We start from the raw sequence: 57671 nt of genomic DNA on the forward strand, positions 1-57671 counted from the left end.
GTCGCGTCGTCGGACGTCGCCCTTCTGACCCGCGTGGCGGACGAGACCCGGTCCGCCTCCGATCATCTCCTGCTCGGCTGGTATCATCTCGGCCAGACCGATCCCTCGGACGCCGAGACCGCGTTCCGAGGCGCCTACGAGATCGAGGAGACGGCCGAGGCGGCGCGCGGACTGTCGCTCGCTCTGATCGAACTGCGCCGCTTCGCCGACGCCGAGGAGGTCTCGCGCCCCTATGCGGACGAGAGCGAGGACGACCGCGAGGTCTACGCCGCCGCCGCCGCGAACCTCCTCTCGCAGCTCCCGCCGCCCGACCTCTCCGCCGAGCAGCTTCAGACGATCGTCGCCGTGACGGCGGAGATCGGCGACGCCAATCTCGCGCAGCAGATCGGCTGGTACGCCTATTCGATGAACCAGTTCGCGACGGCGGACCAATGGTTCTCCACCGCGCTCGGCTGGGCCTCGGACACCGAGCCCGCGGCCTTCGGACAGGCGCTTGTGCGCCAGCGCGTCGGCGATCTCGCGGCGCTTCAGGCGATCCAGGCGAACTGGAGCCAGCGTTCGTCGCGCATCGCCCAGATCGGGCAGGTCGCGGCCGGCCAGCCCCAGCCCATCGTTCAGCAGCCGCTCGCTCCCCAGCAGACGGCCGCCCAGCCGGCTCCGACGCAGGCAGCGCCGATGCAGCCGATCGCGGCGGCAACGGCTCCGATGGCCTTCGCGCCGACGCAGACGCAGAGCCCGCCGGCTCATCCGCCCGTCGCCGGACAGGTTCAGAGCGCTCCCGTGCCCGTCCAGCAGGTGGCGTCCCCGGTCGCACCTTCGGTCCAGTCCACCACGATCGCCGCCGGCGTCGCACCCGGTCAGGTCGTCGAGGCCCCCGTCGCGCAAAGCGCGCCGCCCGCAGCCGCTCCGGTCACCGTCGCGCCGAGCGTGCGGCAGGTTCGCGCGCCCGCCGCTTCGCCCACCGCGTCGAATTGCGCATCGACGGTCGATCCGCGCACGCTGACGCCCGAAACCGCGCTCGCCCGCGGATGGTGCCTCATGGAGATCGACCGGCCGCGCGAGGCGGCTCCCGCCTTCGAGGTGGCGCTGCTCTCGCGGTCCGAGGCAACCCGGCGCGACGCCGCCTACGGCCAGAGCCTCGCCTATCTGCGCGCCGGCCAGCCCGATCGGGCGGCGGTGGCCGCGACGAAGGCCCCGCAGACGCGCGACCGCCAGCTGGAGCTGGAGATCGCGCTCCTCACCGATCAGGCCACGGAAGCCTTCGAGGCCAAGCGCCCGGTCGAGACGCTGATGGCGCTCGACGCGCGCGCCGCGCTCGCCCCGGAGCGGCTCGATCTGATGGTCCTGCGGGGCTACGCCTATCTCGAGCTCAGGCGCTTCGCCGACGCCGAGCGCGTGTTCAGCGCGGCGGCACGGGCGGGAAGCCGTGAGGGCGAGCGCGGCGTGAACGTCGTCCGCGAGGCCCGTCAGTACGTGTCCACCGGCGGCTGAGGCCGACCCTGCCTTCGCTCGCAGACGTTCCTTGCCCGGCTTCGGCTTGAAGCCCTTCTTTCCGTTGCGCGGGGCACCCGCTCCGCGGACGCAAAAAAGGGCGGCCGAAGCCGCCCAATTTGGCTGGAGTATCAGGTCATGACGAAACCTGATGCCCCATAAGGGCGCGTACGCCCGTTTCGTTGCGCGCAATCCACGCCCGATCGATCTCTCCCGCCCCTGCGACAGGGCACCGCAACCAAGCTCCCGCTTGGGCGTTAGCGCAGATTGCTCGTTCCGCGAGCCGTTCGGCATGCGGTTTCAGAACACAGGTTCAGGAGATGACGATGTTCCGCGACAAGCCTTCCGCCTACGACAGGCTTCAAGAAGCCATGGACGATATCGGCACGAGGCTCGCCGACATCGAGGCGCAGGCTGCCGACCGGCTCGGCTACCGTCCCTCGCGCTGGGAGCGTCTCCGCCGCTCGGCCCACGACGGATTGTCCTATCTGCCGGGCTTCCAGCAGGAGAGCGTGGCGTCCCGCTACCTGCCGAGCTTCCTGACGGGCTGGTCGATGCCCGACGCCTCGGACGCTCGCCATTCGCTGGAGCGCGCGCAGCGCTCCCTGCGCGACGGGGCGCACGAAGCGCGCGGCTACCTGCCCGCCCTGTCGAGCATCAACTGGCCCGAACTTCGCGCGCCGCGCCGGACGAGCTTCCGCCGCGGGATGGAGGCGCAGCGCGGCATCGACTATTTCCGCCATCGCCCGGAGCTGACGACGGCGCTGGCGATCGGCGGCGTCGCGGTCGCGCTCGGGGCCGCGTTCTACGTGTCGAAGAAGATCGCCGACCACGCGGAAGAGCCGGAATACGAGACGGTCCGGCGTGACGGCGAGGTCTCGATCCGCGACTACGACGCCATGCTGGTGGCCGAGACGATCAAGAGCGGTTACCACGAGAAGGCGCGCAAGGCCGGCTTCGAAACGCTCTACGACTTCATTCGCGGTGGAAACGCCTCGAACAAGAAGATCGCGATGACGATCCCGGTGCTCCAGCAGCTGTCCGACGGCGAAGGCCAGGGCAAGGGCTGGGCGGTGCGCTTCGTCATGCCGAAGCGCTATGCGAAGTCCACCCTTCCCAGCCCGTCCTCGTCCGACGTCACGATCTCGGAAGTGCCGGCGCGGCGCATGGCCGTCGTCGAGTTCTCCGGGGCGTTCAGCGCGTCGCTGGCCAGCAAGAAGCTGATGGCGCTCTACAACTATCTGGCCGACGAGGGTCTGAAGCAGAAGGGCGACCCGATCTACGCCTTCTACAACCCGCCCTGGGTTCCGGGCTTCATGCGCCGCAACGAGATCCTCATCGAGATCGAGCGCTGACCGACATCTAAACCTGAAGCAGCGTTAGTTCGAAGGCCCGGCTCCGCCGGGCCTTTTTTCGTTCCATCACCGTTCATGTACAGAATGTAAAATAGGTATTCTCACAATTCTACAGTTGCCCTTTTTCTGCCGCATTTAAGGCACGCACTCCCGTCATATGTACTTGTCTCGGGAGCTTTTTATGAAAAATCTTCGTAGACTGTCCAGTGCACTTGTTCTGAGTGCGGCGACTTTTGCTTCGCAGCCGATCCATGCCCAAGGGCTCGGCGCGGATATCGGCGGCATCTCCGTCGGAGTGGGTGAAACCGACAGCGGAGGGCTCGGTTTCGGCGTATCGGTCGGCGGAAGCGAAGGCGCCAATGTCGGGGCGGGCCTCGGCGGAACCAGCGGCAGCGGCCTGGGCGCCGGGGTCGGCGCCTCCGTAGGCGGCAGTAACGGCGTCAATGCCGGCGCGGGCGCCGACATCGGCGGCTCCGGCGGAACGACAGCCGGGCTGGGCGCCTCGGTGGGCGGCAGCAGCGGCATCAACGCGGGCGCCGGTGCCGGCATCGGCGGCGGCGGCGGCGTGAACGCGGGCGCAGGTGCCTCGGTCGGCGGATCGGGCGGTGTGAATGCCGGTCTCGGTGCCGGAGTGGGCAGCGGCGGCATCGACGCCGGCGCTGGCGCGTCCATCGGAGGCCCGGGGGGCGTGAACGCCGGAGTCGGCGCTGGCGTCGGCAACGGCATCGACGTGGGTCTCGGGGTTTCCATCGGCGGCCTTGCACCCGGCGGACCGGGCGGACCAGGCACGCCCGGCGGGCCGGTCACACCGGGCACTCCGGGTGGCGTGAACCCGCCTTCGGTGCCGGGCACGCCCGGCGTCCCTGGAACGCCCGGACGTCCGAACGTACCGGCGGTTCCGAACCAGCCGATCGGGCGGCCGCCGGTGAGCCAGCAGGCAGCACTGAACCAGTTCAGCCAGATGGATCAGGCCGAGCGTCAGGCGCTGGTCCAGCGTTGCAGCGCGGTCATGATGGATCCGAACCGCTATGATCGCGGACTGGTCGGTCTCTGCCGCCTCCTGCAGAGCGCGACCACGAACTGAGAACACGGGCGTCGTCGATCCTCGGCGCCTGAAGATGACGGCGTCCGGACGCATCGCGTGTCCGGGGGCCGTTTCGCATTCAGCGGCTAACCCACGTCTGACTTGAAAAAGACGGGTATTATGTTACCAAAACAGCCAACTCATTGTTTTGTTTCGGCTTGAACGCGGGCGAGACGTACGAAAGAGCCTACGGACGGCTTGCGAAACGTCTCGCCTCCCGATAAGAGACCTCCATCAAGTGCGGCCCCGGTGCCGTGCTTTTTCGTATGGTGGCGGGCGTTCTTCCGCGACCGACGCCCCAAACGACCAAGGAACGACCATGAAGACCTTCTCGCAGAAGTCCGAGACGGTGGAGAAGAAGTGGATCCTGATCGACGCCGAAGGGCTCGTCGTCGGCCGCCTCGCCTCCCTCGTCGCGCTTCGCCTCCGTGGCAAGCACAAGCCGACCTTCACGCCGCATGTCGACGATGGTGACAACATCATCATCGTCAACGCCGACAAGATCGTGCTGACCGGCAAGAAGTACGAGAACAAGACCTACTACTGGCACACCGGCTATGCCGGCGGCATCAAGGAGCGCAAGGCGCGCGAGATCCTCGAGGGCCGCTTCCCGGAGCGCGTCGTCGAGAAGGCCGTCGAGCGCATGCTGCCGCGCGGCCCGCTCGGCCGTCGCCAGCTGAAGAACCTGCGCGTCTACGCCGGTGCCGAGCACCCGCACACGGCGCAGACGCCCGAGACGCTCGACGTCAAGGCGCTCAACTCCAAGAACTCGAGGGCTGCATAATGGCCGAGCTGAATTCGCTGCAGGACCTTGGCAACGCCAACGTCTCCACGACCGAGGCCGCTCCCGTCCACGTGCAGAAGCTCGACCAGTACGGTCGCGCCTATGCCACCGGCAAGCGCAAGGACGCGGTCGCCCGCGTCTGGGTCAAGCCGGGCTCCGGCAAGATCGTCATCAACGACAAGGACTTCTCGGACTATTTCGCCCGTCCGGTCCTTCAGATGGTGCTGCGTCAGCCGATCGTCGCCGCTGCGCGCGACGGCCAGTTCGACATCGTCGCGACCGTCGCCGGCGGTGGCCTGTCCGGTCAGGCCGGTGCGGTTCGCCACGGCATCAGCCGCGCCCTCACCTATTACGAGCCGGGCCTGCGCTCGGTCCTCAAGAAGGGCGGCTTCCTGACGCGCGACTCGCGTACGGTCGAGCGTAAGAAGTACGGCAAGGCCAAGGCCCGCCGGTCCTTCCAGTTCTCGAAGCGCTAAGCGTTTCGCCAGAGCTTCGAATTCGAAAAATGCCCGGCCCTCGCGCCGGGCATTCTCTTTTAAGCGCCCTCGCTCATCTTGGTGCCAGCCGGCCCTCGCACCGGCAGAGCCGGAAGACGACGATGCTTACAGCCTATACCAGCCGGAACGACCGGCTCGAACCCGTGTCGCTCGACGCCTTGGAACAGGCGGTCTGGATCGACCTGAACCGGCCGAGCGAGGAAGAGGTCCGGCGCGTCGAGGCCGTCGTCGGCGTCCATCTGCCGACGCGGGAGGAGATGGCCGAGATCGAGCTGTCCTCGCGTCTCTACGAAGAGGACGACGCGCGGTTCATGACCGTGACGGCCCTCGTCAATCTCGCCGAGCATCCCGAGCGCACGCCCGTCACCTTCGTGCTGAAGGACCGCGTGCTGGTCTCCATCCGCCATGCGGACCTCAAGACCTTCGAGGGTTACGCGACGCGCGCGACGCGGTCGAAGGCCGGCCCCTGCCAGAGCGGCGGCGCGGTTCTGCTCTCGCTTCTGGAATCCGTCACGGACCGCCTCGCGGACGCCCTGGAGAAGGTCGGCGCCGACATCGACCATCTTTCGCGCGTCATCTTCCGCACGCGGCAAGGCCGCGAGAAGGCGCAGGGACGCGACCTCGAAGCGCTGATCTCCGACATCGGGCATCAGGGCGAGACGATCGACATGATCCAGGAGAGCATGGTCTCGATCGGCCGCGTGGCGAGCTTCCTGACCGCGACGGAGGACGAGAACGCCACCGAGGCCGGGCACAAGCGAGTCTTCATGATCCAGCGCGACGCCAACGCCCTCGGCGAACATGCGATTTTCCTGTCCGACAAGATCAACTTCCTGCTCGACGCGACGCTCGGCCTGATCAACCTCGAACAGAACCGGGTGATGAAGATCTTCTCCATCGTCTCGGTCGTCTTCATGCCCGCGACGCTGGTCGCTTCGATCTACGGCATGAACTTCGACATCATGCCCGAACTGCACTGGACCCTCGGCTATCCCTACGCTCTCGTCCTGATGACGGTCGTGGCCGTCGTCCCTTTCCTGATCTTCAGGCGGAAGGGCTGGTTGTGATAAGGCGGCGGGCATGAGCACGAAGTCCATCGACCACGCCTTCACCGCCGGCCCGACCGGCGCCGCCAGCGACCCGACCTATGCGGGCGCGCTGTCCTTCATGCGCCGGCCCTTCACCAAGATTCCGAACGGCGCCGACGTTACGGTCTGGGGCGTTCCCTTCGACGCCTCCGTCTCCAACCGGCCCGGCGCGCGCTTCGGGCCGCAGGCGATCCGCCGCGCCTCGGCGATCTTCGACAACGACCCGCAATATCCGTTCGGCTTCGACCTGTTCGAGCAAGCCAGCGTCGTCGATTACGGCGACTGCCTCCTCGACTACCGGCTGCCCGAGACGGCGCACGAAGCGATCCGGTCCCAGGCCTCCGCGCTTCTCGGCCAGACGGGCTTCCTCCTGACGCTCGGCGGCGATCATTCGATCACCTTCCCGCTCCTGCAGGCCCACGCCGAAAAGCACGGACCGCTCGCGCTCGTCCACTTCGACGCCCATCAGGACACGTGGCCGGTCGCGACCTCGCCCTCGGGCGAGCGCCGCGTCGATCACGGCTCGTTCCTGATCGCGGCCGTGGAGGCCGGGCTTGTCGATCCCGGCCGCTCGATCCAGATCGGCATTCGCACCCATGCGCCGGAGACCTGCGGGCTGGAGATCATTCCCGGCGACGAGGTCGAGGATCTGAGTTCGGTCGAGATCGCCAAGCGCATCTACGAGCGCACGGGGGGCACGGGCGTCTATCTGACCTTCGACATCGACTGCCTCGACGTCGCCTTCGCGCCGGGAACGGGCACGCCGGTCTCCGGCGGACCGTCGAGCGCGAAGATGCTCGCGGTCCTGCGGCACCTGAAGAACCTCGAACTTGTCGGGGCGGACGTCGTCGAGGTCTCCCCGCCCTACGACCATGCCGACATGACGGCGGTCGCCGCGGCGAGCGTTGCGATGTATATCCTCGGCAATCACATCGAGCGGACGCGCGGCTGAACCCGTATCCGCTTGATCTGAAATCTTCACGACGCGATCTAACGCGTTGTCCGGCAGGAGAAAACGACGATGGCCAAGCCACGGATCTTCATCGACGGCGAACACGGCACGACCGGGCTGCAGATCCGCCAGCGCATGGAAGGCCGTTCCGACGTCGAACTGCTTTCGATCCCGGAGGCCGAGCGGCGCAACGCCGCGATGCGCGAGGATCGTCTGAACGAGGCCGACATCGCCATCCTCTGCCTGCCGGACGACGCCTCCCGCGAGGCCGTTGCCATGCTCGCCGGCTCGAACCGGACGCGCATCATCGACACCTCGACCGCCCACCGGGTCCACCCGGACTGGGTCTACGGCTTCGCCGAGCTCGAAGCCGCGCAGGCCGAGCGCATCCGCAACGCGCGGCTCGTCGCCAATCCGGGATGCTATCCGACCGGCGCGATCGCCCTCCTGCGCCCGCTTCGGGCGGCCGGGATCATCGCCGACGACTATCCGGTCTCGGTGAATGCCGTGTCGGGCTATACGGGCGGCGGTAAGCAGATGATCGCGCAGATGGAGGATGCCGGCCGGGAGGATCACCTCTCCGCGCCGCATTTCCTCTACGGGCTCGATCTGGCCCACAAGCATCTGCCGGAAATGCGCGAGCACGGGCAACTGACCCGCGACCCGATCTTCGCGCCCTCCGTCGGGCGCTTCCCGCAGGGCATGCTCGTGCAGGTTCCGCTGGTCCTCGACGAAGGCCGGAGCGGCGACGACGTGTATCGGGCGCTCGCGGCCCATTATGCCGGGCAGGATGTCGTGACGGTCGTCTCCCCGCAGGAGGCCGCCGGCCTGAAGCGGATCGACCCGACGGAGCTCGCCGGCCGGGACGACATGCGCCTCTACGTCTTCGCCTCGAAGACGGGCGGCCGCGTAAATCTCGTCGCCTCGCTCGACAATCTGGGCAAGGGCGCGTCGGGCGCGGCCGTCCAGAACATGGACCTGATGCTCGCGGCCTGAGCCGCGAGCCTGCGCCTCGTCAGGCGGCGGCCGGAGCCGGATAGGAACCCTTCATCGCGCGGGCGTGGATCACAACGCCCGCCAGCACCGCCACCGCGAAGGCCTGATGGATCAGCGCCCAGTGGATCGGAACCATCGTCAGAAGGGTGACGATGCCGATCGCGGCCTGCGACAGGACGAGCAGGACGACCGCCAGCGCCCCCTTGGCGTGGCGTGAGCCCGGCGCGATCGCGAAGGCCGCGATCGCATGAATCACCACGACTGCAGTCAGCAGATAGGCGCCCATGCGGTGCGTGAACTGCACGGTCATGACGTTCTCGAAGAAGTTCCGCCAGACCGGGGTCATGGTCAGCAGGTTCGCCGGGACCCACTGCCCGTCCATCAGCGGCCAGGTGTTGAAGGTCATGCCGGCGTTGAGGCCGGCGACCAGGCCGCCGAGATAGATCTGGACCAGCGTCAGAAGGACGATGAGCCCGCCGACCTTGGCCGAATGCGCCGTCGGCGGCGCCTCGCGCTCGTGCGTCACCAATCCGCGCGCGACCCAGAGAATGGACGCGAAGATGATGCAGGCGAGCGTCAGATGCACCGCGAGCCGGTACTGGCTGACCTCCGTCCGCTCGACGAGGCCCGAGGCGACCATCCACCAGCCGATCGCGCCCTGCAGGCCGCCCAGCGCCAGGAGCCCGAGCAGGCGCGGCTTGAGGCGGCGCTCGACGCGCCCGGTGAACCAGAAGAAGGCCAGCGGCAGCGCGAAGGCGAAGCCGACGGCGCGCGCCAGGAAACGGTGCGCCCATTCCCACCAGAAGATGACCTGGAATTCCTCCATGCTCATCCCGCGGTTGATGAGCTGGTACTGCGGGATCTGGCGGTAGAGGTCGAACTCCTCCTGCCATTCCTGCGCGGACAGCGGCGGGATGATCCCGTGGATCGGCTTCCATTCCGTGATCGAAAGCCCCGCCTCGGCGAGGCGCGTGCCGCCGCCGACCACGACGAGCGCGAAGACCATGAAGGCGACGACATAGAGCCATCGGCGGATCAGGCGGCGGTTCTCGATGTCACGGCTCGTCAGTGTGGGTTCGCTCGCGAAACCGATGAGGGGAACGGTGGTCATGGGCGGACTTCCTCGGCGCCGGAGCGCAACTCGTCGAAATCGATCGTATCCAAGGGCTTGCACGTGAAGCTTTGGGGCGTCATGTGAACCGAAAGGGCGCGTTCTGCAAGGAAGCCATTGCCGCACGCGCCGGACGAACGGGAGCGCGGGAATGTCGGTTCGGACCAAGAAGCTGATCGGCGTCTTCGTGCTTCTCGCGCTGATTCTGGTCTATGCGGTCTTCGCCACCGCCTTCGCGTCCGCCTATCTCGGCGAGTCGAGCGGCTTCGTCCATCTCGTCTACTTCCTGACGACCGGGCTTCTCTGGGTGGTCCCGGCCGCCATCCTCATCCGCTGGATGGAGCGCGAGCCCGGCGCCTGACGCCGGCTCGTTCAGGCCGAATTCAGCCGGCGAGGACGAGGGTGGCCAGACCGGCGTCTTCGAACTCCCCCGTCCGCCCCGCCGCATAGGCGCCGCCGATGACGAGCACGGCGCTGTCCTCGTCCGCCAGAAGCGCGATCTCGCTCGCGGCGAGCTGACCGCAATCGACGATGACATGATCGTAGGCCTCGCCGGCATGCGCGAGAACGGACCGGTCCTCCTGCGACAACGCGCTCGGCAAGCTCTCCACCGGAACGATCTCGATGAAGGGGCCCGAGCCTTCGGCAGCGTCCGAACCGCCGCCATCCGCGCGAGCGGAACAGGCGGACGAAAAGTCGAGAAGAAGGACGGACGCATCGGGTCCCGCGAGACGACGCGCGAGCCGTCGCGCCCTTCCGTGCGAACCTGGCGCCGATACGACGAAGACGCAGGAGACGGGCTCGATTTCCAGAGCCGCTGCGATCTCGCTCATCGAGACCGTTTCGAAGGGCGCTTCGGAATCGTCCGCCTGCCCCGACGACGAAACGGCAGCCCGTCCGTCCGGCTCCGCCTCGTCGCTCCGGTCGTCCGGCCCGGCGGAAGTCGCCCTGCGGCCGAGTCCGGCGACGGCCGCCCCCAGCACCGCTCCGACCATCGCGGCGACCAGCCCGACGGTCGTGAAGGGCTGAGGCAGCCGCCGCACGTCGCGCCGCGACACCACTGCCGCCTCTCCCTCCGGCGATCCGTCCCGGAGTCGCTCGACCAGTTCGGCGGCGGCCGCCTCGGCCAGCGTCGCCGCCGCCTCCGCGTCGTCGCTCCGGGCGGAGACGACGACGTCGCCGTCCGTTCCGGGAGTGATCGACAGGCGCTCCCGGATATGGCCGATGCCGACCTCCTCGGCCGCGACGGGGACCGCTCCGTGGAGGAGCGAGGCGATCCGCTCCGCGACGCTCGGCGTCCGCAGAAAAGCGCCGGCTTCGCCGAGGCGCGCGGCGACTGCGTCCGCGAACGGTTCCGACGCCCAGTCTTCGACCGAATCACCGGACGGGGGATCGGCGGCGGAAAGCCCCGTGACGACGGCACGAGCCTCGAAGCTCGGTCCCGCGACCCAGAGAGCCGACAGCGCCGCAACGGCGAAGACGAGAGCGCTCGTCGCCGCCGTGCGAGCGATGCCGAAGGCGGCGGCGCCTCTCGCTCGTCCCGGTTCGCGCGCAAACACGCCCATCAGCGGTCCTCGCGCCCCGGCACGGCCGCATCGGCCGAAACGAGCCGGGAACGGCCGCGGCTGAGCGGCGGCGCCGAAGCATGAACACGGGTCCTGAAAGCAACCATCGAACGTCCGAATCAACACCTGCCGCTCTACAGGCACGGGCCATCGCGCGGAACGCATGAGGGGTCGCTTGAGGCGGATTTACGGTCATTTAACCTTAACAGGTCTATATCTCCAGTTGCCGGATCGAAGTCGATCCTCAAGCATCGCCCGAAAACCGAATGGCGGTCTTCGGAAAGACCGGTGCGCCGAAACAACGAGATGGAGCGGCCATCGAGCGTCCGAACGGACGTGAGGCGCTCCGGATATGGAGCCGGACGATCATGGGGAACTGGACCGTCGCGCTCTGCGCCGCCCTCGCCCTCGTCTCGGGTTGCTCCAGCTACCAGCCGACGCCGGCCGCCTTCCATGAAGGGTTGAACGGGCCCTACCATCTCGACGCGGGAGACCGCGTGCGGATCACGGTCTTCGACGAGGCCGGGCTGACCAACACCTACGCCGTCGATCAGGCCGGCTTCCTGTCGCTGCCGCTCGTCGGCCAGTTGCCGGCCCGCGGTCAGACAACGTCCGAGGTGCGCGCCGCCGTCACCTCGCGCCTGTCGGACGGATTCCTGCGCGATCCCGACGTCTCGGTGGAAGTGGAGCAGTACCGCCCCTTCTTCATCATGGGAGAGGTCCAGTCGGGCGGCCAGTATTCCTACGTTCCCGGCATGACGGTGCAGAACGCGATCGCGGCGGCCGGCGGGTTCACCTCGCGCGCCAATCAGACCACCGTCGACATCACGCGGCAGGTGCAGGGCCAGGTCATCACCGGGCGCGTCGTCACCTCCGATCCGATCGTCCCCGGCGATACGATCTACATCCGCGAGCGCCTGATCTAGATCGAACTCGCAGACTCTCGCGCCTCTCCCGCTCCGTCCTTTAAAGGAATAGGAATGAGGCGGGCGTAGCCTTGCCCGGTCATCGTCGATCGAAGCCTCGAGGCCAGTTCCGGGTGCGCAACAACAAGCAGACCCCTCATCTCGCAGTCGAGGGTCCTCCCGCCCGATCGGCGGAGGTCCTGTCGCTGTTCGGGAACTCGGCTCCGGACGAGGAACTGGATCCGGCCGCGCTGCGTGTCGCCGCCCAGTTCCGCGAGCCCGTCGTGTCGCAACGTCTGCTGACCGGCCTCTATCGCCTTTTCGAGGGCTGGCTCCTCTTCCTGCTCGGCATGGCGATCTACGCCCTCTATGTCGGCCACAGCGCACCCCTCCTGCCACTCTACGGGCTCGTCAGCGCCGTCGCGTCGGTCTCGGCCGTTCTCCTGATCGGCCTTTTGGGCGGCTACAGGATCTCGCATCTCCGCATGCGGTTCCGGCAGACCTCGGCGCTGATCGGCGCCATGCTGGGCGCCGTCGCCCTCCTGGCGCTGCTCCTCTTCCTGGCGCGGATGCAGGGCGTGTTCTCGCGGGTCTGGCTGGTGTCCTGGTTCGCCCTCGGCACGTCGATCCTGTTCGTGTGCCGGGTCGTTCTCTCCGCCCAGCTGCGCAGTTGGGCGCGCAACGGCATCATGGAGCGCCGCGCCGTCCTCGTCGGCGGAGGCACGGCCGCCGAAACCCTGATCCGGAACCTGGAAAGCCAGCGCGACAGCGATATCCGGATCTGCGGTATCTTCGACGACCGCGACGACAGCCGCTCGCCCCCGCTCGTCGCCGGCTATCCCAAGCTCGGAACGATCCGGCAGCTCGTCAGCTTCGCGCGCATCGCCCGCATCGACATGCTGATCGTCACACTGCCGCTCTCGGCGGAACAGCGCATCCAGGCGCTTCTCCACGATCTGTGGGTGCTGCCCCTCGACATCCGCCTTTCGGCGCAGAACTCCGACCTGCGCTTCCGGCCGCGCTCCTATTCCTATGTGGGGCAGGTTCCCTTCATCGACGTCGCCGACCGGCCGCTGGCCGATTGGGACCTCATCGCCAAGCGCGCCTTCGATCTCGTCTTCGCGAGTCTGGCCCTCGTGCTCGCGTCGCCGATCATGCTGGCGACCGCGATCGCCATCCGCCTCGACAGTCCGGGCCCGATCTTCTTCCGGCAGAAGCGGCACGGCTTCAACAACGAGACGATCGAGGTGACGAAGTTCCGCTCGCTCAGGCACGAGCATTCCGATCCGCAGGCGCGGTCCATCGTGACCAAGAACGACGCGAGGGTGACGCGCGTCGGGCGCTTCATCCGGCGCAGCTCCATCGACGAACTGCCGCAGCTCCTCGACGTGCTGACCGGCAAGCTCTCGCTGGTCGGCCCGCGTCCCCACGCGATCTACGCCAAATCCTCGATGAACGAGGCCTTCGTCGAGATCGTCGACGGCTATTTCGGGCGCCACCGGGTGAAGCCCGGCATCACCGGCTGGGCACAGGTGAAGGGCTGGCGCGGCGAGATCGACGATCCGGCGAAGCTGCGCAAGCGGTTCGAACACGACCTGCACTATATCGAGAACTGGTCGATCCTCTTCGACCTCTACATCCTCGCCATGACGCCGATCAGCCTCGTGCGCAGCGAGGGCGCGTACTGACCCTGGGAATCAGTCCAGGACGACGGTCGCCGGTGCGCGCGCGACGAGCCGGACCCGGTCGCCCGGCTGGAAGGCGCAGGTGAAGTCCGTGTCGACCTGATAGGTCTGCGGCCCCGCCTCGATCCAGTAGGTCATGTCGTGGCCCTTGAACTCCCGGTCGATCACGCGGAGCCCCTCGCCCGCCTCGGCCGGTGCCAGCGCCAGATGCTCCGGGCGGATCGAGAGAAGGACGCTTCCCTCGCTCGCGCCCTCGATCTCGATCGGCCCGAGCGGCGTCTCGGCCCGGCCGCCCCTGGCGGTGCCGCGCATGAGGTTGGTGCGCCCGAGGAAGCCGGCGACGAAGGCGTTGCACGGTCGATAATAGACGTCGGACGGCTGCCCGATCTGTTCGATCCGCCCTCCCCGCATCACGGCCACGCGGTCGGCGAAGGAGAGGGCCTCCTCCTGGTCGTGCGTGACGAAGACCGCGCCGATGCCGCTGCGTTTCAGCATGATGCGGATCTCTCGCCGTGTCGCGTGGCGCAGCGAGGCGTCGAGATTGGAGAACGGCTCGTCCAGGAGGATCAGCGCCGGCTGAGCCGCGAAGGTCCGCGCCAGAGCGACGCGCTGCTGCTGCCCGCCCGAGAGCTGGTCCGGATAGCGCTCCTCCAGCCCTTCGAGCCCGACCATGGCGATATAGGTCCGGGCAGCGGCCGCGCGCTCGCCTCGCGGCAAAGCCTTCAGCGCGAACTCCACATTGCCGGCGACCGTCAGATGCGGAAACAGCGCGTAGTCCTGGAAGACGATCCCAATGCCCCGCTGCTCGGGGGCCAGCGCCTCGATGCGCCGCCCGGACAGGCTGACCTCGCCCCGGTCGGCCACCTCGAAGCCGGCCAGCAGACGAAGCGTCGTCGACTTGCCGCAGCCCGACGGCCCGATCAGAGCCAGGATCTCGCCGGGCATGACGTCGAAGCTGGCATCGCCGACGGCGAGCGTCTCGCCGAAGCGGCGGGTCAGGCCGCGCACCGAGAGCAGCGGTGTCACGTTCGTCTCCGCGCTCATGCCCGGCGTCCTTCGTAGCGCAGCACGAGGCCGGCAAAGAGGCTGGAGAAGAGGATGATGACGAGCGCATAGGGCGCGGTCTCGATCAGCATGCCTTCGGACGTCCGGGAGAAGATGTTCATCGAGAGGGTCGTATAACCGGTGGGAGCCAGAAGGAAGGTGATGGGCAGTTCCTTCACGATCAGGATGAAGACGAGCATCCCGCCCGCCAGAAGGCTGCGCGAGATCAGCGGAAGCGTCACCTGGACGAACGCCGCCACCGGCCCTCGCCCGAGCGAGCGAGCCGCCTCCTCCATGCGTCCGCCGGTCTGCAGCAGCGCGCTGCGCACCGGCCCCATGGCGAGGGCGACGAAGCTCAGCGCGTAGGCGGCGACGAGAAGCGTCAGCGTCTGGTAGAGCGCGGGAAGGACGCCGAGCGAAAAGAACACCATCGCCAGCGCGTAGGAGAGCGGCGGCACCGCATAGCCGAAATAGGCCAGCCGCTCGACGAACCAAGACGCGGTCGAGCGGTAGCGGACCGTCAAGATCACGAGGGGCAGCGCGAGGAGCACGGCGAGCGACGCGCCGGGCAGAGCGGCGCCGGCGGTTCGAAGCGCCGTGGCCCACAGCGTCGCCCAGTCCACCGTCGTCGTGCCACGGCTCATCCAGAAGCCGATGACCAGCAGCGGCAGGCCCAGCGAGGCGCCGTAGACGAGCGCCAGGAACAGCTTGGCGAAGGGCCGCATCCGCCCGAGCGGCACCGGCGTCGCGCGCCGCTGCACGCCGGTGCCGACGCGGGCGAACCGCCGGTTGCGCATCGCCAGCCCCTCGATGACGAGGAAGCTGACCGTGAGGCTCATCAGCATCAGAGAGAGCCACGCCGCATAGAAGCGGTCGAAGGCGCCGACATACTGGTTGTAGATCGCGAAGGAGAAGACTTCGTAGCGCATCAGCGCGATCACGCCGAAATCGCCCAGCGTGTAGAGCCCGACGACGAGCCAGCCGGACAGGAGCGCGGGCACGAGATGCGGCAGCGTCACCTCCCGGAACGCCTGGAACCGCGTGCGCGACAGGCTCCGGGCGGTTTCCTCCAGGCTCGGGTCCATTCCCAGGAGCGCGGCGCGAAGGTTCAGGAAGATGTAGGGAAAGGTGTAGAGCGAAAGCGCGATGGTCGCGCCGGGCAGGCCCTGAAGTCGCGGCAGCGTCAGGCCGAAGAACTGGTTCAGCGGCCCGTAATAGCCCGACAGGCCGATGAGCGCGTAGGCCATCACATAGCCCGGCACGGCCAGCGGCATGACCGAGAGAACGGCGAGGACGGGGCGTCCGCGAAGGTCCGATCGCACGACCAGCCAGGCGAGCGGCAGCGCGATGACGGTCGTCAGCGCCAGAACGCAAACCGTCAGCTTCATCGTGTTCAGGAAGAGGGTGAGCGTTCGCTCGCGCAGGAGAAGCTGCAGCGCGACGTCGAGATCGACGCTGGCGGCACGGACGACGAGATAGGCGAGCGGCACGAGCATTCCCGCCCCGACGAGGATCGCCGGAACGAGCAGGACGAAGGGCGGTCGTCTTGCGGCGGATACAGCTCTCAAACCGTGGTCCCGAGGCTCGTCTTCGAAGGAGGGGCAGACCGGCCGGCGCGGCCCGGTGCGGCAAACCGATGGGCGAAACGCCCCGCATCACGAGAGGACGCGGGGCGCTTCGATGTCGATGGACGCTGCGCTTCGCGAACGCCGCCGGCCGTCCTTAGAGGAGGTTGGCCGAGCGCAGAAGCTCCAGCGTGCCTTCGAGGTCGGAGAGCTGGTCGATCGGCACCTCGGGCGCCTCTTCGCGGATGTCGGCGACACCGACCAGCGAAGACGCCGGGATCACGCCGTCGATGACCGGATACTCGTTGCCGGCCGAGGTGAAGTACTGCTGCACGGCGGGCGTGAGCAGGAATTCGGCGAAGCGCTGGGCGTTCTCCTTGTTGTCGCTGGTCTCCAGAATGCCGACGCCCGCGACGTTCAGGAGGTTGCCGATGTCGCCCGTCTCGAAGAGGCGCTGCGCGACCGGGAAGTTCGAGTCCGAAGCGAGGAAGCGGCCGAGATAGTAGTTGTTCGTCAGCGCCGCATCGATCTCGCCGTCGGCGATCGCCTGAACGAGCGCCATGTTGTTCGGATAGACCTTGGCGTCGTTGGCGGCCATGCCCTCGACCCACTCTCGCGCCGCATCCTCGCCCTCGTGGACGCGCATCGCGGTCACGAAGGCCTGGAACGAGCCGTTGGTCGGCGCCCAGCCGACGCGGCCGTTCCATTCCTCATCGGTCAGGTCGAGGACGCTGGCGGGCAGCGTATCCTCGGGCGCGCGCTCCGGCGAGTAGGCGAGGACGCGCGAACGGGCGCTGGTGCCGATCCAGAGATTGTCGCTGCTCTTGAACTGGTCGGGCTGGTTTTCCGAGACGCTGGACGGGATCTCGGCGAAGAGGCCCTGCGTCGCGCCGAGAGCGCCGCCGTCCTGAGCCCAGAAGACGTCGGCCGGGGAGTTCTCGCCCTCCTCCTGCAGAAGCGTGGCGAGCTCGGCCGTTCCGGCGTAGCGGACCTCGACGTCGAGACCGGTTTCCTTCTCGAACATCTGGATCACGGGGCCGACGAAGGCTTCGCCGCGACCGGAATAGATGGTCAGGTCCTGCGCCATCGCAGCCTGCGCGCCGAGGATCATTGCGGCGGCCGCAACGCCCGCCTTGAGGGTCGTCGTCATGGAATCGTCTCTCCTTCTTCTGGTCAGGATGGTCGGCACAGAACCCAGGCCCCTCGCTTTCGCGACGATCTCGGGCAGCCCGTACGGCCAAGGCCTCGAACGAAGGCACACAGCATTGTGAAACTATAACCGTTCTAAACTCAGTGACGAAGCAAACCCGTCTTTCCGAATTCAGCAACGATCGATCAGCTTCACTTACTGTATTCCCCGATCTACTTTCGGGGTTATATGAAGATGAGTTTTTCAGTCAAGCTTTCGCGCGAACACGGGCCGGCAATTCGGCGGCACGGCGCGTTCCTCGCGGCAGACGCGACTCGATCGGCATAGGAAGCTGAACTGGGAATGGTGCCGGCTGAGGGGATTGAACCCCCGACCTTCGGTTTACAAAACCGCTGCTCTACCGCTGAGCTAAGCCGGCACGCCACAGTCGGATTAAGACGCCGAGCGCATCCTGTAAAGCGGTCCGGCGCCCTTCGACCCTGCCTCGAGAGCTTCGGGGGCGGAAGCCCGCATCGCCCGCTCCCGATGATCGCCTGCCCCTCGACGAAGCGTCAGGGAAACAGCCGCTGGACGCTCCAGCCGCCGTCGCGCGCGGTCAGCCGGAAGCGGTCGTGCAGCCGGTTCGTGCCGTCCTGCCAGAACTCGATCTCGGCCGGGCGCACGCGGAAGCCGGACCAGTGCGGCGGGCGCGGAATGGCGTCGTCGTCCGGATAGCGCGCCTCGATCTCCCGCAACCGCGCTTCCAGCGTCGAGCGCGAATCGAGCGGGCGGGACTGATCCGACGCCCAGGCCCCGCGCCGGCTGGTCGGATGCCGGGATGCGAAATAGGCGTCGGCTTCCGCCGACGTGACCTCCTCGACCGCTCCGCGAACCCGCACCTGACGCCCCAGCGACTTCCAGTGGAAGCACAGCGCCGCCTTGCCGGAACCGGCGAGTTCGCGACCCTTGGCGCTCTGGACGTTCGTGTAGAAGCAGAAGCCCCGCGCGTCGTGCCCCTTCAGGAGCACCATGCGCACGTCCGGCAGGCCGTTCTCGTCGACGGTCGCCAGCGCCATGGCGTTCGGGTCGTTCGGCTCGGACCGCGCCGCGTCGGCCAGCCAATTGTCGAACAACGCGACGGGATCGACGTCTTCACTCAAATTTAGAGACTGGGCTTGCATGCTCGGCCTTCTCCGGATTCAACACCGGTCGATCCTACAGCATTCGGCCTGCCCTGGCCCGACCGGAACGAGACTTGGGAGGCGAATGCCCTTGATCGCGAAAGCGACCCTGCTCTCCATAGCAGCCTTCGCCGCATGCGGATGCACGGTGATGAACGGCGACGCGCTCGAGGGCGCGGTGGACCGCTCGATCGTCACCGGGTCGATCGCCCCGCCTCCGCCGCGCGAGGACGTGTCGGACAGCCGCACGGTCCGCAACGCGGTGTCGGCCGCGGACATCGCCTCCCTTCGAACGGCGCCGCTCGCCTGGAGCAATTCGGACACCGGCACCAGCGGCGCCATCACCTCGATCACCGAGGCGCGGGAAGGCAACGTCGTCTGCCGCACCTTCACCACCTCGCGCCAGCGCTTCGACGGCGTGGCCCTCTACGCGGGCGAAGCGTGCACGCGCGGCGAAGGCGAATGGGTGCTCACCCGCTTCTCCGAAAGCGGCTGACCACTTCAACTCTCCGTCAGCGCGAACCATATTGCAGCCGAACGGGCGCCGTCCGGCGCCCATCTGCCGTCACCTGAGGAATCGAAGCCAACGCCATGCGCGACCCCTACGCCGTTCTCGGCGTCTCCAAGACGGCGAGCGAGGCGGAGATCAAGTCTGCCTTCCGCAAGCTCGCCAAGAAGTATCACCCGGACGCGAACGCCGACGATTCGACGGCGGCCGCCCGCTTCAACGAGGCCAATCAGGCCTACGAGATCCTTGGCGACAAGGAGAAGCGCGGCCAGTTCGACCGAGGCGAGATCGACGGCGAGGGCAAGCCGAAATTCCAGGGATTCTCGGGCGGCAACCCGTTCGGCGGCGGTTCGCCCTTTGGGGGCGGCGGCGCTCGCACCCGCAGCTTCGACTTCCGCTCCGGCGGGGGCGCGGGCGGCGGGGCGGAAAGCTTTTCCGACTTCTTCGAGCAGGCGTTCGGCACGATGGGCGGTCGGCGCACCGGCCGGGCCGACGGGTTCACGGCGGCCCGCAACGCTCCGTTGAAGGGCGACGACATCCGCGCGACCCTCAAGGTTGCTCTCGAGGACGTGGTCGCCGGCGACAAGGTCGAGGCGATCTTCCCGACCGGCAAGCGGCTGGCGATCAAGCTGCCCGACGGGGTGGAGGACGGCCAGACGATCCGCCTGCGCGGCCAGGGCCAGCCGGCAGCCTTCGCCGACGGTCCGGCGGGCGACGCGCTTGTCACCGTCCAGTTCGCCGAGCACCCCCGCGCCAAGATCGACGGCCGCAACGTCCTTCTCGAACAGCCGATCGCGCTGGAAGACGCCGTTCTGGGCGGCAAGGTCACCGTCGAGACGCTGGACGGGCGAATCGCGACGACGATCAAGCCCTGGACGAACGGCGGACAGGTGCTGCGCATCCGCGGCAAGGGCCTGTCGCTGCGCGGCGGCGGACGGGGCGACCTTCTCCTGACGCTGCGGATCACCCTTCCCGATCAGCCCGATTCCGAACTCGAAGCGCTGATGCGAAAGAGGCGCGAGGCCGGGTCCTGACGGGCGGGGCGGTGGAAACATTCCCGCATAGAGCGTGATCCGCGTCCGGGTTGCTGGCGCGGAAGGCCTATGCCATACCGCGCGAACGATTTTAAAACGCGTTCAAGGAGTGCCTCCATGGCGGACGGACAAGGCCTCATGGAGGGCAAGCGCGGCCTCATCATGGGCGTCGCGAACAACCGGTCGATCGCCTGGGGCATCGCCAGGGCGCTTGCCGCGCAGGGCGCCGAGATCGCCCTCACCTATCAGGGCGACGCGCTGAAGAAGCGTGTGGAGCCGCTGGCGGCCGAACTTGGCGCGACACTCGCCGGCCATTGCGACGTCGGCGACGCCTCCACCATCGACGCGGTGTTCGACCATCTGCGCGACACCTGGGGCAAGATCGACTTCCTCGTCCATGCCATCGGCTTCTCGGACAAGGACGAGCTGACCGGCCGCTACGTGGACACGAGCGAGGCGAACTTCACCAAGACCATGCTCATCTCGGTCTACTCCTTCACGGCGGTCGCCCAGCGCGCCGAGAAGCTGATGACCGAAGGCGGCTCCATGCTGACGCTGACCTATTACGGCGCCGAGAAGGTGATGCCGCACTATAACGTGATGGGCGTCGCCAAGGCCGCGCTGGAGGCGTCGGTGCGCTATCTCGCCGTCGATCTCGGCAGCAAGGCGATCCGCGTCAACGCGGTGTCGGCCGGCCCGATCAAGACGCTCGCGGCCTCGGGCATCGGCGACTTCCGCTACATTCTGAAGTGGAACGAGTACAACGCGCCGCTGAAGCGCACCGTGACGATCGACGAGGTCGGCCAGTCGGCGCTCTACCTCCTGTCGGACATGTCGACGGCCGTGACCGGCGAGGTCCACCACGTCGATTCCGGCTACCACACGGTCGGCATGAAGGCCGTGGACGCGCCCGACATCGCCGTCGTCAAGGACTGAGGGCGGCCGGGCCGCCCTTCCCCATCCGAGCTCATGTCGCACAACAGTTTCGGCCATCTCTTCCGTGTGACCACCTGGGGCGAAAGCCATGGGCCGGCGATCGGCTGCGTGGTGGACGGCACGCCGCCGGGGCTAAGCTTCTCGGAGGCGGGCATCCAGGCCTATCTCGACAAGCGTAGGCCGGGTCAGTCGCGCTTCACCACGCAGCGTCGCGAGCCGGACGAAGTGAAGGTCCTGTCGGGCGTCCTGCCCGGTCCGAACGAGGGCGAGCTGATCACCACCGGCACGCCGATCGCGATGGAGATCCGCAACGTCGACCAGCGCTCGAAGGACTATTCGGACATCGCCCAGTCCTACCGGCCGGGCCACGCCGACATCGCCTACGACATCAAATACGGGCTGCGCGACCATCGCGGCGGCGGGCGCTCCTCGGCGCGAGAGACCGCCGTCCGCGTCGCGGCCGGCGCCATCGCACGGCTGATCGTGCCGGGTCTCAGCGTACGGGGCGCGCTCGTCCAGATGGGCTCCTCCCGCATCGACCGCTCGCGCTTCGACTGGAGCGAGGTGGACCGCAATCCCTTCTTCTGCCCCGATGCGGAGACGGCGGCGCGCTGGGCGGACGAGCTCGACGCGGTGCGCAAGCGCGGCTCCTCGGTCGGCGCCGTGGTGGAGATCGTCGCCGAAGGCGTTCCGGCCGGCCTCGGCGCCCCGCTCTACGCCAAGCTGGACCAGGACATCGCCGGGCATCTCATGTCGATCAACGCCGTGAAGGGCGTCGAGATCGGCGATGGCTTCCTGGCGGCCGAACTTTCCGGCGAGGACAATGCCGACGAGATCCGCATGGGTGACGACGGGCGTCCGACGTTCCTGTCGAACCATGCCGGCGGCATCCTCGGCGGCATCTCCACCGGGCAGCCGATCGTCGCGCGCTTCGCGGTCAAGCCGACCTCATCGATCCTCACGCCGCGCCGCTCGATCGATTCGGCGGGTCGGGACGTCGATGTGATGACCAAGGGCCGTCACGACCCCTGCGTCGGCATCCGCGCCGTGCCGATCGGCGAGGCCATGGTCGCCTGCGCGATCGCCGACCATTACCTGCGCCACCGCGCCCAGACCGGGCAGAGCCTTTGACGAGGACGGCGTCGCGCCCCATCTGCGAGCGGACATGACGACACGTCTCTACACCCATCCGATCTTCGCCGAGCATCTGACCGGCGAGGGCCACCCGGAGCGACCCGAGCGCATGAAGGCGGTCGCCGACGCGCTGGCCGGCGACGCGTTCTCGGCGCTCGACCGGGTCGAGGCGGTCGAGGGTACGACCGAGCAGGTTCTCCTCTGCCACCCGCACGACCATCTGCGGCAGCTCGCCCGGACGATGCCGGTCGAGGGGCTTCTGCGGATCGAGAGCGATACGGTCGTCAGCCCGAAGAGCTTCCAGGCCGCCCTTTTCGCGGTCGGCGCGGCCTGCGCCGCGGTGGACGACGTCGTCTCCGGCGCCGCCGACAACGTCTTCGTCGCCGCCCGTCCGCCCGGCCATCACGCCGAGCGCACGACCGCGATGGGCTTCTGCCTGTTCAACCACGCCGCGATCGCCGCGCGCCACGCGCAGGCCAGGCACGGGCTCTCCCGCGTCGCCATCGTCGATTGGGACGTCCACCACGGCAACGGCACGCAGGACATCTTCTGGTCCGATCCGTCCGTGCTCTATGCATCGACGCACCAGATGCCGCTCTACCCGGGCTCCGGCGAGACGTCGGAGACGGGCGCCGGCAACATCGTCAACGCGCCCCTGTCCGATGGCGACGGCGGCCGCGCGTTCCGCGCCGCCTTCACCGAAGTCGTGCTCCCGGCCCTCGATGCCTTCCGCCCCGATCTCGTCATCGTCTCGGCCGGGTTCGACGCGCATCGCCTCGACCCGCTGGCGGGGCTGAACCTCGTGGAGGACGATTTCGACTGGGCGACCGGCCAGCTGATGGATGTGGCAGATCGCCACGCTTCCGGTCGCCTCGTTTCCCTGCTGGAAGGCGGTTACGATCTCGACGGGCTCGCAGGCTCTGCGGCCGCCCACGTCGCCCGCCTGTTGAAGGGCTGACCCCAATTCCGAGAGGCACGCTCATGTCCGAAGCCCCGCCGCTTCCGAACGACGATTCCGACATCCGCCGCATGAGCTTCGAAGAGGCTCTGGCGAGCCTCGAGCGCATCGTCTCCGATCTGGAGCGCGGCGACGTTCCCCTCGAGCAGTCCATCCGCATCTTCGAGCGCGGCGAGAAGCTGAAGCTCCATTGCGACCGGCTTCTGAACGCGGCCGAGGACAAGGTCGAGAAGATCAAGCTCTCGCGCGCCGGCAAGCCGACGGGCACCGAGCCGCTGGACCCGGACTGAACCGCCGAAAGGCGCTGGACCATTTGAAGCGCATTCTCAACGCTCCGGCGTAAGCGCCTCGTGAACAACAAGAACGACCTGGGCGCTCGCACGAGAAGGAACGGGCTGATGACCGAGACAAGCCGAACCCCGCTCCTCGACAAGGTGTCGGACCCCAAGGATCTGAGGAGGCTGCCCGAGAGCGACCTTCGCCAGCTTGCGGACGAGTTGCGCACCGACCTGATCGACGCGGTGTCGCGCACGGGCGGGCATCTGGGCGCGGGGCTCGGCGTCGTCGAACTGACGGTCGCGTTGCATCACGTCTTCGACACGCCGCACGACCGGATCATCTGGGACGTCGGCCACCAGGCCTATCCCCACAAGATCCTGACCGGGCGGCGCGAGGGCATGCGCACGATCCGGCAGGAGAACGGACTTTCCGGCTTCGCCAAGCGCAAGGAGAGCGAGTACGACCCCTTCGGCGCAGGCCACTCCTCGACCTCGATCTCCGCCGGTCTCGGCATGGCGGTCGCGAGCGATCTTGCAGGCATCAAGCGCAACGTCGTCGCGGTGATCGGCGACGGCGCGATGTCCGCCGGCATGGCCTACGAGGCGATGAACAACGCCGGAGCCCTCGACGCGCGGCTGATCGTCGTCCTGAACGACAACGACATGTCGATCGCTCCGCCCACGGGCGCGATGAGCGCCTATCTCGCCCGCCTCGTCTCGGGCAAGACCTATCGGACGCTGCGCAACCGCGCCAAGGCGATCTCCGACCGTCTTCCGGAGTTCGTCCGCGAGGGGGCGCGCAAGACCGAGGAGTACACGCGCGGCTTCTTCACCGGCGGCACCATGTTCGAGGAGCTCGGCTTCTACTATGTCGGCCCGATCGACGGGCACGATCTGGACCATCTGCTGCCGGTCCTGAAGAACGTCCGGGACTCGCAGGACGGCCCGATCCTCGTCCATGTCGTGACGAAGAAGGGCAAGGGCTACGCCCCGGCCGAGGCCAGTGCCGACAAGTACCATGGCGTCTCCAAGTTCGACGTCGTCACGGGCGCGCAGGCGAAAGCCAAAGCGAATGCACCGAGTTACACGAAAGTCTTCGCGGAAAGCCTGATCCAGGAGGCGCGGCTGGACGAGAAGATCGTCGCCATCAACGCCGCCATGCCGAACGGCACGGGGCTCGACCTTTTCGGCGAGGCCTTCCCGACCCGGACCTTCGACGTCGGCATCGCCGAGCAGCATGCGGTCACCTTCGCCGCGGGCCTTGCGAGCGAAGGCTACCGCCCCTTCTGCGCCATCTACTCGACCTTCCTGCAACGGGCCTACGATCAGGTCGTCCACGACGTCGCGATCCAGTCGCTGCCGGTGCGCTTCGCCATCGACCGTGCCGGCTTCGTCGGCGCGGACGGCGCGACCCATGCCGGCTCCTTCGACACGGGCTTCCTCTGCCCCCTGCCGGGCATGGTCGTGATGGCCGCGGGAGACGAGGCCGAGCTCCGGCACATGGTGCGCACGGCAGCCGAGTACGGTGAGGGACCGATCTCCTTCCGCTATCCGCGCGGCAACGGCGTGGGCGTCGAGATGCCCGAGCGCGGTCAGGCGCTCGAAATCGGCAAGGGCCGCATCGTCCGCGAGGGCACGAAGGTCGCGATCCTTTCCTTCGGCTCGCGTCTGGCCGACGCCGTTCTCGCCGCCGAGGAGCTGGAGACCTTCGGCCTGTCGACCACCGTGGCCGACGCGCGCTTCGCCAAGCCGCTCGACGTCGATCTGATCCGCCGTCTGGCGCAGAACCACGAGGTGCTGATCCTTCTGGAGGAAGGCGCGTCGGGCGGCTTCGCCGCGCAGGTGCTGGAGCATCTCGCACGCACCGGCGGGCTCGATCACGGGCTGAAGGTGCGCCCGCTCACGATGCCGGACAGCTTCCTCGACCATGCGGCCCCCGAGGCGATGGTCAAGCGCGCCGGGCTGGACAAGAGCGGCATCGTGGACGCGGTCTTCCGCGCGCTCGGCAAGGATGCGAGCCGCGTCCTTCACGCCTGAGGACGCTTCCGCGGCCGGTCGGCCTTGCTATTGTCCCGGCAAGGCCGCATGTCCGCGTCCATGTCTGAAGCCGAACTCGAAACACCGCCGCATCAGCGGCTTGATCAGCTCGTGGCCGAGCGCGGTCTCGCCGCCAGCCGCGCCCGCGCTCGGGACGCGATCCTTCGCGGCCACGTGAAGGTCGATGGGCGCACGGTCTCCAAGCCGAGCGTATCCGTCGCGTCCACCGCGATCGTCACGATCGACGATCCGGCCGGGGACTACGTCTCGCGCGCCGGCCTCAAGCTGGAAGCCGCGCTCGACGCCTTCGGTCTCGACGTCGCCGGCAGAACCGCCCTCGATGTCGGCGCCTCCACCGGCGGTTTCACCGAAGTGCTCCTGCGGCGCGGCGCGGCCCATGTCGTCGCCATCGACGTCGGCCATGGTCAGATGCATCCGCGCATCGCGGCCGACCCGCGCGTCACCGCGATCGAAGGGTTGAACGCCCGCGAGATGACGGCCGACGACATCGGCGGCCGGACCTTCTCGGCCCTCGTCGCGGACGTGTCCTTCATCTCCCTGCGTCTGGCCCTGCCTCCGGCGCTCGACATGGCGGAGCCCGGCACCGTCGCTTCCATCCTGGTCAAACCGCAGTTCGAGGCGGGCCGCGAGGCGATCGGCAAGGGCGGCCTGCTGCGCGACCCGTCGAGCGCGGAGGCGGTCGCTCAAGGCGTCGCCGACTGGCTGGCGGCGCAGGACGGCTGGACGGTGATCGGCCTCGTGCCCTCGCCGATCGAAGGCGGCGACGGCAACCGCGAATTCCTCCTCGGAGCGCGCAAGGCATGAGCGAGACGATCCGCATCGAAGCGCTCGGCGCGAAGGGCGACGGGATCGGCGGCGGCACCTTCGTGCCGTTCAGCCTGCCGGGAGAGGACGTCGCCATCGAGCGCGCGGGACAGAGGGGCCGGCTTCTGTCCGTCGTGCACCCCTCTCCCGAGCGGGTGGAGCCGCCCTGCCCGCATTTCGGCGCCTGCGGCGGCTGCGATCTGCAGCACGCCTCGCCCGCGCTCTACGCCGCGTTCAAGCGCGGCCTCGTCACAGATGCCTTCGAGCGCGCCGGCCTCGACGCGCCGGTCGCGCCGCTCGTCCCCTGCCCGCCCGCGACCCGGCGCCGCGCCGTCTTCACCGCCGTGCGCGCCGGCCCGCGCATCCTGCTCGGCTTCCACCAATCCCGCTCCCACAGGATCGAGGATCTGAAGACCTGCCTCGTCGTCGTGCCGGAAATCGAGCGGGCCCTGCCCCTTCTCCGACGGCTGGCCGCCGCCCTGATCGACCGCAAGCGGCCCCTGCGTCTGACGGTGCTGTCCACCGGCCCCGGTCTCGACATCGCAATCGAGGATTCGGCCAGGCTGACCGAAGCGCTGCGGCGTCCGGCGGTGGCCACCGCGATCGAAGCCGGCGTCGCGCGCCTGACGGTGGCCGGCGAGACCCTGATCGAGACGGCGCGTCCCGCCTTGCAGGTGGGCCGCGCGACCGTCTCGCCGCCGCCCGGCGCCTTCGTCCAGGCGGTCGCTGGCGCCGAAGAGGCCATGGCGCGCCTGACCCTCGACCACCTCGAGCGCGCCAAGCGCGTCGTCGATCTCTTCTGCGGCGTGGGCACCTTCACGCTACGTCTGGCGGCGAACGCCCCGACGCACGGCGTCGAGAGCGAGGCGGCCGCCCTCGCCGCCCTCGATCTCGCGTCGCGGGCCGCGCCGGGCTTGAAGCCGGTCACCAGCGAGCGCCGCGACCTCTTCCGCCGTCCGGTGACCTCGAAGGAACTCGACCGGTTCGACGGGCTCGTCTTCGACCCGCCGCGCGCGGGCGCCGAAGCACAGGCGCATCAGATCGCGAGTTCGAAGGTCGCGCGCGTGGCCGCCGTATCCTGCAATTCGACGACCCTTGCGCGGGACGCCGCCATCCTCGTCGCCGGCGGCTACCGTCTTCTGTCGGTGACGCCGATCGACCAGTTTCTCTGGTCCCATCACGTCGAGGCCGTCGCGCTCTTCGAACGCTGAACCGCCGACGCCGGCGGCGCGTCTTCGTCCCTCACCGCCACGGAAACGAAAAGGGGCCCTTCTTTCGAAGGGCCCCTTTCTTCGTCCTCGCTGCCTCTCGCGGTCAGTCGAACCGACCGGAGGCGTGGGCGAGCATCGTGTAGACCTTGCCCGTGTCGGACGCGAGATAGGTGCGCGTGCGGGTGTGGTCAGGGTCCGCCTTCGAGATGTCGGCGAGCAGGGTTTCGAAGTCCGCGATGTAGCGGTTCACCGCGACCTTGAACTCGGGGTCGCGCTGATACTTGCGGCGGATGTCGTCGAAGGTCTGCTGACCCTTGATCGTGTAGAGGCGCCGCGTGAACACGTTGCGCTCCCCGGCACGATACCGGTCCCAGAGCTCCAGCGAAGCCTCGTTGTCGATCGCGCGGGCGATGTCCACCGAGAGCGAGTTCAGCGATTCCTCGACATGGGCCGGGCTGCGGGCCGGCCCGCCGCGCGACGCGTCGGCCTCGACCTGGGAGGCCTGGACCGGGGCGGACTGCGGGACGCTTTCCCCGGCCTCCGCCTCGTCCTCGTCACGCGAGGCGCGGCGCAGGAGATCGGAGACCCATCCGCCCGACTTGCTCGCGGCCGCCGGCGCGGGGGCCGCCTGCGCGGGGCGCAGCGGCGGGACCGGAACGCTGGCCGGCACCGGCTGAGGCGTCACCGCCACGGGCTGGCTGGCCTCGAAACGGGCGGTCTCCACCGAACCGCGCAGATCGCGGGCGAGGTTGCCCTCCATCGACGGTCCGCGCAGGTCGCGCGCCAGATTGCCCTCCGAGAGGATGGCGCTGGCGGCACCCAGATCCGCCGAAGCCCGCGTCGCGTTCGCCTGGGCCGGCTGAGCGACCGTCGCCTGCGGACGCGGCGTGCGCACGTCGAGCGAGCGGCCCGACTGGCTGACGATCTCGCCGAGCTCGCGCAGAGCCCGGATCTGATCGGCCACCGCGCGGCGCATGGCCTGCGTGCTCTCGCGCGCCTCGTTCGGCAGCTCGAACACGCCCCGCTTCAGCTCCTCGCGGGTCGCACCGAGCTCGGCCCGCAGCGACTGCGCGCTTTCGCGCATCTCGCGGGTCGCCTCGAAGAAGCGCTGGCCGGCCTCGTCGAGCGCGCCGTTCACCGCCTCGCGGATCTCCTCGGAGGCTTCCCGCGAACGCTCGGTCGTGCCGTCGATGCGCCGTCCGGCGTCCTCGAGCGTCTCGCCCAGGCGCCGCGACAGCTCCTCGGTGAGGGCCCGCGAACGCTCGCTGGTGCCGTCGAACACGCGGCCGACGACCTCCTCGAAGCTGCGGATCGTCGCGCCGATCTCCTCGGAACGCTCGACCAGCCCGCTGGACAGCGCCTCGAGAGCCTCGCGCTTTTCGTCCAGCGAGGTCGAGAGATCGGCCTGCGTCCGGTCGATGAGCGCGGTGGCCTCCGCCAGCATCTGGCCCTGCTCCTCGAAGCGCGAGGCGATGCCGCCCAGACGCTCCATGGCCGCGTTGGCCGTCTCGTCCAGCGAACGCACGTTCGTCTGAAGCTCCCGCGAGGTCCGCGAGATCGAGCCCGCCGCCGTCGACGCGCCTTCGTTGAAGCGCTCGCTCGTATCGGCCAGCGTCGACTGGAGGGACGCGAACTCCGCTGAGCTGCGCTCGACGAGGTCGCGGAGGGACCCGCCCGTGTCCGACAGACGCTCGATGAGAGCAGAGACTTCGCCGACCAAGCGGTCCTGCGCGCCGGAGACGATGTCGGCCGCCGCCAGCGAACGCTCGCCCAGAACGTCCGAAAGGTTGTTCGTGGACGCCTGGATGCGATCGACCGCCTGCCCCGTGTTGTGGACGAGATCCTCGACGAGGCTCTCATTGGCCAGACGCAGCCGTTCGGACGCCGCGTTCGCGCTGTCGGCGATGAGGCCGACGATCTCGCTGCCGCTCGCCGCGAAGCGCTCGACCAGCGGCCGTGCCTCGTCCTCGATCAGGCGATGGATCTCCGCGTTGCGGGTCGCCAGCGCCTGCTCCATGCCGCTGAGATGCTGCTCGAACTCCGAGCCGATCGAGCCGACCCGCGAGGCCAAAGCCTCTTCGGAGGCCAGGACGCGGCGCTGCAGCTCCTCGCCGAGCATCCCGACGCGCTGCAGCAGACGCTCGCCGGCCCGGTCGGCTTCGCGAGCAAGCTCCTCCGACATCGAGCCGATGCCCGAGCGCAGCATGCCTTCCGCGTCGCCGGCCTCCGAGCGAAGGCGCACGGCGCCCTGCTCGATGGCCTGCGACAGGCCGACCGACAGGTCCGACAGCTCCGACTGGAAGCGCGTGGCGCGCTCGCGCAGCGTGTCGGCCGAATTCTCGGTCGCGAGGCGGATCGCCTCGGCCGAAAGAGCCAGCTTCTCGGCGAAGGCGTCGGCGTCGCGGGCCAGAGCCTCGCGAGCCTCCTGCGACCGGCCGACCATCGCGCCGGAGGCCGACCCGACTTCCGCGGCCAGCGACTGCGCCTCGGCCGCGAAGTGCTCGCGCGAGCGCTCGGCGCTTTCCAGAAGCGTCTGCGTGGCGCGGTCGAGATCGCCGGACATCAGGCCGGACTGCGACCCGATCTCGTTGCGGAAGCGCTCGATCTCACTGGCCAGCGTCTGCGACGCGGCGCGGAAGGTCGAGGCCATGATCGCCGCGTTCTCGGAGAGATTCTCCCGCGAGCTGGCGCCGGCGCCCTTCAGAAGGTTGCTGGCCTCCACGATCGAGGCGGTCAGAGCGGAGGAGCCGCGTCCGAGTTCGCGCCGCGCCGTTTCGGTCTCGGCGACGAAGCGCTCGGCCAGACCGCCGATGGAACCCACCAGCTCGTTCGCGATCTCCGAAATCCGCGAGCGGGCCGATTCGGCCTCGGTGCGCATGGCGAGCGTCGCGCCGCCGATGCGGGTGACCAGATCGGCGCCCTCGTCGCGCAGGCCGGAACGAACGTCTTCCGATTCCTGGCGCAGGAGACCGGCGACCTCGGCGATCTTCTCCGCGATCGATTCGGCATCCCGGTTGAGATCCTGGCGCGTGCTCTGGGAGAGACCGCGAAGCCGGTCCGCCGCCTCCGAGAAGGTTCCGGACAGACGCTCGCCCTCGCCGGCCAGCTGCATCCGGGCTTCCTCGCTGCGACCGCGAAGATCGTTGGCGACCTCCTCGATGAGCGACTTGAAGCGCTCGGCATCGGCCGAGAAGGTCTCGCGCGCGGTCGTGCCGGAGCGATCCACCACCTCCTGCATCGAGGCGAGGCTCGCGGCCAGCCTGCGGGTCTCCGATTCGAGGCCTTCGCGCGCCCGCTCGGCCTCCGAGCCCATCAGGCCCGTAGCCGAGACGATCGCCTCGCGCAGCGTTTCGGCGATCAGCGAGGCGCGGTTGCCGAGCGTGCGCTCGACGTTCTCCAGGCCGCGTTCCAGCGTCGTGGCGAGCGCAAGGGTTCGATCCTCGAAGGCCTGCGAGATGCCGGAGGCGCCGCCGTCGAGCAGCGACAGGAGGTCGTCGCGACGGCTATCGAGCGCCGCTCCGACCCCGATGCCGCCCTGTTCGATGGCCCGGCGCACGTCGTCGGCGCGATCGCCCAGCGTGGCGGAGATGGACCGAGCCGCCTCGTCGGCCGCGCTCGAAATGTCGATCCGGCCGTCGTCGAAGATGCCGGCCAGGCGCGTGTTGACGGTCTCGATCGTGCCGCGCAGCTCTTCGAGCCGCTGGTCGAGCGAGGTGACGAAGACCGTTCCGCGCTCGTCGATGGCGCCGGCGAAGCGCTGCGAACGCTCGTCGAGGCCGGAGAGGAAGCCGGACTGCGAGCCGTCCACGAGCTCCTGAACGGCCGCGAGGCGCTCTTCGAGGCCGGACAGGACGGTCGAACGGATGTCCTCGCCGACCGCCTTGAGGCTCGACGTGCGTTCGTCGAGACCCTGGAGCAGAAGCGCGAGCGCGCCCTCGACCGCCGTCAGCGCGCTGGCAGTGTTGTGGTCGATGCTCTTGGCGAAGCCTTCCGAGCGGTCCTCCAGCGAGGCGCGGAAGCGGTCGGCGCTCTGGTCGAGCCCGCCGACGATCTTCTCGCGCGACGCTTCCACGGTCGCGGCAAGCGCCTCGACACGCTCCGAAAGCTCCTCGGCGATGCGGCGAACCGCCTCGTCGAAGGTGCCGCGCACGCTGGCTGTCTCGGCCGCGACGCGCTCGATGAAGCTCTCCCGCGATTCGTCGGAACGGGCGAGCGAGTCCTCCAGGCGCTTCACCACGTCCTGGTCGAGCTTGGCCGCGTGGCTGTCGAGCGAGAGCAGGATGCGGTCGCCGCTTTCCTGCATCAGCGCGTCGCTCGCCGCCAGACGGTCGGAGATCGAGCGGGACAGGTCGCGGGCGCGCTCTTCCACGCCGCCGAACAGACCGGCCGAATGCTGGTCGAGCGTCTCGGCGATCTTGCGGGTGCCGTCGTCGAGAGAGACGGTGATGGCGTCGCGGCGGTCGGAGAGCAGACGTTCGATCGCCTGGGTGCGGCGGTCCAGCTCGGACGCGAAGGCCGAAACCTCCTTCTCCACGCCCTGCGCCAGACGGCCCTCGGCGCCGTCGATCAGGTCGGTCAGGCGGACGACATTGCCCTCGATCGTCCCGGTCAGAGCGTTCGCACGCTCCTCCAGAACCTCGGACATGCTGGCCTGGGCGAAGGCGAGCGAGGTGTCCAGATCGGCGTTCCGCTCGGCGAGCATGGCCGAGATCGCCTCCAGACGGCCGTCGAGGGCCGCGCGGAACTCCTGCGCGCGCGCATCGACCGCGGCGTTGGACAGGGCGACGGCGTCGCTCGCGCGAACCGCGAACTCGCTCTGGCCCGAAGCGATGGCGCGGGCGACCTCACCCGTGCGATCGCCGAGGGAGCGGACGAACTCGTCCGTGCGGTCGCGCAGCAGGTCGGACATCTGCCCAGCGGCCCGGTCGATGGCGCCGGCCCGGCTCTCGATGGCGTCCACCAGCGAGGCGCCACGGCGATCGACGATGTCCTCCAGAAGCGAGAGACGCGCGTCGAACCGTGCGACGAGATCGTTGTTGCGGTCACCGAGCACGGCGTCGGCCTTGGCCGCCCGCTCCGCGAAGGCAGCGTCGAGGGTCGCGAGAATGCGCTCGCCCTCGCGGTTCATCGCCTCCACGCGCTCGTCGATCCGGCGCGCGAGCGCGTCCACGAGACGCTGGCCACCGGCGTCGATCTCCTCGCCGCGCGCCGCGAGCGTTCCCTCAAGGCTCGCCAGGAAGATGGAATTGTCCTCGTCGAGCCCTTCGGCCGCCGACTTCAGGACACCGGCGCGCTGTTCGACGAGCGAGCCGGTCTCGCCGGCCAGCGCATTCAGGCGGTCGGTCACGTCCGCGGCGACGGCCGACAGGCGCTGCGCCAGTTCCTCGCCGGCCTGCGCGGCGCGCTCGTCGGCGCGGCGCCCCTGCTCCTCGAAGGTGGCGATCAGATCGCCCATGCGGGACTGATGCGCCTCGGCCAGTTCGGCCCCGCGTTCGGCCAGCAGTGTTCCGAAGCGGTTGGACGCGTCCTCGATGCGGCGAAGGATTTCCGACGAGGCGCCGTCGACATCCTCGGCCAGCCGGTTCTGCGACGAAAGAAGCGCAGAGCGCATCTGCTCGGCATGCGAATGCATCGCCTCGCGTTCGGCGCCGAGTTCCCCGACCAGCGCGCGAATGCGAACCTCGTTGTCGGCATAGGCGCGCTCCAGGGAGCCGACCTCGCCGCGCACCTGCGTCTCCAGCTCGCTCATCCGGGCGAGCGAGCGCTCGACGCCTTCGGAGAGGGCCGAGACCTCGCGGCGGACGGCCTGGCCGATGGAGGAGACGCGTTCGCTGGCGAGCGCGTCCGGTTCCGCGAGCCGCATCGCCACTTCGGCGAGCGAGCGCGTCGTCAGGCGCATTTCCTGCGAACGGCGCACCATCACGGCGATGCCGAGAATCAGGAGAGCCGGCAGAAGCCCGGCCGCCACCACGATGGCGAGAATCAGGGCTCCGTCCGCGCCGGAGGGCGCGAGCGCCGTGGTGCCGAGGAAGCCTGCCGAGGCCAGCGCGACGAAGCCGACCCAGAGAGCGGCGGCGACCCCGCCCACGACGAGCGGTCGATTGGTCGGCCGGCGGTCGAAGAGGCCCTGCAGCATGGCGGCGGAGGAGCGGGTCTCGTCGTTGGCCGGCGCCTTCTTCGCGGCGGCGGCCTGCTCGGCCTTGGCGATGAAGACCTGCCGGGCACGGCTTCCGGCTTCGGCGCCGTCGGCCTTCTCCTGCGAAGGGCCGCGGCGCGGAAGGGCCGCCGCTGCGGCCGCGGTTCCGGCGATCGCCGATCCGTCGAAGCTGCCTTCGTCGGGCTCCTGCGGGTCCGGCATGTCGAAGACGGGCGAATCGAAGGCGGTCTGCGGCGCGACCTCGTCGGCGGCACCCACGGCCGATTCCCGGCGAAGCGCGTCCGTCGCCTCGCCGATCTGCCGCTCGAAATCGAGATCGCCGAGAAGGAGGTCGGCGTCGTCGGCCCCGGCGCGAGGCACGGAGACACCGCCTTCCGGCTCGACGACGGGATCGACGCGATCGTCGCCGGGCTCCAGGAAGTCCGCCTCAAGAAGGGCCGACTCCAGCTCCAGGAGAGCTTCGTCGGGTAGCTGCTCGACCGGTTTGATATTGGACATCGTTCGCCGCCTCGATACTCTGACACCGCCTGCCCGCCCGAGACGCGACGAAGTTTCCCCCGCCGACCGCCCCGCATCGCCCGATTTTCGGCAGGCGCACTGACGCACGATCATGGTAGTGACGCGGCAGGGGGAAAGAAACCGTGAATCCGCGCAATACCGACAAGTTTAAACGAAAGGTTAACGGCGCGGCTTCCATTTGATTTTTTCTGTGCCGGGGCCCCGTCCGCGCGGAACCTTACAGGTTGTCCCGCATTCGCGCCGGCCGCGAGCGGCCGACCGGTTGACAGGGCCCATCCGTGGCGGCAAACGCCGCCCATGGCCAAGATCATTTTCGTCACGCAGGACGGCGCCGAGTACGCCGTCGAGGCCGCCTCCGGCTCCAGCGCCATGGAGAACGCCGTTCGCAACGACGTTCCGGGCATCGACGCCGATTGCGGAGGCGCCTGCGCCTGCGCGACCTGCCACGTCTACGTGGAGGCGCCCTGGTTCGAAGTGCTGGGCGAGCCTTCCGAGATGGAGGCGGACATGCTGGACTTCGCGTCGGAACTGCGCGCCAACTCCCGCCTCTCCTGCCAGATCCGCATCCGGGACGATCTTGACGGCCTGCGGCTGGGGATTCCCGAGCGTCAGGGCTGAGCGATGTGCGTCCGGCGGGACGCCGACGGTTCGCTCGCCGCCTTCGAATCAGAGCATCGGGCCATCCGGCGACGACGTTCCGATCTCCAAGCGATGCGTAGAATCAATGGATAGAGCGACCTTCGTGCGTCCGAAAGGACGCATGGCGCTCTATTGCTCCGCCGCCTCGGCCTGCAGATTGGCGCGGAGCGCGCGCCGCAGCCGATAGTTGACCTCCCGCCCCTCGACGATATCGAAGTCGCGCTGGGCGCGCTCGTGCCATTGAAGATAGCGATGGGTCGTCGCGTTCACGCTGGCTTCCATCGCCCGGCAGTCTCGCTGCGGCTTGAGGTTGCGCAGCGCCCCCTGCATCCGGCGGAGCCAGTGACGGGCGATATCGGCGTGTTCGCGCTCGTGCCGCTCGATGTCCTGCGAGATCGTGCGCCAGATCACGTTCGTCTGGGCCGACGCCTTACGCGAGCCCTCCCAGCGCGGCAGCATCATCTCGACGTCCAGGGACAGGTTCGTCTCGTCGACCCGGCAGCGCCCGTTCTCCGTCCGGTAGGTCACGAAGCCGTCGAAACGCACGCGCGTCGCCCCCGGATGGCGCATGCCCGTCACGCCGACGGGCGGCCCGCGCTCCTGAAGCTCCTCGTCGATCTCCTCCAGCGTCGAGCCCCGGACCGTGAAATAGGTCACGGTCTCGCTGATCTGGGCGCCGCCGCTCGGCACGGCGGTGCCCAGCGCGACAAGCGCGACGAGGGCGGCGCGGCGCAGCATTGCGTCTCCTTCCGGTCCCGCCCATTTCCGATCGCTCGAGCGTCCGCGACACGGGAGGCTCGCGACGATGCAGGAACGAGCCTACCCATCAAAGGCGCCGGGCGATAGCGTCGATCGGCAACGATCCGCTATCAGTCGATGCCGTCGCCAAGCCGCGCGCCGAACGAGCCGGCGGCGCGACCTCGACCGATGCCCCACGAGAGACGACGATTTGCCCGCACACTCCAACCTCCCGTCCCGTTGGTCCCTGGCGCACGGCAAGGCGATCGACCTCGGCCCCCGTGCCGTCGTCATGGGCATCCTCAACGTGACGCCGGACAGCTTTTCCGATGGCGGACGATTCGACGCCTCGGTCGACATCGCGGCAAGCCATGCGAATCGGATGATCGACGAGGGCGCTGACATCGTCGATGTGGGAGGCGAATCGACACGCCCGGATGCGGTGCCCGTCGAGGCCGAGGAGGAGCAGCGGCGCGTGCTGCCGGTCGTCCGGCGGCTCGCCGGCGAGGGACGGATCCTCTCCGTCGACACCTACCGGACGCAGACCGCGCGGCTCGCCCTGGAAGCGGGTGCACATGCCGTCAACGACGTCTGGGGCGCGCAGCGCGAGCCCGACATCGCGCGCGTCGCCGCCGAGCACGGAGCGGGCCTTTGCCTCATGCACACGGGGCGCGAGCGCGAAAAGCTCGCCGACGTGATCGAAGATCAGCGCGCCTTCCTGTCGCGGTCGATCGAGATCGCGTTGCGGGCGGGCGCAGCGCCCGAAACCATCGTCCTCGATCCCGGCTTCGGCTTCGCCAAGGACACGGGCGAGAATCTGCAGCTGATCGACCGCCTGGGAGAGCTGGGCAGCCTCGGCTTCCCCATCCTGGTCGGCACGTCGCGCAAGCGCTTCGTGCGGACCAGCGCGCCGAGTGCGAATTCCCATGACGTCGCGACGGCGGCCACGAGCGTGCTTCTTCGGGAGCGGGGCGCCGCGATCTTCCGCGTTCACGACGTTTCGACGAACCGCGAGGCCCTCGACATGGCGGATGCCGTGATCGCGGCCGCAAGGAGCCGTGCGGCATGAGGACCGCGTTTCTCGGCCTCGGCGGCAATATCGGCGACCCCGCCGCCACGATGGGCGAAGCGCTTCGCCATCTCGACAAGCAGCCGGACACGAGCGTCGTCGCGGCCTCGCGGCTCTACCGCACCCCGCCCTGGGGCAAGACGGACCAGCCCTGGTTCGTGAACGCCTGCGCGACGATCGAGACCGACCTCCAACCTTTGGGGCTCCTCGACGCGGTGATGGAGGTCGAGCGTCTCCTGAAGCGGGAGCGTGTGGAGCGCTGGGGCCCGCGCACGATCGACATCGACATCCTCGCGATCGACGACATCGCGCTCCGGTCGGAGCGCCTGACGCTCCCGCATCCGCGCGTGCAAGAGCGCGCCTTCGTGCTGACGCCCCTCGCCGAGCTCGCGCCGGAGCTCGTCATCGGCGAACGCACGGTCGCGGAGTGGCTGGTCGAGATGCGCGACGACGCGGTCCGGCCGCTCGGCGAGGACCGCGACTGGTGGCGCTCGGCGCCTTCAGGCTAGGCGGCATCCCCGCAAGGGGGACAGTCGCTGTGAACGCACTCTAGACGAGCCGGAGCGTCCAATCGACGATCTGGCTGGTCGCCTGCGCGAAGGCCTGATTGAGCGCCGTCACATAGGCGCCGTTACCGCTGCCCGCGAGCGGAACGCGCGCCTCGAAGATCCGGGCCGCGCGGACCTGGCCCGACCGGTCGTTCAGGGCCTTCACCGAAATCTCGACCACGGCGGCCTGCTCGGGCAGCGAAACCTCGAAGCGGCGGATCTCGGTGACGATCTGATAATCGATCGCCAGCCCCTGCCCGGGCACGCCGACGGCGCCCGTTCGGCCGGTGTTCTGGAACGCCTGCAGAAGCCGCAGCTGGACGAGGCGCGGCAGCCGGTCGGTCCACTGCGCCTGCGCCAGATATTCCAGCGTCAACGGCGCGGGCTGGATCGCGATCTGCTGCGCGTCGAGCGTGCGCACGGCCGTCGGCTCCGGGATGAGAAGCTGCGTCGAGCGCCCCTGCTGGCCGGTCGGCGATCCGCCCGGCGCCGCGAGGTCGAAGGTCTGCGGCGGCGTCGAGAAGGACGCGCAGGCCGAGAGGAGGACCGCCGTCAGCCCGACGATCGCGATGTTTGCAACGCGCTTCATACGCTTGTCCGTGTTCCCGTTCGTCACCGCCGCGTCCTTCCGTCGAACTCGCGCACATTGCCGGCGCCGCTGCCGCCGCCGGTGATGATCCGGCTCGGATTGTTGGCGAGGTCCGTGATGGCGCGCTCCACCCGGCCGATGGCCTCCGCGGTCGAACGTGCCAGCCCCTGAACCTCGCGCAGGCTCTGGTCGGAGAGATTGGTGACGCTCGCCGAGATCGGGTCGATGCCCGCCTGGATCGAGTTCGCCGCCTGCTGGATCGCCAGAAGCGTCTGGCGCGCCTCCGAGGTCAGCCCCTCGCTCTCCGGCCCGTTCAGGAACTCGTCCACCGAATCGATGACCGTCTGCACCTGCGACGAGGCCTGGCGCAGATTCGTCGCCGTCACCTGTGCATCGGTGATGAAGGCGTTGATGTCCTCCCGGCGCGAGCCGATGTCGCGCGCGATGTCGCCCACCTCCTGCGCCGCGCTGGCGATGTTGTTCGACGCCGCCGAGACGTCCGTGACCGCGCGGTTGACGAGGCCGGGCTCGATACCCGCCAGAATCTGGTCCACCAGCCCGCGCGTCTCGTCGAGGCCCGTGAGCGACTGCTGCAGCGAGGTGAGGACGATGTTGGCACCGGAAATGAACTCCTGCACCTGCGGCGCCCGCTCGTTCAGGGCCGAGGTCAGGCCGGCGACGCTCTCCACCGTCGTGCGGACGTTCTGCGTGTCGATGGCGGCGGCGACATCGCGCGCCGAGGCGAGCGTCTCATCGAGATTGGTCGCGATGGACGGCGCCCGCTCGCCAATCGGCCCGAGCGCGCCGAGGAACTGGCCGATCCCGGCCAGGTTCTGCTGCAGCGTGTCGCCGAAGGCGCCGAAGCTGTCCGCCCCGTCCGCGATGGAGGCGACGGCGCGTGCGATCACCTCGTTCTGCTGGACGAAGGTCCGCGTGATCGCGGTGATGTTGTCCACCACCTCGTCGACCTCCGCCGCGTCGATCGCCGATGCGACGGCCTCGACGGATTCGAGCGTCGTGTCGAGACGCGTCGCGACGCTGGTCGCCGTTTCCGAGATCGGCCCGAGCGAGGCGACGAAGGTCTCGAAGGACTGGATGTTGCGATTGATCGTATCCCCGACCGAACCGAAGCTCTGGACGGCGGTCGTCGCCGCCTCGATCGCCGAGACGACCGCTGGCGTCTGCTCGCGGACGGAGGTGGTGATCGCGGCGACGTTGTCGAGCGACCGGTTGATCGAGTCCGAATCCAGCGCGCCGATGAAGGTCGACGCTTCCTGGATCAGCGTCGGAAGCTGCAGCGCGACCTCGTTGGCGCTCGTTGCCAGACGCCCGAGGCTGCCGACGAAGTCCTCGATCTGGTCCGCGTTGGCCGCAAGGCTCGCGGTGAAGACGTCCACGTTGCCGGAGGTCCGCGCGATGTTCTCCGCCGTCGTCGTGACGGCCGGGCCGACCTCCAGGACGATGCGCTCGAACTCGCCGAGAATGTTGTTGGCGCGGTCGGAAATGTCGCGGGCGGTCGCCAGAATGTCGGTGACGTCGGAGGGCGCGGCCTGGATCACCGGCGTCGCGCCCTGCTCCAGCGCGGAGGCGATGATGTTGCGGTCGCTGGCATCGCCGCCGGACAGGCCGATGAAACCGACGCCGGTCAGGCCCTGGAAGCCGATCGAGGCCTGCGTCGAGGTCGTGATCGGCGTGTCGCGGTCGACCTGCGTCGTCGCGATGACGGTCCGCGGATCGTTCGGGTCGATGCGAAGGCTGGTGACCGAGCCGACGTTCAGGCCGTTGAAGAGAACCTGGCTTCCGGTCGACAGGCCGGTGACCGCGCCCTGGATGCGCACGACGAGCGGCGTGCGCCGGTTGGCGTCCCCGACATTGGCCGACCAGTAGACGAAGCCGAAGCTCGCCGCGACGATGAGCAGCGTGAAGAGGCCGACGAGGACGTAGTTGGCGCGGTTTTCCATGAATTATTCCTCCCCGTCGGCGTACGGCTTTTCCTCGCTCGGCACGATCGTGCGGGCGGCCGGCGTCACGATGGTGCGCGCGCGCTTCCCGTGGAAGTAGGTTTTCACCCAGGGGTCGTCGTGTTCGAGCATCTTGTCGAGGGGTCCTTCGACCAGGACCTTGCGCTGGCCGAGGACGGCGATGCGGTCGCAGGCCTGGAAGAGGCTGTCGAGGTCGTGCGTCACCATGTAGACCGTCAGGCCGAGAGTGTCGCGTAACGTCATGATGAGCTCGTCGAAATCGGCGGCGCCGATCGGATCGAGGCCCGAGGTCGGCTCGTCGAGGAAGACGATGTCCGGGTCGAGCGAGAGCGCGCGGGCGAGCGCGGCCCGCTTGATCATGCCGCCGGAGAGCTCGGACGGGTATTTGCCGGCCGCGTCCGCCGCCAGCCCCACGAGGTCGATCTTCAGCCGCGCCAGCTCCTCCATGAGCTTGGGCGACAGATCGAGATATTCGCGCATCGGCACCTGGATGTTCTCCAGGACCGTCAGCGAGGAGAACAGCGCGCCCTGTTGGAAGAGGACGCCCCAGCGCTGCTCGACCGCGAGGCGTTCGGCATCCCCCGCCCGCTCGTAATCGGTGCCGAAGACCTCGATCGTGCCCGACTGCTTGGGACTCAGGCCGAGGATCGTGCGCAGGAGAACCGACTTGCCGGCGCCCGACGGGCCGACGAAGCCGAGGATCTCCCCGCGCCGGACGTCGAGATTGAGGTTCTCCAGGATCTGCTTCGAGCCGAATTTGACCGAGACGTCCTTGGCCCGGATGATGATGTCGTCGTCTGCCGCGTGCGCCATGTCAGAACCCGATCGCGGCGTAGAAGATGGCGAAGATGCCGTCGACGAGGATGACGAGGAAGATCGCCTTGACCACCGACGAGGTGACGTGGCGGCCGAGGCTTTCCGCGCTGCCCCCGACGCGCATGCCCTCCACCGAGGCGACGATGCCGATGATGAGCGCCATGAAGGGCGCCTTGATCAGACCGGCCGACAGCGAGGCGATGTCCACGACCTCGCGCAGGCGCTGCATGAACGCGTCCGGCGTGATGCCGGAATAGACCCAGACGACGATGCCAGCGCCCAGGAGCGCCGAGAGGTTGGCGACAACCGTCAGGAGCGGCAGGACGATGACCAGTGCGACGAGGCGCGGGAAGACGAGGACGCCGATCGGGTTCAGGCCGATGACCTGCAGCGCGTCCACCTCCTCGCGCATGCGCATGGAGCCGATCTCGGCGGTGATCGCCGAGCCCGAGCGGCCGGCGACCATGATCGCGGTCAGGATCACGCCGAGCTCGCGCAGGGTCAGGATGCCGACGAGGTCGATGACGAAGATCTCCGCCCCGAAATAGCGCAGCTGGAAGGCGCCCTGCTGGGCGACGATGCCACCGATGAGGAAGCTCATCAGCGCGATGATCGGAAGCGCCCGCACGCCCATGCGGTCCATCTGGTTGACGATGGCGGCCGGGCGCGTGCGCTGCTTGCCGGTCAGACGTCGGCCGGCGCCGTAGAGGGAGGCGCCGAGGATGTTCAGGCCCGCCACGAACTCCGCCCCGAGGCCGGCCATGGTACGGCCGAGGCCTTCGACCGGCGCGAGCGGACGGAACCTGCGGCGCGACGACCCGGCCGACCCGGTGCGCTCCGTGTCGAGCGACTTGCGGACCGCACCGAAAAGGGTCTCGTTCGAGCCGCCCAGTCCTTCGATCTCGACCGTCGCGCCCTTGGCGGCGAGGGCGCGGGACATCGTCTCGATCAGATAGGCGCCCGCGGTGTCGATCCGGCCGATGTCGCCGCAATCGACGACGATCGAGGAGCCGAGATCGGCGCGCCCGGTCTCGGCGGCCGTCGTCTCGATGGAGCCGATGGAGCGCGCCAGCCAGTCGCCGGAGAGGTGCAGCCGCACGCCCCCGTCCCTCTTCTCGGCTTCGATCGACGGCGCGGCCATCGACCGCCTGCCCGAGGCGGGCTGCGCTTCCGGCTCGGAATCAGGCATCGTGTCGATTTCGAATGAGTGTTCGGATATCTGGAAACAAGCTTCGGTCCGAACTTTCGCGCGAATGCGTGGATGGGAACGGAATGTTAGGGTCTGATCCGAGCCTTGTCATCGCGGCGAGGTCCCCGACCCACTGAATGAGTTGGATTTAAATGGCGCGTCGTCTTTCGGTCACAGTGGAGCGCTTCCCGCTCGCAGCCTCCTTCACCATCTCTCGCGGCACCAAGACCGAGGCGGTCGTGGTGCGCTGCGAGATCGAGGACGAGTACGGACGGGGCCACGGCGAATGCGTGCCCTACGCCCGTTACGGCGAGACCGTGGAGAACGTGCAGGCGGCGATCGAAGGCGTTCGCGCAGCCATCGAAGGCGGGGCGTCGCGCGAGACGATCCAGACGCTGCTTCCCGCCGGGGCCGCGCGCAACGCCGTGGACTGCGCGATGTGGGACATCGAGGCGAAGTCCACCAACCGGCGCGTGGAGGACATCGTCTGCTCCGGCCCCTCCCGTCCGATCGAGACCGCCTACACGATCTCCATGGGAAGCGCGGCCGACATGGGCGAAGCGGCCCGCGCGGTGGCCCACCGGGGCGTGCTCAAGGTGAAGGTCGGCGGCGAGAACGACGCCGAGCGCATGCGGGCCGTTCGCGCCGCAGCGCGCGGCGCAAGGCTCATCATCGACGCGAACGAGGGCTGGACGCCGGAGAACATCCGCGAGAACCTTCTCGCGGCGGCCGCCGTGAACGCCACGGTGGTCGAGCAGCCGCTGCCGAGCGACAACGACGCGATCCTGTCCTCCATCCCGCATCCGGTGCCGATCTGCGCCGACGAATCGGTGCATTCGACCAAGGATCTGGCGGCGCTGCGCGACCGCTACGACTACGTGAACCTGAAGCTGGACAAGACCGGCGGCCTGACAGAGGGCCTCGCCTTCATGCGGGAGGCCCGCACCCACGGCTTCGGCATCATGGTCGGCTGCATGGTCGGCACGTCGCTCGCCATGGCCCCGGCCGTGCTTCTGGCGCAGCGCGCCGACCTCGTCGATCTCGACGGGCCGCTCCTCCTGCGGCAGGACCGGCCGCACGGCCTGATCTACTCGTCCTCCACGGTGTCGCCGCCCCGCCCCGCCCTCTGGGGTTGAATTCAGGCCCGCACGCGCTTGCCCGTGCGGGCCTTTCGGCTATGACGGCAATGAGCCTGCCGCGACGGCCATACGAGGAGAGACCATGAAGGCGACCGAAGACAGCCAGCCGCGGGACACCGTGCGCGATCTCGACGAACAGGCGCTCTTCTACCACCGCCATCCCAAGCCCGGTAAGCTGGAGGTCCAGGCCACCAAGCCGCTCGGCAACCAGCGCGACCTGGCTCTCGCCTATTCGCCCGGCGTCGCGGCTCCCTGCAAGGCGATCGAGGCCGATCCGTCCCTGGCCGCCGCCTATACGGGCCGCGCCAATCTCGTCGGCGTCGTCTCCAACGGCACGGCCGTCCTCGGCCTCGGCAATATCGGTCCGCTGGCCTCCAAGCCCGTGATGGAGGGCAAGGCCGTCCTCTTCAAGAAGTTCGCCGGCATCGACGTCTTCGACATCGAGATCGACGCGCTGGAGATCGACCGGGTGGTCGACGTCGTCTCCGCGCTGGAGCCGACCTTCGGCGGCATCAATCTGGAGGACATCAAGTCCCCCGAGTGCTTCGAGATCGAGGAGCGGCTGCGCGCGAAGATGGGCATCCCCGTCTTCCACGACGACCAGCACGGCACCGCGATCATCGTCGCCGCCGCGATCCGCAACGCGCTCCTTCTCGCCAAGAAGGACATCGGCGAGGTCCGGATCGTCACCTCCGGGCTCGGCGCGGCGGCGATCGCCTGCCTCAACCTCCTGGTCTCGCTCGGCGCCAAGGTCGAGAACATCACCTGCACCGACATCGACGGCGTGGTCTACAAGGGCCGCGACGGGCGGACCGACCGCTGGATGGAGGTCTATGCGCGCGAAACGACGATGCGCTCGCTGGGCGAGGCCATCGAAGGCGCCGACGTCTTCCTCGGCCTGTCGGCGGCCGGCGTCCTGAAGCCCGAGCTTCTGGAGAAGATGGCGCCGCGCCCGCTCATCATGGCGCTGGCCAACCCGACGCCGGAGATCATGCCCGAGCTCGCCCGTGCGGTGCGCTCCGACGCGATGATCTGCACCGGCCGCTCGGACTACCCGAACCAGGTCAACAACGTCATCTGCTTCCCCTTCATCTTCCGCGGGGCGCTCGATTGCGGCGCGACCTCGATCAACGAGGAGATGAAGATCGCGGCCGTGGACGCCATCGCCGAGCTCGCCCGCGAGGAGGTGTCGGAGGTCGCGGCGAAGGCCTACGGGACCGAGACCCCGGTCTTCGGCCCGGACTATCTGATCCCCTCGCCCTTCGATCCGCGCCTGATCCTCAAGATCGCGCCGGCCGTCGCGAAGGCGGCGGAGGCGACGGGCGTCGCGACGCGCCCGATCGAGGACATGGAAGCCTATCTGGAACGGCTGAACCGCTTCGTCTTCCGCTCCGGCCTTATCATGAAGCCGATCTTCCAGACCGCCCGCAAGACCGGCAAGCGCGTGATCTTCGCCGACGGCGAGGACGAGCGGGTGCTGCGCGCCGCGCAGGTGATGCTGGAGGAGAAGATCTGCCTGCCGATCCTCGTCGGCCGTCCGAGCGTCATCGAAACGCGGCTGGAGCGCTTCGGCCTGCGCATCCGTCCCACCGAGGACTTCGAGGTCGTGAACCCGGAGGACGACCCGCGCTACCGCGACTATGTCGAGCACTATTTCTCGAAGGTCGGCCGGCGCGGCGTCGATCCGGACACGGCGCGCACCATCGTGCGCACGAACACGACGGTAATCTCGGCGGTCTCGGTCTCGCGCGGCGACGCGGACGCGATGATCTGCGGCCTGTCGTCGGGCCGCTTCGCGCAGCATCTGCGCGACATCCAGCAGGTGATCGGCGTGGCGCCGGGCGTCTCCAAGCTGTCGGGGATGAGCCTGCTCATCGGCGGCTCGACCCTGTTCATGGCCGACACCTACGTGCAGGACAGCCCGTCCGCCGAAGATCTGGCCGAGATCATCCGCCTCGCCGCGATCGAGATCGAGCGCTTCGGCATCTCGCCGAAGGTCGCCCTCGTCTCGCATTCGAACTTCGGCACGGTCCGCACGCCCGACACGCTGAAAATGCGCAAGGCGCTGCAGATCGTGCGCGACAGCGGCGCGGAGATCGAGATCGACGGCGAGATGCACGGCGATGCGGCCTTGTCGGAGGCGATGCGCAAGCGCCTGATGCCCGATTCGACGCTTTCGGGCAGCGCCAACCTCCTCGTCTTCCCGACGATCGACGCGGCCAACATCACGATGAACGTCGTGAAGGTGACGAACGACGCGCTCCATGTCGGGCCGCTGCTGCTCGGCACGAACGCGCCGGCGCATATCCTGACGCCGTCCGCCACCTCGCGCGGCGTCGTCAACATGACCGCGATCGCGGTCGCCGAAGTCGTGCAGAAGACCGGTCGCTGAGGAGCCCTTCCCGCGCATTCGATCGGAGTGCGCGGGAGGCTTTCCGAAAACCGATTCTGATTTTCGGGCCGATGCTGCGGGTCTCAGGCCGAGCCGAAGCGCTCCAGCCGCTGACGCGCGCGTTCGTGCCCGATGACGGGCAGGAGCGCCGCGAGATCGGGGCCATGGTCGAGCCCCGTCAGCGCCCGGCGCAGCGGTAGGAACAGCGCCTTGCCCTTGCGTCCCGTCGCGGTCTTCAGGACGTCGGTCCACGCCTTCCAGGACGAGCCATCGAAGGGGCCGGCGGGAAGCGCGCGCCGCGCCTCGGCCAGGAAGGCGGCGTCCTCGGGTTCGAAGGAGGCGTCGGAGCCGCCGCGCTCGACGACCTCCCACCAGAGCCGGGCATCCTCCACCTTGGCGCAATTGCCGCGCACGGCCTGCCAGAAGGTCTCGGCCTGCGTCTCCGGCACGCCGATCCGCGCGAGGCGCCCGGCCACATCCCGAACGTCCATCGCGTGGACGAGATCGGCGTTCAGCCGGTCGAGATCGGCCGGATCGAACTTCGCGCTCGAATGGGACAGGGCCGACAGATCGAGGCGCTGCGTCAGCGCGTCGAGCGTTGCGACCGCCTCGATGGACCCGGCCGCGCCGGTCAGAACGGCAAGGCTCGCCACCGCCATCGGCTCGTAGCCGTCCGCCCGCAGCGAACGGAGCGACAGCGCCCCCGAGCGCTTGGACAGCCCTTCCCCGTCGATCGTCGTCAGGAGATTGATGTGGCCGAAAACCGGCAGCGCGTGGCCGAGCGCCTTCAGGATCGCGATCTGAACCGCCGTGTTGGTGACGTGGTCCTCGCCGCGCAGGACGTGGGTGATCCCCATTTCGCCGTCGTCGACGACGGAGGGCAGCGTATAGAGATAAGTCCCGTCCTCGCGCACCAGCACGGGATCGGAGAGGGAGGCGAGATCGACTCGCTGCTCGCCTCGCACGAGGTCTTCCCAGACGATCTCGGTTCGCTGCGCTTCGAACGGATCCCGCGCGAAGTTCGGCAGAAGGAAGCGCCAGTGCGGACGCCGGCCGTCCGCCTCGAGCCGTTCGCGATCCTCGGCCGTCAGCCGCAGCGCCTCGCGGCCGTAGACGGGCGGCAGGCCCCTCGCCAGCGCGCGCTTGCGCCTGCGGTCGAGTTCGTCCGGCGTCTCGTAGCAGGGGTAGAGCAGCCCCTTCCCGCGAAGCGCCTCGGCCGCACGATCGTAGATCGCGATCCGGTCCGACTGGCGGTGGAACTCGTCGGCTTCGATGCCGATCCAGGCGAGGTCCTCCACGACGGCCCTCGCGTACTCTTCCCGCGAGCGCTCGCGGTCCGTGTCGTCGAGGCGCAGGACGAAGGCGCCGCCGCCGGCCTTGGCGAAGAGCCAATTGTAGAGCGCCGGGCGCAGGTTGCCGATATGCAGATAGCCCGTCGGCGAAGGCGCGAAGCGAAGGCGCGGCTCGGGTCCGGTCGGCATGGTCAAGCGCCCGCCATCTGCGTGACCATCTGCCAGCCGGCCAGCGCGAAGCCGACGGCCGAGAACACCGCTCCGATCACGAACAGCCGGACCGCGTGCCGGCGCTCCGGCTCCAGATCGGGTCCGAACGCCTCCCTGGTCGTGACCCGTCCCGCGTCCTGAAAGACCGATCCGGTGGCTTCGCGACCGGCCGCCTTCCGGATGCGCCAGACCATGAGGAGAAAGCGGACGAGGAAAACCGCGCCGACCACCGTCGACACGAGTGCCCAATCGCCGATCGGCGGAACTTCGAACATTTCAGGGTCCCGTTGAACAATCGGGACGCTGTTAACATGCTCTTTGCGCACCCGCGACGCCTGTCATACGAGCGGCGCGGAACTCGTGTCGGATGACGGGGCTTCCCAAACGAGGCCGCAGGACCGAAATAGGCGCGCGGATCCCAGTTATGGATTCGTCGGCAGTGCGTCACAACGCCAGGAGATCCCTTGGATCAAATCCTTGAGCTGATCGACCGGTTCGGCATCGTCATCGTCTTCATCGGCACCTTCTTCGAGGGCGAGGTCTTCGCCATCGTGGGCGGCTTCCTGGCCTATCGCGGCTCGCAGTCCTTCGAGTTCATGCTGGGCCTCGCCTTCATCGGCTCGTTCCTCGGAGACATGGCCGTCTTCCTGTTCGCCCGATACTTCTCGGACTCGCCCTGGATCATGAAATGGACGCGACGGCCGCGCTTCGCCCGCGCCCTGCGGCTGGTGGACCGCTTCCAGGCCTATTTCGTCATCATCAACCGGTACGTCTACGGCCTGCGGATTCCGGGGCTCATCGCCCTCGGCCTCTCCTCGATCACCGTCCCGCGCTACCTGATCCTCAACCTCGTCGGGGCGGGCATCTGGGCGACGATCTTCACGACGATCGGCTACGTGTTCGGCCACGCGATCTCCTCCGTCTTCGCGCGGCTGGAGATCATCGAGGACGGCTTCATCGCCGTCTTCGCCATCCTGGCGGTCGCCGCACTCGGCTACCTCGTCTGGTATCGCTTCGGACCCGGAGCGAAGGACCGGCTCGCCGACCGCGAGGCCGAGCGCCAAGGCACCAACATCCATTCCTGACCCCTCGAACACGGAAGCAGGACGATCGAAATCGCGTCGCCCGGTTCGGGCGGCGCGCCTTCTCGTGGGCTCAGATCGCCCCGGCGGCGATGGAGAGCGCGAAGACGAACAGCGAGACGGCTGCCAGCGAGAGACATTCCCGAACGATCAACATGCGAACCACCCTCCGTTGATGTTCCTGTTTTGTTCCATTTCCGTTCGAGTGTCAAACGCCGGGGTTCCCGGCCCCGACGACGCGTTCGCAACATGGTGAACAAGGTGCGGACGGGGCGGCGGACGAAACCCTTCCCGCCCCGTCCGCATCGACGTCAACCGATCGCCATCAGGCTCGCATTGCCGCCGGCCGCGGCCGTGTTGATCGAGGTGGAAACCTCCTCGACGAGCCAGTTCAGGCCATAGGCGCGCGGGTTCCGGGTCAGCTCGTCGCTCGTCGCCGCCTGGACGAGAACGAGCGGTCCGTCGAGTTCGGCGATCTGCCTGTTCAGGTCACGAACCCGCTCGGGCTCCCCTTCGAGGAGCGCCCCGGCGAAGGGCCCTCCGTCCCGGAGGTCGCGTGTCTCGGACAGGCGCGACACGACGCTCTTCGGCAGGTCGGCAGGCAGGCCCGGCCCCTCGCTCGCATCGATGATCCCCGCGTTGCCCGTGGCCAGAACGGTGGCGATCTGGCGCCTCAGCCCGGCCTCGGTCTGCGGAACGCAAAGGATTCGCCCGCGCGCGTGCAGCCTGTAGAGATTGCGCTCGCCGACCGGCCCGGCCAGCTCCGTGCCGAAGCCGAGAAGCGACGCCCGGCCCAGCGAACGCGCGGCGTCGGCCTCGCTTGTCGGGCCCTTCGCGTCCAGCCAGGCCGCGTAGTCGAGCAAGGCCAGATCGGCCTGGATCGCGCCTGCGTCCAGCGCCTCGGGCGCCGGGTCGACCAGCCGCCCCAGATAGAGCGGACCGCCGGCCTTCGGTCCGGTCCCCGACAGGCCTCGTCCGCCGAAGGGCTGAACGCCGACCACGGCGCCGATGACGTTGCGGTTCACGTAGACATTGCCGACGCGGACACGGCTCGTGACATGCGCGATCGTCTCGTCGAGACGGGTGTGGATGCCGAAGGTCAGCCCGTAGCCCGAGGCGTCGATCTCTCCGATCAACCGGTCGAGCTGCCGGCGGCGGTAACGCAAGACGTGCAGCACGGGCCCGAAAATCTCGCGCTTCAGTTCGGCGAGCGAGTCGATCTCGATGATGGTCGGGGGACGAAGGTCCCCGCCCCCGCGCTTTCCGGCAGGTCGAGCCTCTCGACCTTGCGTCCCCGCGCGCGCATCGCCTCGACGTGAGCCTCGATGCCGTCCCGCGCCTCCGCGTCGATCACCGGTCCGATATCGACGGCCAGCCGGTCGGTGCGCCCGATCGAGAGCTCCCGCAAGGCGCCGCGCAGCATCGTGAGAATGCGGTCGGCCACCTCCTCCTGCAGACAGAGCACCCGCAGCGCCGAGCAGCGCTGGCCGGCTGAATCGAAGGCCGAGGCAATGACGTCCGCGACCACCTGTTCCGCAAGCGCGGAGGAATCGACGATCATCGCGTTCTGTCCACCCGTCTCGGCGATGAGCGGGATCGGCTTGCCCGCATCCGACAGCCTCTCGGCGAGCTGCTTCTGAATGAGGCGCGCGACCTCCGTCGAGCCCGTGAACATGACGCCGGCCGTCTGGGACGCGCCGACGAGAGCGGCGCCCAGCCTTCCGTCGCCGGGCGCGAGGTAAAGAGCGTTCCGGGGAATGCCCGCCTCATGCAGGATCGTCACCGCCTCGAAGGCGATGAGCGGGGTCTGCTCCGCCGGCTTGGCGACGACGCTGTTGCCCGCGACGAGCGCGGCCGAGACCTGTCCGGTGAAGATCGCCAGCGGGAAGTTCCACGGGCTGATGCAGACGACGGGGCCGAGCGGCCGCTGATCGGGGCCGAAGGTGCGGCGGGTCTCGGCGGCGTAGTAGCGCAGGAAGTCGATCGCCTCGCGCACCTCGCCGATGGCGTTCGCCGCGGACTTGCCGGCCTCCCGGATGACGATCCCCATGAGGCGCCCCATCCGCTCCTGCATGAGATCGGCCGCGCGGTCGAGGCAGGCCGCGCGCTCCCCGGGTGAAACGGCCGCCCAGGAAGCGGCGCCTTCGGCTGCGGCCTGCATGATCCGTGCGGCAGCGCCGGCATCCAGCTCCGCGACATGGCCGACGATGTCGCGATGGTCCGCGGGGTCGAGCACCGGCCGGCTCGTGCCCGCCACCGGCTCGAGCGCGCCCAGAGCGTGCGCGCGAAGGCCGCCGCTCGCCGACGTCTGCAGCGCATTCGTCAGCTCTTCGAGGGCCGTCTCGTCCGACAAATCGATGCCGGCGGAGTTCCGCCGCGCGGTGCCGAAGAGGTCCGCCGGAGCCGCGATGCGGTCTTGCGGAGCGCCGGGCTCGGCCATGGCCTCCACCCGCTCGACCGGATCGGCCGCCAGTTCGTCGATCGAGACCGCTGGATCGGAAATGCGGTTCACGAAGGAGGAGTTCGCGCCGTTCTCGAGGAGACGCCGAACGAGATAGGCGAGCAGCGTCTCGTGCGTGCCGACGGGCGCATAGATGCGTGCCGGGCGCGCCAGCTTCGAGGGGCCGACGACCTCGTCGTAGAGCGGTTCGCCCATGCCGTGCAGGCATTGGAACTCGTAACGGCCCTCCTCGAAATCCGGCCCGGCGAGTTGATGGATGGTCGCAAGGCTCTGCGCGTTGTGCGTCGCGAACTGGGGAAACACCGCGTCGCCGGCCGCGAGCAGGCGCCTGGCGCAGGCGATATAGGCGACGTCCGTGTGGACCTTGCGGGTGTAGACCGGAAAGTCCGCCAGCCCCTCGAGCTGCGCGCGCTTGATCTCGGCGTCCCAATAGGCGCCCTTCACGAGGCGGACCATGATGCGGCGCCCGGAGCGGCGGGCGAGATCGACGATCCAGTCGATCACGAAGGGGCAGCGCTTGCCGTAGGCCTGGACGACGAAGCCGAGACCGTTCCAGCCCTCCAGCGCCTTGTCGAAGGACAGCTCCTCCAGAAGGTCGAGCGAGAGTTCGAGGCGGTCCGCCTCCTCCGCGTCGATGTTCAGCCCGATGTCGTAACCCTTGGCGAGGATCGCGAGCCGGCGCACGCGCGGCAGGAGCTCGCCCATCACCCGACCCGCCTGCGCCCGCGTGTAGCGCGGATGCAGCGCCGACAGCTTGATGGAGATTCCGGGGCCGGCATAAATTCCGCGCCCGCCCGACGCCTTGCCGATCGCGTGGATGGCGTTCTCGTAGTCGCAGAAGTAGCGGGCCGCATCTTCGGCGGTCGTCGCGGCCTCGCCGAGCATGTCGTAGGAGTAGCGGTAGCCCTTCGCCTCCAGCGGCCGCGAGCGCTTGAGCGCCTCCTCGATCGTCTCGCCGGTGACGAACTGCTCGCCCATCAACCGCATCGCCATATCGACGCCGCGCCGGATCACCGGCTCGCCGGCGCGCGCGACGAGGCGGGTGAGCGCGGCCGAGAGCCCGCGATCGTCGGCGGTGGACGTCAGCTTGCCGGTGACGACGAGGCCCCAGGTCGCGGCGTTCACGAAGAGCGAGCGGCCGCCGCCGACATGGGACTGCCAGTCGCCGTCGGCGATCTTGTCGCGGATCAGCGCGTCGCGCGTCGCGTTGTCGGGGATGCGCAGCAGCGCCTCGGCAAGACACATGAGGGCGACGCCCTCCTGGCTCGACAGCGAATATTCGCGCACCAGCCCCTCGACGCCCGTCCCCTTGGCCTTTGCCCGCAGCGCTTCGATCAGCTTGCGAGTCGTGCGCGCGATCCGGGCCCTGTCCTCCTCGCTCACGCGCGCCTCGTCGAGGAGCGGGCGGAGGCATTCGGCCTCGGGCCGGCGATAGGCCGCCGTGATCGCGCGACGGAGCGGCGACGGCTCGCGGACCGGCGGGGCGAAGAACGCGAAGGGAGCCGGGGCGGCGGAGAAATCGGCGCGGGACGGCGAAGGGGCGGCGGACATGACAAGCTCTCCCGAACGGTCAGCCAGAGGCGATGGCCGAGATTAGCACCCGGCCGTCGAGCCATCCGCCCTCATTCGTCGCCATCACAGTCCGGATGGACTATATGAAGGCGCCATTTCCGCGAGGTCGGACCATGAAACACCCTTCCAGCGACGAAATCGACGAGTTCGACCGTAAGATGCTTCGCATCCTCGCAGAGGACGGGCGGATTTCGATCACCGAACTCGCCTCGCGTGTCGGGCTCTCCAAGACGCCCTGCCAGATCCGGTTCCGACGCCTGGTCGAGGAAGGCTACATCGAGGGCTTCAAGGCCGTCCTGAACCCGCGCAAGATCGGGCTGGATCACGTCGTCTTCGTCGAGGTGAAGCTGACGGACACGCGCGAGGATGCCCTCGCCGCCTTCAACGCGGCCGTGCGAAAGCTGGCCGAGGTCGAGGAGTGCCACATGATCGCGGGGCGCTTCGACTATCTTCTGAAGGTCCGCACGCGCGACATCGCGCGCTACCGCCGTGTGCTCGGCGATCTGATCTCCGCCCTGCCCCATGTGGCGTCCACCTCGACGAACGTCGCGATGGAATCGGTGAAGGAGAGCGGCCACGAGGCACGTCGGCGGCGCTCGTAGGACAGCGCGAACCCCAGTAGGCTCACACGCTGCCGGATGATCGTTCATGTTCGGCTTTAGGGAGATGGTCGGAGCGAGAGGATTCGAACCTCCGACCCCCTGAACCCCATTCAGGTGCGCTACCAGGCTGCGCTACGCTCCGACACGAGCCTCTATAGTCGGCTTGGCGGCCGGAAACAATGCACAAGTTGGCCGCCTCGCATGTTCGCGCGGGCCGCGCCTCACAGAGAGGCGAGCACCCGCTCGATCTCGCCGAGAACGGCGGCGTCCTCGATCGTGCCGGGAACCGTATAGGGTTCGCCGACCGCGATCTTCTTCATCGTGGCCCGAAGAATCTTTCCCGAACGCGTCTTGGGCAGCCGTTCGACGACGACGACCTTCCTGAAGGCGGCGACCGGCCCGATCCGCTCGCGCACCGCCGCCACGACCTCCCCTTCGATGGTGCCGGGCGCTCCTTCCGCGCCCGCCTTCAAGACGACGAGGCCGACGGGCACCTCGCCCTTCACATCGTCCCGGAGCCCGAAGACTGCGCATTCGGCGACCGCCGGATGGGATGCGACCGCCTCTTCGATCGCGCCGGTGGAGAGGCGATGGCCCGCGACGTTGACTACGTCGTCGGTCCGTCCCATCACCCAGACATAGCCGTCCTCGTCGAGCATCCCGGCATCCGCCGTATCGTAGAAACCCGGCCGAGCCGCGAGATAGCTCTCGCGAAACCGTTCGTCGGCCTGCCAGAGGGTGACCGCGGCGCCCGGCGGCAACGGCAGGTCGATGACGATGTTGCCCATCGTGCCCGCCTCGACGGGCTGGCCCTCGTCGTCGAGGACGCGCAGCCCGTAGCCCGGCATCGGCACCGTCGGGGAACCGGGCTTCACGACCAGATCGTCGAGCCCGCGCGGATTGGCGGCGACCGGACTGCCGGTCTCTGTTTGCCACCAGTGATCGACGACGGGGACGCCGAGACGATCCTTCCCCCATTTGACCGTTTCCGGATCGGCGCGCTCGCCCGCGAGGAACACGGTGCGCAGGCACGACAGGTCGCGGCCGGCGAGCAGATCGCCTTCGGGGTCGCGCGCTCGAATGGCGCGGATCGCCGTCGGCGCGGTGAAGAGTGCGTTCACGCGGTGCTGGGCCGCTACCCGCCAGAAGGCGCCCGCATCGGGCGTGCCGACCGGTTTGCCTTCGTAGAGCACGCTCGTGCAGCCGTGCAGGAGCGGGCCGTAGACGATGTAGGAATGGCCGACGACCCAGCCGACGTCCGAGGCGGTCCAGAAGACGTCGCCCGGCGACAGGCCGTAGATCGCGTTCATCGTCCAGGCGAGCATGACCATGTGCCCGCCATTGTCGCGCACGACGCCCTTCGGCTTGCCCGTCGTTCCCGACGTATAGAGGATGTAGAGCGGATCGGTCGCGGCCAGTTCCACGCAGGGACTGTCCCGTTCGCCGTCGAGGGCGGCGAGCCCCGCCTGAAGACGTTCGTGCCAGTCGGCGTCACGGCCGGCGGTCAGTTCCCCGACGAGCCCCTCGCGCTGGAGGATCAGGCAGAGGTCCGGCCGATGCGCCGCCTGGCGAAGCGCCTCGTCGAGGAGCGGCTTGTAGGCGACCGTGCGGCCGGGCTCGAACCCGCAGGACGCGGCCAGAATCACCTTGGGCGCGGCATCGTCGATGCGGGCGGCCAGCTCGCGCGCGGCGAAGCCGCCGAAGACGACGGAGTGGATCGCGCCGATCCGCGCGCAGGCCAGCATGCCGACGACCGCTTCGGGCACCATCGGCATATAGACGACGACGCGATCTCCCTTGCCCACTCCGGCGTCCGTCAGGACCAGCGCCAAAGCCTGCACCTCGCGCAGAAGCTCGGCATAGGTCCGCGACGAGACCGTGCCCGTGACCGGACTGTCATGGATGATCGCGCGCTGCGCGCCGCGACCGGCGGCGACATGCCGGTCGAGAGCGTTGAAGCAGGTGTTGCAGGTGGCGTCCGGGAACCAGCGGCCGTAGACCCCGGCGCCGGGATCGAAAGCCCGTGTCGGGGGGCGCACCCAGGCGATGGCGCGGGCCGCCTCCATCCAATGCGAATCGGGATCGCTTCGCCAGCGGTCGTAGACCTCGCGGTAGCCCATAGCCTTCCTCCCGAACCGCCCGCCCTCGCCCGCGGGTCCGCCGCCCGGCAGCCGGGACGGCCGGCCGAACGCGCCCTCAGACTGATCCGATTTCAGGTCCGGTGTCGACTGGCCTCGGTCGCGAGGCGGTTGTCTGCGCGCCAAGCGGCGAGAGGCGGTTTCAGGCGTCCGCTTGCGCGGCCTGCGGTCCTGCATAGGGAGCGAGCCACGCCGTCAGCGAGGCTCGGTCGAAGGGACGATAGACGAACCCCTTAGCCCCCGCCCGCTTGGCGCGGGTCATCAGGCCGAGATGCGATTCTACCAGCGACGCGAGAACGACCGCCTCTCCTGCTTGCCGATGGGAGCGCACGATGCGGATCGCCTCGTCCACCGGGCAGTCGGGAAGCGTGGCGGAGACGAGCGCGAGGTCGATCGGCCCGCTGGAATTCATCAGGGAAATCGCCTCGGCCGGCGTTTCCGCACAATGGACGGTGTAGCCCGCCAGGGTGAGGATGCGCGAGGCGATCTTCCGCACGACGCTGTATTCGTCGATCACGAGGCACGTCTTCATGGCCCATCCCTCCTTTCCCGGTCGCGCCAACTCGTCGCGTCGGCGGGGACTATGGGCGGGACGGGCTTTCCAATGCGTTCTGCCCCATGGGAAAGAAAGGCTGAAGATCGGCCTTTCCCAGCGTCAGTCGGCGACCGTCTCGGTCTCGCCCGCTTCGCTCTTCTCGACCGTGAAGACGGCCTCGCCGTCGCTCTGGTCGAGACGGACGGTCAGGCCCAGCTCGCGGGCGAGAAGCAGCGTGTAATAGGGCTGGACGCCATGGGCGTCGATCGGCTCCTCCAGCGGCTCGTCGGACAGGAGCGCCCGGAACTTGGCGGGCACGCGCAGCGGCGTGCCCTGCGCCGTCACGACGATCCGGATCTCCGGCTCCAGGCTCTCGATGGCGATCTTCACCTCGCGCCCGCGCGGGACCGTGGCGTTGGCGATGACCATCAGATTGAGGACGAGCTTGGCGACGTTCTTGGGAACGTAGGCGCGCTCGCCCTCCCATACGAGATTGGCGCGCTCGAAGGACATGAAGCCCTCCGCCACGGTCTTGGCGTCGCCGAGGTCGATCTGCGCCGCGGTCGAACCGGACGAACCGTAGGCCAGGCGCGCGAACTGCAGCTTGGCGACCGCGCTCCGGGTCGAGTTGCGCACCAGCGCCATCGACTCGGGGTCGTTCGGCATCTCGTCCAGAAGCTCCAGTCCGCTCTGGATCGCGCCGACGGGCGAGATGATGTCGTGGCAGAGCCGGCTGGCGAGAAGGGCCGCGAGCTCGGGCGCGGACAGTTGAGGAAGGGGCTGCATCGCGTCTCCAGGATCGCCGGCCGCCGAGAGCGGGCCGGCGCGCAAAGGCCGGCGAATCGCCCGTCCGCAGGTCGTTTCACGTGCCGGCGACCATGAATCCGGGCGGGTGTCGCGTCAATGGCGAGATCGGAGGGAGACCGTCGTTAGCCAATTGCAAACCTTAACGTGGTGCAATCGGTCGAAGGACAAGACGAGCAGTTCCCTCGCCGGGCCGAAGAGCCCGACCGACCCAAAGGAAGGATCGCGCCGATGTTCCGAGCCCTGCGGACGCTTCTCACGCCGCTTCGCGCCCTCTCCATGGGCGTCGCGATCGCCCTCGCCTCGCCCGCCGCAGCCCAGCAGAGCGGCTACACGATCGAGGAGATCGTCGATCAGGGGCACAACTTCTTCGGCGCCACGTCCGGCGGCCTCGCCTCCATGGTGGAGCACGCCTTCCAGCGCTTCGGCCTGCCGAACGGCTACATCCTCGGCGAAGAGGGCGGAGGCGCCTTCATCGGCGGCGTGCGCTACGGCGAAGGCACGCTGTTCACCAAGAACGCGGGCGAGCACCGCGTCTACTGGCAGGGTCCGTCCCTCGGCTTCGACGCCGGTGCCGACGGGGCGCGGATGATGGCGCTGATCTACAACCTTCCCTCAGTGCAGAGCGTCTACGGGCGGTTCGGCGGCGTTTCGGGCAACGCCTACCTCGTCGGCGGCCTCGGCATGACGGTCCTGCAGCGCGACACCGTGACGATGGTTCCCATCAAGACGGGCGTCGGCGCCCGGCTCGGCGTCAATCTCGGCTATCTGAAGATCACCCCCACCCCGACCTGGAACCCCTTCTGAGCACCGGTGGGGGCGCAAATGCCCGGTGACAATCGCGTTTCGGGCCCGGCGCGCTCTTGAGCGGCGGCTCCGATCGTCTATCCTTGCAACCGCAAGGGCACGTCCATAGCTGTTCGACGCGCGCCACAATCGATCCTCGCTCGCGGGACGAGCGGGGCCGCGTCCCGGGAAACGCATGATCGCCACCGGCCTCGTCTTCCTTCTGGGTGCGCTCGTCGCGACGCTTCTCGCCCTCCTGTTCGTCCCCTTCCTGTGGCGCAATGCGCAACGTCTGGCCCGGCGGGACTTCGCGGCGACCATGCCGGCCACGATGAACGAGATCCGTGCGGAGGTCGACCGCGTGCGCGCGGAAGCCGCGATGACGGTGCGGCGCCACGAAATGCTCACGCAGAAGGCCCGCGAGCGGCTGGCGCTGGAGCGCGCCAAGGTCGGACGCCTGACGGCGTCGAACGCGGACTCCCTTTTCCTCAGCGAACAAAGGCAGGGCGAGGCCAACGCGCTTCGCGCGCAGCTCGATGCGCTTCAGCAGCGGGCCGATGCGCTGGACGAAACCCGGATCGAGCTCGAACAGGAGAACGCCGCGCTCCGCGAGGCACTGGCGCAGGCCGAGGCGGACCTGCGCGCTCTGCCCCCGGCTGGCCCCGAGGCCGGGGCGACATCCGGCGCGCCAGATGAATCGTCCGTCTCGCAGGAGCCGGAACAGGCGCGGATCACGGCGGCCACGGCCGCGCTCCTCGCGCTTGCCCGAGACTATCGCCGAGAGCGCAAGCCGGAGCCGAATGTGCCGTCCGGCGAACCCGTCGGGCGCAGCGCCGGCGATCCGGCCGTCGCCGAACTCATGGCGATGGCCAAGGAGCCCGCGCCGACCGACCCGGCCGAGCGCAAGCTGCGCAACGCCAATGTGCGGGAACGCATCGCGGAGCTGGCCTCGCGCTTCCTGCCGAGCGATTCGACGGCTCCCGCCTCCGCGAAAGCGTCCGAGTCTTCGCCGCCCGCTGAGCCGGAGCCCGTCGCGCAGACGTCCCGCAAGGCATCGTC

Annotated in this window: 46 protein-coding genes, 2 tRNA genes and 1 pseudogene (2 of these 49 running past the window's edge); 29 read left to right on the top strand and 20 right to left on the bottom strand. The window is 68.7% G+C overall.

What is annotated here, in order from left to right:
- The 8 genes from AC6R2M_RS09270 to argC form a co-directional block, all read left to right on the top strand.
- Nucleotides 1-1491: the 3' portion of a tetratricopeptide repeat protein gene (locus AC6R2M_RS09270; RefSeq protein WP_500481452.1), read on the top strand. It extends 891 nt beyond the left edge of the window; the window shows 1491 of its 2382 coding nt (coding positions 892-2382); the start codon falls outside the window, past its left edge; the stop codon is at nucleotides 1489-1491.
- Nucleotides 1492-1811: 320 nt separating this feature from the next.
- Nucleotides 1812-2846 (top strand): SOUL family heme-binding protein, encoded by a 1035-nt coding sequence (locus AC6R2M_RS09275; protein WP_500481454.1) that lies wholly within the window; start codon nucleotides 1812-1814, stop codon nucleotides 2844-2846.
- A gap of 181 nt (nucleotides 2847-3027) precedes the next feature.
- Nucleotides 3028-3930, top strand: a complete 903-nt coding sequence (locus AC6R2M_RS09280) for a hypothetical protein (protein ID WP_500481456.1) — start codon at nucleotides 3028-3030, stop codon at nucleotides 3928-3930.
- A gap of 319 nt (nucleotides 3931-4249) precedes the next feature.
- On the top strand, nucleotides 4250-4714 hold the full coding sequence (rplM, locus tag AC6R2M_RS09285; RefSeq protein WP_500481458.1) for a 50S ribosomal protein L13: 465 nt from the start codon (nucleotides 4250-4252) through the stop codon (nucleotides 4712-4714).
- Nucleotides 4714-5190, top strand: coding sequence for a 30S ribosomal protein S9 (rpsI, locus tag AC6R2M_RS09290; protein ID WP_500481460.1), 477 nt, complete (start codon nucleotides 4714-4716; stop codon nucleotides 5188-5190). Before rplM ends, rpsI begins: the two co-directional genes overlap by 1 nt.
- Before the next feature lie 122 nt (nucleotides 5191-5312).
- Entirely contained in the window at nucleotides 5313-6278 is a 966-nt protein-coding gene (corA, locus tag AC6R2M_RS09295; RefSeq protein WP_500481462.1) for a magnesium/cobalt transporter CorA, read from the top strand.
- A 13-nt stretch (nucleotides 6279-6291) separates the two neighbouring features.
- Nucleotides 6292-7251: an agmatinase gene (gene speB / locus AC6R2M_RS09300; protein ID WP_500481464.1), complete on the top strand. Its 960-nt coding sequence runs from the start codon at nucleotides 6292-6294 to the stop codon at nucleotides 7249-7251.
- Nucleotides 7252-7320: 69 nt separating this feature from the next.
- Entirely contained in the window at nucleotides 7321-8247 is a 927-nt protein-coding gene (argC, locus tag AC6R2M_RS09305) for an N-acetyl-gamma-glutamyl-phosphate reductase (RefSeq protein ID WP_500481465.1), read from the top strand.
- Nucleotides 8248-8266: 19 nt separating this feature from the next.
- Here argC and AC6R2M_RS09310 read toward each other — a convergent pair whose 3' ends face one another.
- Nucleotides 8267-9358, bottom strand: coding sequence for a COX15/CtaA family protein (locus tag AC6R2M_RS09310; RefSeq protein WP_500481467.1), 1092 nt, complete (start codon nucleotides 9356-9358; stop codon nucleotides 8267-8269).
- 151 nt (nucleotides 9359-9509) lie between these two features.
- Between AC6R2M_RS09310 and AC6R2M_RS09315 the strand changes: the two genes are divergently transcribed.
- Complete coding sequence (locus tag AC6R2M_RS09315) at nucleotides 9510-9719, top strand: DUF2842 domain-containing protein (RefSeq protein ID WP_500481469.1); 210 nt, start codon at nucleotides 9510-9512, stop codon at nucleotides 9717-9719.
- Nucleotides 9720-9741: 22 nt separating this feature from the next.
- Here the strand turns inward: AC6R2M_RS09315 and AC6R2M_RS09320 are convergent, their stop codons facing one another.
- Entirely contained in the window at nucleotides 9742-11088 is a 1347-nt protein-coding gene (locus tag AC6R2M_RS09320; RefSeq protein WP_500481471.1) for a hypothetical protein, read from the bottom strand.
- A gap of 203 nt (nucleotides 11089-11291) precedes the next feature.
- Between AC6R2M_RS09320 and AC6R2M_RS09325 the strand changes: the two genes are divergently transcribed.
- Together AC6R2M_RS09325 and AC6R2M_RS09330 are read left to right on the top strand one after the other, a co-directional pair.
- Complete coding sequence (locus AC6R2M_RS09325; protein ID WP_500481473.1) at nucleotides 11292-11849, top strand: polysaccharide biosynthesis/export family protein; 558 nt, start codon at nucleotides 11292-11294, stop codon at nucleotides 11847-11849.
- Nucleotides 11850-11962: 113 nt separating this feature from the next.
- Nucleotides 11963-13516, top strand: coding sequence for an undecaprenyl-phosphate glucose phosphotransferase (locus AC6R2M_RS09330; RefSeq protein ID WP_500481474.1), 1554 nt, complete (start codon nucleotides 11963-11965; stop codon nucleotides 13514-13516).
- Between the two features lie 9 nt (nucleotides 13517-13525).
- On the opposite strand, the gene AC6R2M_RS09335 is transcribed toward AC6R2M_RS09330, so the two are convergent.
- From AC6R2M_RS09335 to pdxH, 5 genes are all read right to left on the bottom strand, one after another.
- Nucleotides 13526-14557 carry an ABC transporter ATP-binding protein gene (locus AC6R2M_RS09335; RefSeq protein ID WP_500481476.1) on the bottom strand — a complete coding sequence of 344 codons (1032 nt, stop codon included), beginning with the start codon at nucleotides 14555-14557 and terminating at the stop codon, nucleotides 13526-13528.
- Nucleotides 14554-16125, bottom strand: coding sequence for an ABC transporter permease (locus AC6R2M_RS09340; protein ID WP_500481478.1), 1572 nt, complete (start codon nucleotides 16123-16125; stop codon nucleotides 14554-14556). The genes AC6R2M_RS09335 and AC6R2M_RS09340 overlap by 4 nt, the downstream gene beginning before the upstream one ends.
- A 154-nt stretch (nucleotides 16126-16279) precedes the next feature.
- Nucleotides 16280-17272 carry an iron ABC transporter substrate-binding protein gene (locus AC6R2M_RS09345; RefSeq protein ID WP_500481480.1) on the bottom strand — a complete coding sequence of 331 codons (993 nt, stop codon included), beginning with the start codon at nucleotides 17270-17272 and terminating at the stop codon, nucleotides 16280-16282.
- Between the two features lie 343 nt (nucleotides 17273-17615).
- Nucleotides 17616-17690, bottom strand: a tRNA-Thr gene (locus AC6R2M_RS09350).
- A gap of 133 nt (nucleotides 17691-17823) precedes the next feature.
- On the bottom strand, nucleotides 17824-18432 hold the full coding sequence (pdxH, locus tag AC6R2M_RS09355; protein WP_500481482.1) for a pyridoxamine 5'-phosphate oxidase: 609 nt from the start codon (nucleotides 18430-18432) through the stop codon (nucleotides 17824-17826).
- A 91-nt stretch (nucleotides 18433-18523) separates the two neighbouring features.
- Between pdxH and AC6R2M_RS09360 the strand changes: the two genes are divergently transcribed.
- The 9 genes from AC6R2M_RS09360 to AC6R2M_RS09400 all read left to right on the top strand — a co-directional run bounded on the left by AC6R2M_RS09360 (nucleotide 18524) and on the right by AC6R2M_RS09400 (nucleotide 27353).
- On the top strand, nucleotides 18524-18928 hold the full coding sequence (locus AC6R2M_RS09360) for an RT0821/Lpp0805 family surface protein (RefSeq protein ID WP_500481484.1): 405 nt from the start codon (nucleotides 18524-18526) through the stop codon (nucleotides 18926-18928).
- 95 nt (nucleotides 18929-19023) lie between these two features.
- Nucleotides 19024-19974 carry a DnaJ C-terminal domain-containing protein gene (locus AC6R2M_RS09365; RefSeq protein ID WP_500481486.1) on the top strand — a complete coding sequence of 317 codons (951 nt, stop codon included), beginning with the start codon at nucleotides 19024-19026 and terminating at the stop codon, nucleotides 19972-19974.
- Nucleotides 19975-20091: 117 nt separating this feature from the next.
- The gene (gene fabI, locus AC6R2M_RS09370) at nucleotides 20092-20910 is read left to right on the top strand and encodes an enoyl-ACP reductase FabI (protein WP_500481488.1); all 819 of its coding nucleotides are present in this window, start codon (nucleotides 20092-20094) and stop codon (nucleotides 20908-20910) included.
- Nucleotides 20911-20943: 33 nt separating this feature from the next.
- Nucleotides 20944-22041, top strand: coding sequence for a chorismate synthase (gene aroC / locus AC6R2M_RS09375; RefSeq protein WP_500481490.1), 1098 nt, complete (start codon nucleotides 20944-20946; stop codon nucleotides 22039-22041).
- 34 nt (nucleotides 22042-22075) lie between these two features.
- Nucleotides 22076-23002: a histone deacetylase family protein gene (locus AC6R2M_RS09380; protein ID WP_500481492.1), complete on the top strand. Its 927-nt coding sequence runs from the start codon at nucleotides 22076-22078 to the stop codon at nucleotides 23000-23002.
- Nucleotides 23003-23025: 23 nt separating this feature from the next.
- Nucleotides 23026-23292: an exodeoxyribonuclease VII small subunit gene (locus tag AC6R2M_RS09385; protein WP_500481494.1), complete on the top strand. Its 267-nt coding sequence runs from the start codon at nucleotides 23026-23028 to the stop codon at nucleotides 23290-23292.
- A gap of 108 nt (nucleotides 23293-23400) precedes the next feature.
- Nucleotides 23401-25317, top strand: coding sequence for a 1-deoxy-D-xylulose-5-phosphate synthase (dxs, locus tag AC6R2M_RS09390; RefSeq protein WP_500481496.1), 1917 nt, complete (start codon nucleotides 23401-23403; stop codon nucleotides 25315-25317).
- Nucleotides 25318-25377: 60 nt separating this feature from the next.
- Entirely contained in the window at nucleotides 25378-26142 is a 765-nt protein-coding gene (locus tag AC6R2M_RS09395) for a TlyA family RNA methyltransferase (protein ID WP_500481498.1), read from the top strand.
- Nucleotides 26139-27353, top strand: a complete 1215-nt coding sequence (locus tag AC6R2M_RS09400; protein ID WP_500481500.1) for a class I SAM-dependent RNA methyltransferase — start codon at nucleotides 26139-26141, stop codon at nucleotides 27351-27353. The genes AC6R2M_RS09395 and AC6R2M_RS09400 overlap by 4 nt, the downstream gene beginning before the upstream one ends.
- 103 nt (nucleotides 27354-27456) lie before the next feature.
- Here the strand turns inward: AC6R2M_RS09400 and AC6R2M_RS09405 are convergent, their stop codons facing one another.
- On the bottom strand, nucleotides 27457-34008 hold the full coding sequence (locus tag AC6R2M_RS09405; protein ID WP_500481502.1) for an apolipoprotein A-IV repeat region-like domain-containing protein: 6552 nt from the start codon (nucleotides 34006-34008) through the stop codon (nucleotides 27457-27459).
- Between the two features lie 318 nt (nucleotides 34009-34326).
- Between AC6R2M_RS09405 and AC6R2M_RS09410 the strand changes: the two genes are divergently transcribed.
- Complete coding sequence (locus AC6R2M_RS09410; protein ID WP_500481504.1) at nucleotides 34327-34647, top strand: 2Fe-2S iron-sulfur cluster-binding protein; 321 nt, start codon at nucleotides 34327-34329, stop codon at nucleotides 34645-34647.
- Between the two features lie 150 nt (nucleotides 34648-34797).
- Here the strand turns inward: AC6R2M_RS09410 and AC6R2M_RS09415 are convergent, their stop codons facing one another.
- Nucleotides 34798-35406, bottom strand: a complete 609-nt coding sequence (locus AC6R2M_RS09415) for a DUF922 domain-containing protein (RefSeq protein WP_500481506.1) — start codon at nucleotides 35404-35406, stop codon at nucleotides 34798-34800.
- Nucleotides 35407-35617: 211 nt separating this feature from the next.
- On the opposite strand from AC6R2M_RS09415, the gene folP reads away from it, so the two are divergent.
- Complete coding sequence (gene folP, locus AC6R2M_RS09420; protein WP_500481507.1) at nucleotides 35618-36475, top strand: dihydropteroate synthase; 858 nt, start codon at nucleotides 35618-35620, stop codon at nucleotides 36473-36475.
- Complete coding sequence (gene folK, locus AC6R2M_RS09425; RefSeq protein WP_500481509.1) at nucleotides 36472-36984, top strand: 2-amino-4-hydroxy-6-hydroxymethyldihydropteridine diphosphokinase; 513 nt, start codon at nucleotides 36472-36474, stop codon at nucleotides 36982-36984. Before folP ends, folK begins: the two co-directional genes overlap by 4 nt.
- 40 nt (nucleotides 36985-37024) lie before the next feature.
- Here the strand turns inward: folK and AC6R2M_RS09430 are convergent, their stop codons facing one another.
- The 4 genes from AC6R2M_RS09430 to AC6R2M_RS09445 are packed head-to-tail and all read right to left on the bottom strand — an operon-like array spanning nucleotide 37025 to nucleotide 41599.
- Nucleotides 37025-37612: an ABC-type transport auxiliary lipoprotein family protein gene (locus tag AC6R2M_RS09430; protein ID WP_500481511.1), complete on the bottom strand. Its 588-nt coding sequence runs from the start codon at nucleotides 37610-37612 to the stop codon at nucleotides 37025-37027.
- Nucleotides 37613-37635: 23 nt separating this feature from the next.
- Nucleotides 37636-39573: an MlaD family protein gene (locus AC6R2M_RS09435; protein WP_500481513.1), complete on the bottom strand. Its 1938-nt coding sequence runs from the start codon at nucleotides 39571-39573 to the stop codon at nucleotides 37636-37638.
- Between the two features lie 3 nt (nucleotides 39574-39576).
- Complete coding sequence (locus AC6R2M_RS09440; protein ID WP_500481515.1) at nucleotides 39577-40407, bottom strand: ABC transporter ATP-binding protein; 831 nt, start codon at nucleotides 40405-40407, stop codon at nucleotides 39577-39579.
- A gap of 1 nt (nucleotide 40408) precedes the next feature.
- Nucleotides 40409-41599, bottom strand: coding sequence for an ABC transporter permease (locus tag AC6R2M_RS09445; protein WP_500481517.1), 1191 nt, complete (start codon nucleotides 41597-41599; stop codon nucleotides 40409-40411).
- Between the two features lie 152 nt (nucleotides 41600-41751).
- On the opposite strand from AC6R2M_RS09445, the gene dgcA reads away from it, so the two are divergent.
- Together dgcA and AC6R2M_RS09455 are read left to right on the top strand one after the other, a co-directional pair.
- The gene (dgcA, locus tag AC6R2M_RS09450; RefSeq protein WP_500481519.1) at nucleotides 41752-42735 is read left to right on the top strand and encodes an N-acetyl-D-Glu racemase DgcA; all 984 of its coding nucleotides are present in this window, start codon (nucleotides 41752-41754) and stop codon (nucleotides 42733-42735) included.
- A gap of 85 nt (nucleotides 42736-42820) precedes the next feature.
- Entirely contained in the window at nucleotides 42821-45130 is a 2310-nt protein-coding gene (locus AC6R2M_RS09455) for an NADP-dependent malic enzyme (protein ID WP_500481521.1), read from the top strand.
- An 83-nt stretch (nucleotides 45131-45213) separates the two neighbouring features.
- Here the strand turns inward: AC6R2M_RS09455 and gltX are convergent, their stop codons facing one another.
- Nucleotides 45214-46611 carry a glutamate--tRNA ligase gene (gene gltX, locus AC6R2M_RS09460; protein WP_500487549.1) on the bottom strand — a complete coding sequence of 466 codons (1398 nt, stop codon included), beginning with the start codon at nucleotides 46609-46611 and terminating at the stop codon, nucleotides 45214-45216.
- Nucleotides 46612-46613: 2 nt separating this feature from the next.
- Nucleotides 46614-46958 (bottom strand): hypothetical protein, encoded by a 345-nt coding sequence (locus AC6R2M_RS09465; RefSeq protein ID WP_500481523.1) that lies wholly within the window; start codon nucleotides 46956-46958, stop codon nucleotides 46614-46616.
- 138 nt (nucleotides 46959-47096) lie between these two features.
- On the opposite strand from AC6R2M_RS09465, the gene AC6R2M_RS09470 reads away from it, so the two are divergent.
- Complete coding sequence (locus AC6R2M_RS09470; RefSeq protein WP_500481525.1) at nucleotides 47097-47717, top strand: DedA family protein; 621 nt, start codon at nucleotides 47097-47099, stop codon at nucleotides 47715-47717.
- Between the two features lie 308 nt (nucleotides 47718-48025).
- On the opposite strand, the pseudogene putA reads toward AC6R2M_RS09470, so the two are convergent.
- Nucleotides 48026-51726: pseudogene (gene putA, locus AC6R2M_RS09475) on the bottom strand (trifunctional transcriptional regulator/proline dehydrogenase/L-glutamate gamma-semialdehyde dehydrogenase).
- Between the two features lie 134 nt (nucleotides 51727-51860).
- On the opposite strand from putA, the gene AC6R2M_RS09480 reads away from it, so the two are divergent.
- A complete protein-coding gene (locus AC6R2M_RS09480) occupies nucleotides 51861-52349 on the top strand; it encodes an Lrp/AsnC family transcriptional regulator (protein ID WP_500481527.1) in 489 nt (162 codons plus the stop codon).
- Nucleotides 52350-52414: 65 nt separating this feature from the next.
- Here AC6R2M_RS09480 and AC6R2M_RS09485 read toward each other — a convergent pair.
- The 4 genes from AC6R2M_RS09485 to chpT all read right to left on the bottom strand — a co-directional run bounded on the left by AC6R2M_RS09485 (nucleotide 52415) and on the right by chpT (nucleotide 55808).
- A tRNA-Pro gene (locus tag AC6R2M_RS09485) sits at nucleotides 52415-52491 on the bottom strand.
- A 79-nt stretch (nucleotides 52492-52570) separates the two neighbouring features.
- Complete coding sequence (locus AC6R2M_RS09490) at nucleotides 52571-54469, bottom strand: AMP-binding protein (protein ID WP_500481529.1); 1899 nt, start codon at nucleotides 54467-54469, stop codon at nucleotides 52571-52573.
- 160 nt (nucleotides 54470-54629) lie between these two features.
- Complete coding sequence (locus AC6R2M_RS09495; protein ID WP_500481531.1) at nucleotides 54630-55019, bottom strand: response regulator; 390 nt, start codon at nucleotides 55017-55019, stop codon at nucleotides 54630-54632.
- 123 nt (nucleotides 55020-55142) lie between these two features.
- Entirely contained in the window at nucleotides 55143-55808 is a 666-nt protein-coding gene (chpT, locus tag AC6R2M_RS09500) for a histidine phosphotransferase ChpT (RefSeq protein WP_500481533.1), read from the bottom strand.
- Between the two features lie 297 nt (nucleotides 55809-56105).
- Between chpT and AC6R2M_RS09505 the strand changes: the two genes are divergently transcribed.
- Nucleotides 56106-56633 (top strand): DUF1134 domain-containing protein, encoded by a 528-nt coding sequence (locus AC6R2M_RS09505; RefSeq protein ID WP_500487550.1) that lies wholly within the window; start codon nucleotides 56106-56108, stop codon nucleotides 56631-56633.
- Nucleotides 56634-56808: 175 nt separating this feature from the next.
- A protein-coding gene (locus AC6R2M_RS09510) for a hypothetical protein (RefSeq protein ID WP_500481535.1) crosses the window boundary here: on the top strand, nucleotides 56809-57671 show its 5' portion. 61 nt of this gene lie beyond the right edge of the window; only the first 863 of its 924 coding nucleotides appear in the window; its start codon is at nucleotides 56809-56811; its stop codon lies off the right edge, out of view.

It is taken from the genome of Aureimonas sp. CAS (assembly GCF_059838215.1).

Coding starts and splice junctions, on each gene's coding strand:
- AC6R2M_RS09480 (WP_500481527.1), top strand. CDS start 51,861: ATGAAACACCCTTCCAGCGACGAAATCGACGAGTTCGACCGTAAGATG.
- AC6R2M_RS09455 (WP_500481521.1), top strand. CDS start 42,821: ATGAAGGCGACCGAAGACAGCCAGCCGCGGGACACCGTGCGCGATCTC.
- AC6R2M_RS09400 (WP_500481500.1), top strand. CDS start 26,139: ATGAGCGAGACGATCCGCATCGAAGCGCTCGGCGCGAAGGGCGACGGG.
- gltX (WP_500487549.1), bottom strand. CDS start 46,611: ATGCCGACCGGACCCGAGCCGCGCCTTCGCTTCGCGCCTTCGCCGACG.
- speB (WP_500481464.1), top strand. CDS start 6,292: ATGAGCACGAAGTCCATCGACCACGCCTTCACCGCCGGCCCGACCGGC.
- AC6R2M_RS09415 (WP_500481506.1), bottom strand. CDS start 35,406: ATGCTGCGCCGCGCCGCCCTCGTCGCGCTTGTCGCGCTGGGCACCGCC.
- AC6R2M_RS09395 (WP_500481498.1), top strand. CDS start 25,378: ATGTCTGAAGCCGAACTCGAAACACCGCCGCATCAGCGGCTTGATCAG.
- AC6R2M_RS09275 (WP_500481454.1), top strand. CDS start 1,812: ATGACGATGTTCCGCGACAAGCCTTCCGCCTACGACAGGCTTCAAGAA.
- fabI (WP_500481488.1), top strand. CDS start 20,092: ATGGCGGACGGACAAGGCCTCATGGAGGGCAAGCGCGGCCTCATCATG.
- rplM (WP_500481458.1), top strand. CDS start 4,250: ATGAAGACCTTCTCGCAGAAGTCCGAGACGGTGGAGAAGAAGTGGATC.
- pdxH (WP_500481482.1), bottom strand. CDS start 18,432: ATGCAAGCCCAGTCTCTAAATTTGAGTGAAGACGTCGATCCCGTCGCG.
- AC6R2M_RS09315 (WP_500481469.1), top strand. CDS start 9,510: ATGTCGGTTCGGACCAAGAAGCTGATCGGCGTCTTCGTGCTTCTCGCG.
- dgcA (WP_500481519.1), top strand. CDS start 41,752: ATGGCGCGTCGTCTTTCGGTCACAGTGGAGCGCTTCCCGCTCGCAGCC.
- AC6R2M_RS09365 (WP_500481486.1), top strand. CDS start 19,024: ATGCGCGACCCCTACGCCGTTCTCGGCGTCTCCAAGACGGCGAGCGAG.
- rpsI (WP_500481460.1), top strand. CDS start 4,714: ATGGCCGAGCTGAATTCGCTGCAGGACCTTGGCAACGCCAACGTCTCC.
- chpT (WP_500481533.1), bottom strand. CDS start 55,808: ATGCAGCCCCTTCCTCAACTGTCCGCGCCCGAGCTCGCGGCCCTTCTC.
- corA (WP_500481462.1), top strand. CDS start 5,313: ATGCTTACAGCCTATACCAGCCGGAACGACCGGCTCGAACCCGTGTCG.
- aroC (WP_500481490.1), top strand. CDS start 20,944: ATGTCGCACAACAGTTTCGGCCATCTCTTCCGTGTGACCACCTGGGGC.
- AC6R2M_RS09435 (WP_500481513.1), bottom strand. CDS start 39,573: ATGGAAAACCGCGCCAACTACGTCCTCGTCGGCCTCTTCACGCTGCTC.
- AC6R2M_RS09320 (WP_500481471.1), bottom strand. CDS start 11,088: ATGCGTTCCGCGCGATGGCCCGTGCCTGTAGAGCGGCAGGTGTTGATT.
- AC6R2M_RS09440 (WP_500481515.1), bottom strand. CDS start 40,407: ATGGCGCACGCGGCAGACGACGACATCATCATCCGGGCCAAGGACGTC.
- dxs (WP_500481496.1), top strand. CDS start 23,401: ATGACCGAGACAAGCCGAACCCCGCTCCTCGACAAGGTGTCGGACCCC.
- AC6R2M_RS09410 (WP_500481504.1), top strand. CDS start 34,327: ATGGCCAAGATCATTTTCGTCACGCAGGACGGCGCCGAGTACGCCGTC.
- AC6R2M_RS09380 (WP_500481492.1), top strand. CDS start 22,076: ATGACGACACGTCTCTACACCCATCCGATCTTCGCCGAGCATCTGACC.
- AC6R2M_RS09335 (WP_500481476.1), bottom strand. CDS start 14,557: ATGAGCGCGGAGACGAACGTGACACCGCTGCTCTCGGTGCGCGGCCTG.
- AC6R2M_RS09385 (WP_500481494.1), top strand. CDS start 23,026: ATGTCCGAAGCCCCGCCGCTTCCGAACGACGATTCCGACATCCGCCGC.
- AC6R2M_RS09345 (WP_500481480.1), bottom strand. CDS start 17,272: ATGACGACGACCCTCAAGGCGGGCGTTGCGGCCGCCGCAATGATCCTC.
- AC6R2M_RS09325 (WP_500481473.1), top strand. CDS start 11,292: ATGGGGAACTGGACCGTCGCGCTCTGCGCCGCCCTCGCCCTCGTCTCG.
- AC6R2M_RS09490 (WP_500481529.1), bottom strand. CDS start 54,469: ATGGGCTACCGCGAGGTCTACGACCGCTGGCGAAGCGATCCCGATTCG.
- AC6R2M_RS09405 (WP_500481502.1), bottom strand. CDS start 34,008: ATGTCCAATATCAAACCGGTCGAGCAGCTACCCGACGAAGCTCTCCTG.
- AC6R2M_RS09495 (WP_500481531.1), bottom strand. CDS start 55,019: ATGAAGACGTGCCTCGTGATCGACGAATACAGCGTCGTGCGGAAGATC.
- argC (WP_500481465.1), top strand. CDS start 7,321: ATGGCCAAGCCACGGATCTTCATCGACGGCGAACACGGCACGACCGGG.
- AC6R2M_RS09445 (WP_500481517.1), bottom strand. CDS start 41,599: ATGCCTGATTCCGAGCCGGAAGCGCAGCCCGCCTCGGGCAGGCGGTCG.
- AC6R2M_RS09430 (WP_500481511.1), bottom strand. CDS start 37,612: ATGAAGCGCGTTGCAAACATCGCGATCGTCGGGCTGACGGCGGTCCTC.
- AC6R2M_RS09505 (WP_500487550.1), top strand. CDS start 56,106: ATGGGCGTCGCGATCGCCCTCGCCTCGCCCGCCGCAGCCCAGCAGAGC.
- AC6R2M_RS09280 (WP_500481456.1), top strand. CDS start 3,028: ATGAAAAATCTTCGTAGACTGTCCAGTGCACTTGTTCTGAGTGCGGCG.
- AC6R2M_RS09310 (WP_500481467.1), bottom strand. CDS start 9,358: ATGACCACCGTTCCCCTCATCGGTTTCGCGAGCGAACCCACACTGACG.
- folK (WP_500481509.1), top strand. CDS start 36,472: ATGAGGACCGCGTTTCTCGGCCTCGGCGGCAATATCGGCGACCCCGCC.